The sequence below is a fragment of the Synechococcus sp. H60.3 genome (assembly GCF_047462295.1).
Taxonomy (GTDB): Bacteria; Cyanobacteriota; Cyanobacteriia; order Thermostichales; family Thermostichaceae; genus Thermostichus.
In genome coordinates, this window is the sequence record NZ_JANSIY010000004.1 from 1 (window position 1) to 52,622 (window position 52,622).

Annotated in this window: 51 protein-coding genes; 25 read left to right on the top strand and 26 right to left on the bottom strand. The window is 59.5% G+C overall.

The window, feature by feature from the left end:
- Positions 1 to 690: 690 nt before the first annotated feature.
- On the top strand, positions 691 to 1,668 hold the full coding sequence (gene holA / locus NW841_RS01005; protein WP_414364284.1) for a DNA polymerase III subunit delta: 978 nt from the start codon (positions 691 to 693) through the stop codon (positions 1,666 to 1,668).
- 100 nt (positions 1,669 to 1,768) lie between these two features.
- On the opposite strand, the gene NW841_RS01010 is transcribed toward holA, so the two are convergent.
- The 3 genes from NW841_RS01010 to NW841_RS01020 form a co-directional block, all read right to left on the bottom strand.
- Positions 1,769 to 2,380 (bottom strand): cytochrome c oxidase subunit 3, encoded by a 612-nt coding sequence (locus tag NW841_RS01010; protein WP_414384972.1) that lies wholly within the window; start codon positions 2,378 to 2,380, stop codon positions 1,769 to 1,771.
- A gap of 96 nt (positions 2,381 to 2,476) precedes the next feature.
- Positions 2,477 to 4,183 carry a cytochrome c oxidase subunit I gene (gene ctaD, locus NW841_RS01015; protein ID WP_414384973.1) on the bottom strand — a complete coding sequence of 569 codons (1,707 nt, stop codon included), beginning with the start codon at positions 4,181 to 4,183 and terminating at the stop codon, positions 2,477 to 2,479.
- Between the two features lie 56 nt (positions 4,184 to 4,239).
- Positions 4,240 to 5,241 carry a cytochrome c oxidase subunit II gene (locus NW841_RS01020; RefSeq protein ID WP_414384976.1) on the bottom strand — a complete coding sequence of 334 codons (1,002 nt, stop codon included), beginning with the start codon at positions 5,239 to 5,241 and terminating at the stop codon, positions 4,240 to 4,242.
- A gap of 389 nt (positions 5,242 to 5,630) precedes the next feature.
- Here NW841_RS01020 and NW841_RS01025 point away from each other — a divergent pair, with 389 nt between their 5' ends.
- The 3 genes from NW841_RS01025 (at position 5,631) to NW841_RS01035 (ending at position 9,614) form a co-directional block, all read left to right on the top strand.
- The gene (locus NW841_RS01025; protein ID WP_414384977.1) at positions 5,631 to 6,623 is read left to right on the top strand and encodes a COX15/CtaA family protein; all 993 of its coding nucleotides are present in this window, start codon (positions 5,631 to 5,633) and stop codon (positions 6,621 to 6,623) included.
- A gap of 52 nt (positions 6,624 to 6,675) precedes the next feature.
- Entirely contained in the window at positions 6,676 to 7,671 is a 996-nt protein-coding gene (locus tag NW841_RS01030) for a heme o synthase (RefSeq protein WP_414384979.1), read from the top strand.
- Positions 7,672 to 8,216: 545 nt separating this feature from the next.
- Positions 8,217 to 9,614, top strand: a complete 1,398-nt coding sequence (locus NW841_RS01035; protein WP_414376620.1) for a TolC family protein — start codon at positions 8,217 to 8,219, stop codon at positions 9,612 to 9,614.
- 271 nt (positions 9,615 to 9,885) lie between these two features.
- On the opposite strand, the gene rpsD is transcribed toward NW841_RS01035, so the two are convergent.
- The 3 genes from rpsD to NW841_RS01050 all read right to left on the bottom strand — a co-directional run bounded on the left by rpsD (position 9,886) and on the right by NW841_RS01050 (position 13,297).
- A complete protein-coding gene (rpsD, locus tag NW841_RS01040; RefSeq protein WP_414384982.1) occupies positions 9,886 to 10,497 on the bottom strand; it encodes a 30S ribosomal protein S4 in 612 nt (203 codons plus the stop codon).
- Positions 10,498 to 10,667: 170 nt separating this feature from the next.
- A complete protein-coding gene (gmd, locus tag NW841_RS01045; protein WP_414364277.1) occupies positions 10,668 to 11,804 on the bottom strand; it encodes a GDP-mannose 4,6-dehydratase in 1,137 nt (378 codons plus the stop codon).
- Between the two features lie 125 nt (positions 11,805 to 11,929).
- Complete coding sequence (locus NW841_RS01050; RefSeq protein ID WP_414384984.1) at positions 11,930 to 13,297, bottom strand: nicotinate phosphoribosyltransferase; 1,368 nt, start codon at positions 13,295 to 13,297, stop codon at positions 11,930 to 11,932.
- Positions 13,298 to 13,443: 146 nt separating this feature from the next.
- Between NW841_RS01050 and NW841_RS01055 the strand changes: the two genes are divergently transcribed.
- Both NW841_RS01055 and NW841_RS01060 read left to right on the top strand, forming a co-directional pair.
- Positions 13,444 to 14,529 carry an isochorismatase gene (locus NW841_RS01055; protein ID WP_414376624.1) on the top strand — a complete coding sequence of 362 codons (1,086 nt, stop codon included), beginning with the start codon at positions 13,444 to 13,446 and terminating at the stop codon, positions 14,527 to 14,529.
- Positions 14,530 to 14,609: 80 nt separating this feature from the next.
- Entirely contained in the window at positions 14,610 to 15,800 is a 1,191-nt protein-coding gene (locus tag NW841_RS01060) for an ATP phosphoribosyltransferase regulatory subunit (RefSeq protein ID WP_414364289.1), read from the top strand.
- A gap of 6 nt (positions 15,801 to 15,806) precedes the next feature.
- Here NW841_RS01060 and gyrB read toward each other — a convergent pair whose 3' ends face one another.
- The 3 genes from gyrB to NW841_RS01075 form a co-directional block, all read right to left on the bottom strand.
- Positions 15,807 to 17,735 carry a DNA topoisomerase (ATP-hydrolyzing) subunit B gene (gene gyrB / locus NW841_RS01065; RefSeq protein ID WP_414364273.1) on the bottom strand — a complete coding sequence of 643 codons (1,929 nt, stop codon included), beginning with the start codon at positions 17,733 to 17,735 and terminating at the stop codon, positions 15,807 to 15,809.
- A gap of 181 nt (positions 17,736 to 17,916) precedes the next feature.
- Entirely contained in the window at positions 17,917 to 18,489 is a 573-nt protein-coding gene (gene rimM, locus NW841_RS01070) for a ribosome maturation factor RimM (protein ID WP_414364271.1), read from the bottom strand.
- Between the two features lie 11 nt (positions 18,490 to 18,500).
- Entirely contained in the window at positions 18,501 to 19,475 is a 975-nt protein-coding gene (locus NW841_RS01075; RefSeq protein ID WP_414364269.1) for an SPFH domain-containing protein, read from the bottom strand.
- 192 nt (positions 19,476 to 19,667) lie between these two features.
- Between NW841_RS01075 and NW841_RS01080 the strand changes: the two genes are divergently transcribed.
- The 3 genes from NW841_RS01080 (at position 19,668) to NW841_RS01090 (ending at position 22,565) form a co-directional block, all read left to right on the top strand.
- Positions 19,668 to 20,660, top strand: a complete 993-nt coding sequence (locus NW841_RS01080; RefSeq protein WP_414384985.1) for an NAD(P)/FAD-dependent oxidoreductase — start codon at positions 19,668 to 19,670, stop codon at positions 20,658 to 20,660.
- 79 nt (positions 20,661 to 20,739) lie between these two features.
- On the top strand, positions 20,740 to 21,828 hold the full coding sequence (locus tag NW841_RS01085; RefSeq protein WP_414364264.1) for a polysaccharide deacetylase family protein: 1,089 nt from the start codon (positions 20,740 to 20,742) through the stop codon (positions 21,826 to 21,828).
- Between the two features lie 119 nt (positions 21,829 to 21,947).
- Positions 21,948 to 22,565, top strand: a complete 618-nt coding sequence (locus tag NW841_RS01090; RefSeq protein ID WP_414384988.1) for a hypothetical protein — start codon at positions 21,948 to 21,950, stop codon at positions 22,563 to 22,565.
- A 123-nt stretch (positions 22,566 to 22,688) separates the two neighbouring features.
- Here the strand turns inward: NW841_RS01090 and NW841_RS01095 are convergent, their stop codons facing one another.
- Positions 22,689 to 23,579, bottom strand: coding sequence for a M23 family metallopeptidase (locus tag NW841_RS01095; RefSeq protein ID WP_414384990.1), 891 nt, complete (start codon positions 23,577 to 23,579; stop codon positions 22,689 to 22,691).
- Positions 23,580 to 23,769: 190 nt separating this feature from the next.
- On the opposite strand from NW841_RS01095, the gene NW841_RS01100 reads away from it, so the two are divergent.
- Positions 23,770 to 24,774: a carotenoid biosynthesis protein gene (locus NW841_RS01100; RefSeq protein WP_414384991.1), complete on the top strand. Its 1,005-nt coding sequence runs from the start codon at positions 23,770 to 23,772 to the stop codon at positions 24,772 to 24,774.
- Between the two features lie 153 nt (positions 24,775 to 24,927).
- Here NW841_RS01100 and lspA read toward each other — a convergent pair whose 3' ends face one another.
- The 3 genes from lspA to cysC form a co-directional block, all read right to left on the bottom strand.
- Positions 24,928 to 25,443 (bottom strand): signal peptidase II, encoded by a 516-nt coding sequence (lspA, locus tag NW841_RS01105; RefSeq protein WP_414385012.1) that lies wholly within the window; start codon positions 25,441 to 25,443, stop codon positions 24,928 to 24,930.
- A 203-nt stretch (positions 25,444 to 25,646) separates the two neighbouring features.
- Complete coding sequence (locus NW841_RS01110; protein ID WP_414364258.1) at positions 25,647 to 25,871, bottom strand: hypothetical protein; 225 nt, start codon at positions 25,869 to 25,871, stop codon at positions 25,647 to 25,649.
- Between the two features lie 96 nt (positions 25,872 to 25,967).
- Positions 25,968 to 26,495, bottom strand: a complete 528-nt coding sequence (cysC, locus tag NW841_RS01115) for an adenylyl-sulfate kinase (RefSeq protein WP_414364256.1) — start codon at positions 26,493 to 26,495, stop codon at positions 25,968 to 25,970.
- A 155-nt stretch (positions 26,496 to 26,650) separates the two neighbouring features.
- Here cysC and NW841_RS01120 point away from each other — a divergent pair, with 155 nt between their 5' ends.
- Complete coding sequence (locus NW841_RS01120; protein WP_414372097.1) at positions 26,651 to 27,844, top strand: aspartate aminotransferase family protein; 1,194 nt, start codon at positions 26,651 to 26,653, stop codon at positions 27,842 to 27,844.
- On the opposite strand, the gene NW841_RS01125 is transcribed toward NW841_RS01120, so the two are convergent.
- Positions 27,841 to 28,251 (bottom strand): hypothetical protein, encoded by a 411-nt coding sequence (locus NW841_RS01125; RefSeq protein WP_414384993.1) that lies wholly within the window; start codon positions 28,249 to 28,251, stop codon positions 27,841 to 27,843. The two genes, NW841_RS01120 and NW841_RS01125, sit on opposite strands and share 4 nt — an antisense overlap.
- 166 nt (positions 28,252 to 28,417) lie before the next feature.
- Here NW841_RS01125 and NW841_RS01130 point away from each other — a divergent pair, with 166 nt between their 5' ends.
- Together NW841_RS01130 and NW841_RS01135 are read left to right on the top strand one after the other, a co-directional pair.
- Positions 28,418 to 29,242, top strand: a complete 825-nt coding sequence (locus tag NW841_RS01130) for a creatininase family protein (protein WP_414360801.1) — start codon at positions 28,418 to 28,420, stop codon at positions 29,240 to 29,242.
- A gap of 134 nt (positions 29,243 to 29,376) precedes the next feature.
- Positions 29,377 to 30,039 (top strand): Uma2 family endonuclease, encoded by a 663-nt coding sequence (locus NW841_RS01135; RefSeq protein WP_414372067.1) that lies wholly within the window; start codon positions 29,377 to 29,379, stop codon positions 30,037 to 30,039.
- Positions 30,040 to 30,044: 5 nt separating this feature from the next.
- Here the strand turns inward: NW841_RS01135 and NW841_RS01140 are convergent, their stop codons facing one another.
- Positions 30,045 to 30,671, bottom strand: coding sequence for a Crp/Fnr family transcriptional regulator (locus NW841_RS01140; protein ID WP_414376642.1), 627 nt, complete (start codon positions 30,669 to 30,671; stop codon positions 30,045 to 30,047).
- Positions 30,672 to 30,922: 251 nt separating this feature from the next.
- Here NW841_RS01140 and atpC point away from each other — a divergent pair, with 251 nt between their 5' ends.
- The gene (atpC, locus tag NW841_RS01145) at positions 30,923 to 31,330 is read left to right on the top strand and encodes an ATP synthase F1 subunit epsilon (RefSeq protein WP_414364250.1); all 408 of its coding nucleotides are present in this window, start codon (positions 30,923 to 30,925) and stop codon (positions 31,328 to 31,330) included.
- Positions 31,331 to 31,412: 82 nt separating this feature from the next.
- Positions 31,413 to 31,943 carry a heavy metal-responsive transcriptional regulator gene (locus tag NW841_RS01150; RefSeq protein ID WP_414384995.1) on the top strand — a complete coding sequence of 177 codons (531 nt, stop codon included), beginning with the start codon at positions 31,413 to 31,415 and terminating at the stop codon, positions 31,941 to 31,943.
- On the opposite strand, the gene glmS is transcribed toward NW841_RS01150, so the two are convergent.
- Positions 31,904 to 33,751: a glutamine--fructose-6-phosphate transaminase (isomerizing) gene (glmS, locus tag NW841_RS01155; protein WP_414376643.1), complete on the bottom strand. Its 1,848-nt coding sequence runs from the start codon at positions 33,749 to 33,751 to the stop codon at positions 31,904 to 31,906. The genes NW841_RS01150 and glmS overlap by 40 nt on opposite strands.
- Here glmS and NW841_RS01160 point away from each other — a divergent pair.
- Positions 33,741 to 33,890, top strand: coding sequence for a hypothetical protein (locus NW841_RS01160; RefSeq protein ID WP_414337328.1), 150 nt, complete (start codon positions 33,741 to 33,743; stop codon positions 33,888 to 33,890). The two genes, glmS and NW841_RS01160, sit on opposite strands and share 11 nt — an antisense overlap.
- Here the strand turns inward: NW841_RS01160 and NW841_RS01165 are convergent.
- The 7 genes from NW841_RS01165 to rplI form a co-directional block, all read right to left on the bottom strand.
- Positions 33,887 to 35,113 (bottom strand): MlaD family protein, encoded by a 1,227-nt coding sequence (locus tag NW841_RS01165; protein ID WP_414384997.1) that lies wholly within the window; start codon positions 35,111 to 35,113, stop codon positions 33,887 to 33,889. The two genes, NW841_RS01160 and NW841_RS01165, sit on opposite strands and share 4 nt — an antisense overlap.
- Positions 35,113 to 35,967 (bottom strand): ABC transporter ATP-binding protein, encoded by an 855-nt coding sequence (locus NW841_RS01170; protein WP_414333565.1) that lies wholly within the window; start codon positions 35,965 to 35,967, stop codon positions 35,113 to 35,115. Before NW841_RS01170 ends, NW841_RS01165 begins: the two co-directional genes overlap by 1 nt.
- Positions 35,968 to 36,207: 240 nt before the next feature.
- Positions 36,208 to 37,035: a TerC family protein gene (locus NW841_RS01175; protein WP_414384999.1), complete on the bottom strand. Its 828-nt coding sequence runs from the start codon at positions 37,033 to 37,035 to the stop codon at positions 36,208 to 36,210.
- 267 nt (positions 37,036 to 37,302) lie between these two features.
- A complete protein-coding gene (larB, locus tag NW841_RS01180) occupies positions 37,303 to 38,112 on the bottom strand; it encodes a nickel pincer cofactor biosynthesis protein LarB (RefSeq protein ID WP_414385002.1) in 810 nt (269 codons plus the stop codon).
- 20 nt (positions 38,113 to 38,132) lie between these two features.
- A complete protein-coding gene (locus NW841_RS01185; RefSeq protein ID WP_414376651.1) occupies positions 38,133 to 39,029 on the bottom strand; it encodes a universal stress protein in 897 nt (298 codons plus the stop codon).
- 117 nt (positions 39,030 to 39,146) lie between these two features.
- Complete coding sequence (gene dnaB / locus NW841_RS01190) at positions 39,147 to 40,904, bottom strand: replicative DNA helicase (RefSeq protein ID WP_414372101.1); 1,758 nt, start codon at positions 40,902 to 40,904, stop codon at positions 39,147 to 39,149.
- A 137-nt stretch (positions 40,905 to 41,041) separates the two neighbouring features.
- A complete protein-coding gene (gene rplI / locus NW841_RS01195) occupies positions 41,042 to 41,506 on the bottom strand; it encodes a 50S ribosomal protein L9 (RefSeq protein ID WP_414365800.1) in 465 nt (154 codons plus the stop codon).
- A gap of 404 nt (positions 41,507 to 41,910) precedes the next feature.
- Between rplI and pstS the strand changes: the two genes are divergently transcribed.
- The 7 genes from pstS (at position 41,911) to NW841_RS01230 (ending at position 47,672) form a co-directional block, all read left to right on the top strand.
- Positions 41,911 to 42,987 (top strand): phosphate ABC transporter substrate-binding protein PstS, encoded by a 1,077-nt coding sequence (gene pstS, locus NW841_RS01200; protein ID WP_414376653.1) that lies wholly within the window; start codon positions 41,911 to 41,913, stop codon positions 42,985 to 42,987.
- A 24-nt stretch (positions 42,988 to 43,011) separates the two neighbouring features.
- Complete coding sequence (gene pstC, locus NW841_RS01205; RefSeq protein WP_414365798.1) at positions 43,012 to 43,983, top strand: phosphate ABC transporter permease subunit PstC; 972 nt, start codon at positions 43,012 to 43,014, stop codon at positions 43,981 to 43,983.
- A 6-nt stretch (positions 43,984 to 43,989) separates the two neighbouring features.
- Complete coding sequence (gene pstA / locus NW841_RS01210) at positions 43,990 to 44,889, top strand: phosphate ABC transporter permease PstA (protein ID WP_414385004.1); 900 nt, start codon at positions 43,990 to 43,992, stop codon at positions 44,887 to 44,889.
- Positions 44,890 to 44,953: 64 nt separating this feature from the next.
- Positions 44,954 to 45,781 (top strand): phosphate ABC transporter ATP-binding protein PstB, encoded by an 828-nt coding sequence (gene pstB / locus NW841_RS01215; RefSeq protein WP_414376657.1) that lies wholly within the window; start codon positions 44,954 to 44,956, stop codon positions 45,779 to 45,781.
- 109 nt (positions 45,782 to 45,890) lie between these two features.
- The gene (locus tag NW841_RS01220; protein WP_414347556.1) at positions 45,891 to 46,718 is read left to right on the top strand and encodes a TlyA family RNA methyltransferase; all 828 of its coding nucleotides are present in this window, start codon (positions 45,891 to 45,893) and stop codon (positions 46,716 to 46,718) included.
- A 43-nt stretch (positions 46,719 to 46,761) separates the two neighbouring features.
- Positions 46,762 to 47,187 (top strand): hypothetical protein, encoded by a 426-nt coding sequence (locus NW841_RS01225; RefSeq protein WP_414333582.1) that lies wholly within the window; start codon positions 46,762 to 46,764, stop codon positions 47,185 to 47,187.
- Between the two features lie 308 nt (positions 47,188 to 47,495).
- Positions 47,496 to 47,672, top strand: a complete 177-nt coding sequence (locus NW841_RS01230; protein ID WP_414333583.1) for a hypothetical protein — start codon at positions 47,496 to 47,498, stop codon at positions 47,670 to 47,672.
- Between the two features lie 165 nt (positions 47,673 to 47,837).
- Here NW841_RS01230 and sat read toward each other — a convergent pair whose 3' ends face one another.
- From sat to NW841_RS01245, 3 genes are all read right to left on the bottom strand, one after another.
- Complete coding sequence (gene sat / locus NW841_RS01235; RefSeq protein ID WP_414333584.1) at positions 47,838 to 49,016, bottom strand: sulfate adenylyltransferase; 1,179 nt, start codon at positions 49,014 to 49,016, stop codon at positions 47,838 to 47,840.
- A 113-nt stretch (positions 49,017 to 49,129) separates the two neighbouring features.
- On the bottom strand, positions 49,130 to 49,501 hold the full coding sequence (locus NW841_RS01240) for a hypothetical protein (RefSeq protein ID WP_414385007.1): 372 nt from the start codon (positions 49,499 to 49,501) through the stop codon (positions 49,130 to 49,132).
- A 128-nt stretch (positions 49,502 to 49,629) separates the two neighbouring features.
- Positions 49,630 to 50,412 carry a ParA family protein gene (locus tag NW841_RS01245; protein WP_414365794.1) on the bottom strand — a complete coding sequence of 261 codons (783 nt, stop codon included), beginning with the start codon at positions 50,410 to 50,412 and terminating at the stop codon, positions 49,630 to 49,632.
- Positions 50,413 to 50,529: 117 nt separating this feature from the next.
- Between NW841_RS01245 and NW841_RS01250 the strand changes: the two genes are divergently transcribed.
- Both NW841_RS01250 and NW841_RS01255 read left to right on the top strand, forming a co-directional pair.
- Positions 50,530 to 51,816, top strand: coding sequence for a glucose-1-phosphate adenylyltransferase (locus NW841_RS01250; protein ID WP_414365793.1), 1,287 nt, complete (start codon positions 50,530 to 50,532; stop codon positions 51,814 to 51,816).
- Between the two features lie 153 nt (positions 51,817 to 51,969).
- A partial coding sequence (locus NW841_RS01255) for an ABC1 kinase family protein (protein WP_414385010.1) occupies positions 51,970 to 52,622 on the top strand: 653 nt, incomplete at its 3' end.

A 52,622-nucleotide genomic window follows, 5' to 3' on the forward strand; every position in this document is an offset into this window, starting at 1 on the left:
ACGGTGATGGTTTTCTACAACGTTGCTACTAATCAGCAACCGGGGCTGGGAACCCGCCTCGTGAGTCTTGGATGCTTCAGCTCTACTTCACAGACCCGGTACACGGGATCCATGAAGCAACTGGGGCAGAGGAAGAGACAAAAATCTCGCCGTAAAGCGGATGGGGAAACCCCACCCGCCTGCGCGGTGGGGTAGTTCATAGTGCCCTTTAGGCAACCGAGGTTAGCGGGTGGAGCTGGGAGCTCTTAACCTCTTCAGAGCTGAAAGGGGGAACCCCTGCTCCCGACTGATCTGCTTTGAAGAGCGGGGAATTGCAGTAATGAATTTGCACACGAGTAGGCCGGCCCAAGCCCAAAGCGGATCCCAGGCAGCGCGCTAAAACCTGCACTTTGAACTCCAGTTCGCCAATAGTGTCCATATACTTGCGGCCCTCCCTCCAACCCCATCTCTAAGCCCAGCTTAGGAGAAGATTGACGAGAGTTCTTCAGTGGGAATACAGAATTTGCCAAGCTAGATCATGCAAAGCTGGCACTCTTTTTAGAGAGAAAAAAGCTGAAACTTGGCCAGGCTTTCTCCGGAAGATCCCGGACAAAGGGCCGGAAGCTACCCGTTGATTAACGCAAGTAAAAATAACGCCTAGAGAAACTACGGAAAAAAAGCTGGAGACCAAGCTGAGGCGACGTGGGGAGTATGCCCGTCTACCTTTACTGGGGAGATGATAGCTATCGCCTCCTGCAGGCGGTGCAAGAGCTGCGCGATCAGGTGCTGGATCCCGCGTGGGCTGCCTTTAACTACGATCGCCTGCCACCGGAGTCCACCCTGGCCGGACTGAACCTGGCCATGACGCCGCCTCTGGGATCCAACGCCCGCCTGGTTTGGCTGGAGGAGACAACGCTCACCCAGCAGTGTTCCGAAGAGTTGGTAAGAGAACTGGAGCGAACGTTAGCTTCTTTGCCCCCCACAACCCATCTGGTCTTGACCACCAGCAGCAAGCCGGATGGACGTCTCAAATCCACCAAACTCCTCAAGCAAGGGGCCATTGTCCGCGAGTTTTCCCAACTGCCCCCCTGGGACGAAGAGGGCATTCTTAAGCAGGTACACCGCGAGGCCCGACAGCGGGCTCTCAAGCTCAGCCCAGAGGCAGCCCAGAAGTTGGCTGAGGCGGTGGGCAACGATTCCCGCCGTTTGGCCATGGAACTGGAAAAGCTGGCCCTGTTTACGGCAGGCCAGCGGGATCCCATCTCCCCTGAGCAAATCGAGGCTCTGGTTCCTGCCAGCGCCTACAACAGCTTTCAACTGGCCGCCTCCCTGCGCCAGGGCAACTTGGATCGATCCCTGCAGATCCTGAACCATCTGCTGGATCACAACGAGCCGCCCCTTAAGATCCTGGCAGTGTTGGTGGGCCAATTCCGCACCTGGCTGTGGGTAAAGCTACTGCTGGAAGAGGGAGAACGGGATCCCAAGGTCATTGCCCAAAAAGCAGAGATTGCCAACCCCAACCGGGTTTACTTCTTACAAAAAGAGGTGGGATCCCTAAAAAGCTCAGCACTGCTGAAGGTGATGCAGCAACTTCTACAACTGGAATATCAGCTCAAGCAAGGTCAGCCGGAGCGAGAAGTGTTTCCAGAGGCTCTGATCCAGACCGTGGCCATTCTCCAACAGTCCTGAGCCTTTCTGTCCTTGTTACTCCGCCCAGAGCCCATTTAACGGACAGCGTGCTCGAGCGGGATCTCCTTCAGTCTTGGGGAGGGGGATCCCTCTTCGCGACTCAGAGCAAGTAGAGCAGGATAAACAACACAATCCAAACCCCATCCACAAAGTGCCAGTAGATCTCGGCAGCCTCGACGCCAAAATGACGTTGGGCGCTGTAGTGGCCTGGCTTCAGGGATCGCCAGAGCACCGCCAAAATAAACAGCAACCCCGCCGCCACGTGCAGCCCGTGGAACCCCGTCAAGACATAGAAGGCACTGGCAAACAAGTTGGTGGTGAGGCCAAACTCCAGGTGGCTGTACTCGTAGAGCTGCCCGGCCAGGAAGATGGCCCCCAGCAGGGCAGTGAGGGCAAACCACAGCCGCAATCCCTTGACATTATTGGCCTGGATGGCAGGCTTGGCCTGGTGGATAACCAAACTGCTGGAGAGGAGGATTGCCGTGTTGATCCCAGGCAAGAGCAGTTCCCGCTCCGGCGTCCCTTCCGGCGGCCAGACCGGGGCCGTGAGGCTGTAGGCCAAATAGGCCATGAACAGGCCCAAGAATAGACAGCCTTCCGCTACCAGGAACATCAGCAGACCAAAAACGCGATGATCTGGGTGCTCGGCATGAGCGGCATGGGCCTGAGTGTGGCCGACCATTAAGGCATCAGAAGCGAGGGATCCTTGCATAGGTCTATGGCTCGAATTGCAAGACTTCTTGAGGTTGAGGACAAGACCGACATGGCTGGGGAGCAGAGGATGGATACCCAGCGGGCAAGTCCCCTGCTAAGAAGAAGTAGGCTCCGCCTCAGCCAGCGCCAGCTCCCGCAAGCTCTGCAACTGGGCGGCCAAGTAATCCAAAGTCTCCTTGCTGTGCAGGCCGTAGTCGTAGGGGCCAGTTAGCAGGATGGGATCCCCGTAGAAGTTGTGGGCAGGCGGTGGGGAAGAAGTTGTCCACTCCAGAGTTAGAGCCTGCCAGGGGTTGTCTCCGGCCTTGGGCCCAGCTACCCAAGAGTAGATGGCGTTCACCAAGAAGGGCAGCGTGGAAATGGCCAGAATGAAGGCACCCACCGAGCTAATCCAGTTGAGGTCAGCAAATTGCGGGTCGTACTGAGCCACGCGGCGGGGCATGCCCATTAGACCCAGCTTGTGCATCGGCAAAAAGCACATGTTGAAGCCGACAAAGGTTAGCGCAAAATGCACCCGCCCCCAGAACTCGTTCAGCAGCCGGCCGGTCATCTTGGGGAACCAGTGGTAGAGGCCGGCATAGATGCCGAACACGCTGCCGCCAAACAACACGTAGTGCAGGTGGGCCACCACAAAGTAGGTGTCGTGGACGTGGATATCCAACGGCACCGAAGCAAGGATGATCCCGCTCAAGCCGCCGATGACAAACATGGAGATAAAGCCCATGGCAAACAACATGGCCGTCCGGTAGTGGATCTTGCCGCCCCAGAGAGTGGCCAGCCAGCTAAACACCTTGATTCCCGTGGGAACGGCAATGGCCATGGTGGCGATCATGAAGAACACCCGCATCCAGTCGGGGGTACCGCTGGTAAACATGTGGTGAACCCAGACAATCAAGCCCAAAAAGCAGATGGCCAAGCTGGAGTAGGCAATGGCTTTGTAGGCAAAGATGGGCTTGCGGGCATGCACCGGCAAGATCTCCGAGATCATGCCGAACACCGGCAGAACCATGATGTACACCGCCGGGTGGGAGTAAAACCAGAACATGTGCTGGTACACCACCGGATCCCCGCCGCCGCTGGGGTTGAAGAAGGCCGTGCCCGCCAACAGGTCAAAGCTAAGCAGGATCAGCGCCCCAGCCAGAACCGGCGTTGCAATGAGGGTAATGATGGAAGCAGCCAGCATCGCCCAGCAAAACAGAGGCATATCCTCCATCTTCATGCCGGGCATGCGCATCTTGAGGATGGTGGTAATAAAGTTCACGGCCCCCAGAATGGAAGAGGTTCCGCCTAACAAAATGCTCAGGATCCAGAGTTCTTCTCCCACTTTGCCACTGATGAGGCTCAGCGGCGGATACGAGGTCCAACCCGCTGCCGGGGCCTCGAGGAAGAGGCTAGCCAGCAGCAAAAGGCCGCTGGGTGGAATTAGCCAAAAGGCGACGGCGTTTAGCCTGGGAAAAGCCATGTCCCGCGCCCCAATCATCAGCGGCACCAGGTAGTTGCCAAAGCCCCCCATCAAAGCCGGCACAATCCACAAAAAGATCATGATTGTGGCGTGGAGGGTAAAGGCACCGTTGTAGCGCTCAAAGCCGAGAAAGTCGGCTTCGGGGGTGGCCAGCTCGGCCCGCACGGCTGTAGCCAGCGCTCCCCCCACCAAGTAGAAGGAAAAGGTGGTCACCAAATACTGGATCCCGATCACCTTGTGGTCGGTGGAGAAGGTAAAAAAGCGCCACCAGGGCTCGGCGGCAGGCTCCAGGCTGGCTTTGGGGGCAGCGGCAAAGGTGGGATTGTCCTGTAGCTGGGTCATGGCAAAAGGCTCCTCCTGGCGTCACCAGAACGTCCGTCAAGGGGAAAGGGATCTCTCTAGCCCGCTGAGGGAAGGGATCCCGTTCGCGTCAGCGGGACGGAGTCCTTGGGCAGTTTGAGAGAGGTTAGATCAGCAGGCGAGAGGCCCAAACGCTGCTGGTGAACTTGGACAAAGGCAGATTCCGAGGGAGAGGGGTGAAGGTCTCCCGCCCAGGCCAGCGCGTTGTTCTCGCCACGAGCAGCCACCAGTTGCTCCTGCTGCCAGCGCTCGAACTCTTCCGGCGTCTCCACTACCAGTTGTGCCACCATCACTCCATGGTAAGGGCCACATAGCTCGGCACAGATGATGGGATAGGTTCCTAGCTGCGTGGGCACAAACTCTAGGTGAGTCTCTCGGCCTGGGATGAGATCTTGCTTTAGGCGAAATTGCGGCACCCAGAAAGCGTGGTTGACATCCATAGCCGTCATGTTCAAGCGCACCCGCTTGTTAAGAGGCAGGTGCAGCTCGCCGGCCACCAAACCCGATTCCGGATAGGTGAACATCCAGGCATATTGCATGCCCTGAACTTGGACAACCAGATCTGGCTGACCCCTCTCCTTTCCCGGCAGAACCGCGGGAGTGTAGGCGTAGCCCGGATCCCCTGCTTCCGTATCCTGGGAAGACCCCATCGCCATGGCCGCATGGACGTGGCCGCCAACATCGGCACCCCCATACACCGCCTGATAGACATCGAGACTGGCCAGGCCCAACCAGAGGATGATCACCGCCGGCACCGCCGTCCAGACGATCTCCAGCAGCACGTTGCCGTGGTTGGGATCCCCGTCTCCTCGATCGCCTCGCCGCTTGCGGTAGCGAAAGGCACAGTAGAGAAGCACTCCCTCCACCACCAAAAAAATCCCAGTGGCGAGGGTGATTGTGCTGTTGAAGAGGCTATCGAACAAGGGAGCTGAGTTGGCAGCCGCTTCCGGAAGCAGATGGTGGTTCTGGCCATACCAGAGACTGGCCAGGGTCAACAGCACCCCGATCCCCACCAAAAAGATATTCTTGAGCGCGCTCACAGCTGCTTTTCCCCGCTGCTACCACCACGACGTGCCTGCCCTAGCAGATTCTGTGAACAGAACCAGAGCAGGCTTAGACTCATCTCCATTCAAGTCCCAGGAGCCGGCGAGAATTGGCCATCTTAGGGATCTCTTCGGGATCTTCAGCCGGAGCGTTGGCACCGTCTACTGAGGAAGGGCAGCTTGGCCCAAAGAAATCCTTAAGAACCTTCGCCCGTTGCAAAGCTGCATTTAGGATTTGTTGCAAGAGAGTCTCCCCTCTGCCTCTAGAGAAGCACCACCCAGGATAGGAAGGGGTTAGAGGGATCAAATGATTAACCGTTGCTTCCGCGCATTTTTGAGTGCCGATTGTGGACTGCTCTCCGTAGATTTCGATTCTTCAAACTGCAATGGACTCCTCAATTTCTCCCTCTCACGTCCCCTCTTCGGCTTCGGATCCCGTTCCGCCTGGGGAGCTTTCCCTGCACATGGGGCGAGCCCTGCTGGGCCTAGCGGCGGCTACTTGGCTGTTGATGGGGCTAGGCAGTGCCACTCGAGTCATGAATGCTGGACTTGCCTGTCCCGACTGGCCCCTCTGCTATGGAGAGCTGGTGCCGACGCAGCAGATGAACCTGCAGGTGTTTCTAGAGTGGTTTCACCGCCTGGTGGCTGCCGGGGTGGGCTTGGCCACCCTGGTGCTAACGGGGTTTGCCTGGCGGAAGCGGCAGGCTTTGCCCGCTTGGCTGCCCTGGGGTCTGAGCTGGGCTTTTGTCTTGGTCGTGGCCCAAGGGATCCTGGGCGGGCTGACGGTAACGGAGTTGTTGCGCTTTGACATTGTGACGGCCCACCTGGGCACAGGCCTGCTGTTTTTTGCCACGCTACTCAGCTTGGGATTGCTGGCCCTGCCAAGCGTCGCTCCCTCTGAGGCGGGGAGAGCTTCTGTTGGCTACTTGCCCTGGCTCGGCTGGGGGGCAGTGCTTCTGGTGTACGTCCAGAGCTTGCTTGGGGCTTTGGTGGCTTCCCAGTGGGCGTTACACCAGTGCTTTGCTTCTGGTGAACGGTGCGGAGTGATGAACAGTCACTTGCTAGGGGTGGCTCCGGCCACGCTGGCAGTGTTGCTGGTGGCGGTGGCTACGAGTTGGCGGCGGCAGCAGATCCCAAGGATTCTCAAGCGGCTGGGCCATGGATCCGTAGTCCTTTTGCTGGCGCAAGTGGGGGTTGGCATTCTCACCTATCGCTACCGGCTGCAGGTGGAGCCCTTGACGGTAGCCCACCAGATGATTGGGGCAGCTTTGCTGGCGTGCTTGCTGGGCTTTACGGTGCTGGCCTGGCGGATGAGCAACAGCCTTGGGGGAAGGAACCTTCGGGGGGTAGCCGCGGCCGCAGAAATGAACGGCGAGTAGTTTCATGGCAGATATCCTTCCAACCTACTGTCCAGATCCTTGTCAGAACACGGTGACAGGAATCCCTTTTGGCCATCGCCAAAGTCTGGCGCAGGTTTTGCGCAGCTATAGCCAGTTGGTGAAGCCGAAGATCATCGCCCTCTTGCTGATGACCACGGCTGGAGCGATGTGGATGGCGGGCAATACGGATCCCTTCAAGTTTGGTGTCACTCTCTTGGGGGGAGGGATGGCGGCGGCCGCAGCCAATGTCATCAACATGGTGTACGACGCCGATATTGATCGGATGATGGAGCGAACCCGCCACCGTCCTCTGCCTTCCGGTCGCATTCAGGCCCGACATGCCCTGATGTTTGCCGGGATCCTAGCTGTGATGTCCTTTGGCCTACTGGCCTGTTTTACCAATTGGCTGGCTGCCGGCTTAGCCATGGCAGGGATCCTGGTGTATGTAGGGGTCTATACCCACTGGCTGAAGCGTTCCAGCCCCCAGAACATTGTTATCGGCGGAGCAGCAGGGGCAATCCCACCTTTGGTGGGCTGGGCAGCAGCTACCGGTGAGCTGAGCTGGGCTGCTTGGGTGATGTTTGCCGTTATCTTTCTGTGGACCCCGCCCCACTTCTGGGCCTTGGCGATTTTAAAGCAAGAGGACTATGCCCACGCCGGGGTGCCGATGTTGCCAGTGGTGGCAGGAGAAAGGCCGACTGCTGCCCAGATTCTCCTCTACGCCCTGCTAATGGTGCCAGTCAGTCTACTGCTGGTTTACCCTCTGCACGTGCTGGGATCCTTTTACTTGAGTGTGGCGGCGTTGCTGGGATCCCTTCTCATTTGGAAGGCGGTGCAGTTGCTCCAGGAACCGCACAACCGGCAGCGGGCAGCCTCCCTCTTCACCTTTGCTAACCTCTACTTGCTGCTGTTGTGTGGCGCCATGGGGTTGGACAGGTGGTCGCTGACCCACACCCTCTGGGAGCGGGCTCTCGCCTCCCTTCAGGGGGTTTACACCACCCTGGTGGCGCTGGCAAGCCACTTTGGGACAATGGGATCCCTGGCTTAACGACTTAACCAGATCAACGTACCCAACCAACTTGGACATTGACACTCCCAGCGCCTAAAGGCAGGGGATTCTTAAGCAGTTCAACAACGAACTCGTAAAGGCGCTGTCAAGACGTCCCTAGACGGCCCCTAGAGACAAAGCCTCAAGGTTCCGCTTACTTACTGGCTTTCGGCACTGTCCGGGTTTTTCACCGGGGTAGGTGCTGACTTAAGATTACAACATAACATTGGCGAGCGACTCCAGTCGCTCGAAGGCTTTTCCGCCCCGCACTACTCGCGCTAGCGGCGCGGAGTGCTTAATACGGGGCTACCCGGCTACTCTGCTGTGTCAGCATGAGTGTGGGCAGTTTACTTTGCGATACTGCTAGAGGTGATGTTGAGAGTGACAACACGATGGCGATGCAGAGTCTAGCTAGGGGCCGGCTTCGACGTCCTCAACGGCAGCCAAGCTCAGCGGGATCCCGGCTGTCCCTTACCCGGTTTGCCCCCTGTGGTCTCCTGTTCAGCCTGCTCTGGGCTGTACCTGCCCTTGCCCAAGAGAGGGAAGTGCCTGACCCTGCTGCCTCGATCCTCCCAGATAGCCGGGCAATCCGCACCCCCAACCTGCCTCCCACCCTATCGCTCCCGCCCGAGGCCCGCCCTGCCACTCCTACCCCGGTCTTGCAGGGGGCTTCTAGGGCTGAAGACCTGGTGGTGCCTCAATCCCCTTTGGAGGTGCGCATCGAGCGGACGGAGGGCTTGTCTTTACAAGAAGCCCTGGAGATCGCCGTTGCCCAAAACCCGGCGGTGCAGCAGGCAAGGCTGGCTGTAGAACGGGCTAAAGCAGGTGTAGCCCTGGCGCAGGCAGCTTTTGCTCCCACCCTTTCCAGCCGTGCCAACTACCAGTACAGCGAACCCCCTGCCCCCGGCGGCACTCCCAGCCGCCAATCGCACACTCTCTCCGCTAGCGTGGTGCGGCTAGACTACACCGCTTTTGACAACGGGATCAGGGAACAAAACCTGAGACTGGCCCAAGAAGCTCTGCGCGTCGCCCAACTGCAACTGGAGCAAACCCTGCAGACGGTAAGACAAGCTGTGGCCAACGCCTACTATGATCTGCAGAGCGCCGATGCCCGAGTGGCCATTAGCCAGGCTGCCGTCGCCAGTTCTGAAGCCACCCTGCGGGATGCGCAAGCCCGAGAGCGGGCTGGGGTAGGTACCCGCTTCGAGGTTCTCCAGGCGGAGACGGAGTTGGCCAACAATCGACAAACCCTACTGGTGGCCCAAAACACCCAACAACTGAGCCGCCGCCGTCTGGCCGAACTGCTGAACTTTCCCAGCCCCACCGATGTGCTGGCCAGGGATCCCATCGAGCCGGTGGGAGAGTGGGATCTAAGCCTGGAAGAGACTATTGTTGCCGCTTTTGCCCAAAGACAAGAGCTGGAGCGCCAACGCCGAGAGTTGGAACAAGCCCAAGCTCGGGTGCGCCTGGCACAAGCCAGCAACGGTCCTCAGATTGGTTTGTTCGCCACTCTCGATGCCGTTAACGATTTCGACGCCAGCCGCGACAGCTTCGATGTCGGCTATTCGGTCGGGGCCAACTTCACCTTGACTTGGTTTGATGGGGGAAAGGCGTCTGCCCAGGCTCGCCAAGCTGAGATCGATGGGCAGGTGTCCGCGAGCAATTTCGTCGGCACCCGCAATGAAATCCAGCGCACTGTGGAAGAAGCTTTCCTCACTCTCAGCTCCAGCCGCGAGCAGATCGACTCGGCCAAGGTGGCGATTGCCTCGGCAGAGGAGAGTCTACGCTTGGCCCGGCTGCGCCTGCAAGCGGGGGTGGGCACGCAAACAGAGGTGATCAACGCCGAAGCTGCCCTTACCACTGCCCGTGGTAACCTCTCCAATGCTGTAATCGCCTACAACCGCGCCTTGGTGCAACTGCAGCGGGCCATCGGCAGGCTTTGATCTCTGCTCGGTTCTTTCTTCCTCACCCCAACCCCTCTTCCTCTGGGAGAGGGGAGCTAGAGCGGCGCATTGGCAACAGTGTTGCGTCGTAATAATGACGTGGAGAAACGTTTCCTCTGAATGTGCGGGATACCCCACCTGGGTGGGGAGGGATAGCGCCTAATATACTCAGCACACCCCAAGTACTGACTCTTTCTCTGAGAAAAATCGCCCTCTCCGGGCTTAGCTCCTGAAGTTTCCCCACGATCCGCAATGGCGGCAAAAGGGATCCTCAGAGTTTACGAGAATAGAACTCGACGACCAGCAGCTCGTTCACTGGCGCGCAGATTTGCTCGCGGGGAGGCAGTTCTTTGATACGTCCGCGCAGCTTCTCTTTGTCAAACTCCAGGTAATCGGGCAGGAACAGTCCCGGATACTCGGCGTAGGCGGCCACCAATTTGCGAGAAGACTCCTTGTTCCTTACCGTGATTACATCCCCAACTTTGCAGCCATAGCTGGGGATGGTGACTTTGCGGCCGTTGACTTCGATGTGGCCGTGGCTCACCAACTGCCGGGCTGCCGGAATGGTTGGAGCCATGCCGAGGCGAAAGACAATGCAATCCAGCCGCATCTCCAGCATCTGCAGCAGGGCTAGCCCGGTGGATCCCTTGGAGCGCCGCGCCTTGCGCATGTAGCGGATCATCTGGCGCTCACTCACCCCGTAGTTGAGGCGAACCTTCTGCTTCTCTTCTAGGCGGATAGCATACTCGGATTTTTTCTTGCGCTCTGCCCCGTGCATACCGGGTGGATTGGTATTTTTGGGGCGCTTGCGAGTCAGACCGGGCAGATCAAGTCCCCCGAAGCGACGAATGATCTTTAGGCGGGGACCTGTGTAGCGGGACATGCGGGCGTTTCTCCGAAATCGGCAAAGATACTCAGCAGAAGAGCACAGGCAAAAGCGCTGGCCGTACGCTAAAAGAATTGGCGATCTCCTATATTAAGGTCTTAGCCCCTCCTTTAAGCAAGGGGTGAGAGCTGTTTTTTGGGTTGACTTGGGGGATCCAGCCGGTACCATTAGTTGCAGCGAACCCCCAGTTGGGTGCGGATGAAGGCGCGATCCTCGCTGAGTAGGCCGTTGAGGGTACGCCGTTCCCCCAAGATGGGATCCGGATCCAAGCCAATGGCTTCCAGGTCGGCTAGCACCATCAACTCCACCAATTGGGGAAAGGTCACCTTGGGCTGCCACCCCAGCACCCGCTTGGCCTTGGAGGCGTCACCTAGCAGCAGCTCCACTTCCGTTGGGCGGTAGTAGCGGGGATCGATCTCGATCAGCACGCGATCTTTGTAGAGCCCCTGTTCTTCCAGGCCGGATCCCCGCCAGGTAATGGGCATGCCCACCAAAGCAAAAGCGCGTTCGGCAAACTCCCGCACGCTGTGGGTTTCGCCAGTAGCCAGCACGTAGTCGTCCGGCTGGGGCTGCTGCAGCATCATCCACATCCCCTCGACGTAGTCCTTCGCATAGCCCCAGTCCCGCTTGGCATCCAGGTTACCTAGATAAAGCTTGTCCTGCTTGCCGGCCACAATACGGCTGACGGCGCGGGTAATCTTGCGGGTAACGAAGGTTTCTCCCCGCCGTGGGCTTTCGTGGTTAAACAAAATGCCGTTGCAGGCAAAGAGGTTGTAGGCTTCGCGGTAGTTGACTGTTTGCCAGTAGGCGTACACCTTGGCGCAGGCGTAGGGGCTGCGGGGGTAGAAGGGGGTGGTCTCCTTTTGCGGGATCTCCTGCACCAGCCCAAACATTTCCGAGGATCCCGCCTGGTAAAACTTCACCCGGATCCCCGTGCGTTGTTGGTAGTCGCGGATGGCCTCCAGGAGGCGCAGGGTGCCCATGGCTACTGCATCGACGGTGTATTCCGGGTTATCGAAACTTACCCGCACGTGGGATTGGGCCCCTAGGTTGTACACCTCCGTCGGCTGCACCTGTTCCAGGATCCTGCGCAGAGTGGTGCCATCGGTGAGATCCCCATAGTGGAGAAACAGCTTGGCGCTGGGGTCGTGGGCATCCACGTAGAGGTGGTCAATGCGGTCGGTATTGAAGGTGCTGGCGCGGCGGATGATGCCGTGGACTTCGTAGCCTTTTTGCAACAACAGCTCGGCCAGATAAGAGCCATCCTGTCCGGTGATGCCGGTAATTAAGGCACGTTGGGTCATAGAGTTGGGGGCAAAGAGCGGGAAAAGTCTAAGCAGCGAAGTGGCTCAAGTCCAATAGCAAAACTCAGATCTCGAAGCAGAGACTTGAAAGCTAAGACATTATAATGCAGCAGAACTCCCTTTCCTCAGGCAGATTCCTGACCGAGGGTGTGGTCTTTTACCCGTTGCAAAGCTGCAGTCAGGGCCATCGGCCAGGGATCCGGCTGACGCAGTTGCCGCACCCCCTTCGGTAAGCGCAGCACCGAGGCACGACTGGTACGGGCAATGGTTTCCAGGTCGGGCAAGGGTTCCAGGAGCACGCCCCTGTGCATGATCTGGCGCAGCAGCGGCTCATAGCCGGGGGGCGGGGTCTCGTCAGCCTGACCCAGCAAGTCCCCTGTGGGGCCGCGAAAGATCTGCTTGCGCCCTGGCAGGGTGGCTTTGGCAAAGGAGGCCTTGGCCACGGGGATCCCATTGATCTCCACCAATTTGTACACTCCATTCACGCCCTCGCCGGTAACCAGGCGGGTGCCAACACCGTAGCCGCTGATGGGCGCTTGGGAGCGGTGCAGCCGCTCAATCTCGTACTCATCCAGATCGCCGCTGACAAACACCGGCGCCCCCTGCGGCAGGATGGCCTTGACTTGGTGGGAGAGGGCCTCCAGATCCCCCGAGTCGATGCGTACGCCGCCGATTTCCCCCCGGGATCCCAGTTGATCTGGCGGGGTGGCAGCAAAGAGCTGAGCCGCGGTGCGCGCTCCCTGGATGGGATCGTAGGTGTCAATGAGCAAAACCGCTTGGGGAAAGTAGCGCCGGAAAGCTTGAAAGGCACGGGTCTCATCGCCAGAGAGGGTGGCAATGGCCATCACGAGGGAATGGGCCATGGTGCCCGCCGGCTTGCGCCCCAATTTGAGAGCTGCCAAGACATTGGAGGTGGCATTGAACCCCCCCGCCAGCGCCGCCCGCGCTGCCCAGAGGCCCGCCTGGGGTCCAAAGGCTCGCCGCGTGCCGAACTCCAACAAAACGGCCTCATCCCCTGCCGCATCGCGCATGCGGGCTGCCTTGGTGGCAATCAGGGTTTGGTAGTTAAAGGTGGTCAGCAAGTAGGTTTCCACCAGTTGCGCCTGCCACAGAGGAGCCTCCACCCGCAGCAGTGGCTCGTTGGCAAAAACGGCCGTCCCCTCCGGTACTGCCCACACATCCCCCTCGAAGCGGTAGCTAGCCAGCAGCTCCCAAAAGCGTGGCGGTGCCTCGGCAAAAATGCCCGTCTCCTGCAGGGCCTGCAAGGCTTGTGGCGGAAAGTGCAACTGCTGCAGGTATTCCACCGCTTGGGCCAGCCCCATGGCAATGAGGTAGCCATAGTCGCTAGGCAAGCGCCGCACAAACAGCTCAAAGGCCGCCGGCTGATTCTCCAGCCCCTCCCCCACATAGCAGGCAGCCATTGTGAACTGGTAGAGATCGGTCAGTAAGCCGTAGTCTTGGGGCTGCAGGGAGGAAAAGCTTGGGTCTACCATGGAACCCTCAAGTAAGCCAGAGAGGCAACGCTCTTGGGGAAAGGCAGAGAAGCGGTTGCCCCAGTTGGAGCTACCATGGTAGCAAGTCCAGCCTGCCAGGGATCCCTACCCTGCAAAGCAGCAAAAGCTTGGCTACGGGAAGCGCCATGGACACCTCTGCTCCGCAGTTGACAACTCCAGCGCCGCCAACCCTGCCTGTGCCCTCCCACTTTGCTCCTGAGCGGGTGGGAGAGATTTGGCGAGTGCCCTACCAGCAGCGGGCCCTAGAGGCAGAGCGCTGGGCCCAAGAGCACCACATTCCCCCGGCGGAAGCCGATCGGGTGCGGGTGGGCCTGTTGCTGATTGATGTGCAAAACACCTTCTGCATTCCTGGCTTTGAGCTGTTTGTGGGCGGCCCCAGCGGCTTGGGGGCGGTGGAGGACAACTGCCGCCTGTGCCAATTCATCTACCGCCACCTTGCCCACATCACCCAGATTGTGGCCACCCTGGATACCCACACGGCGATGCAGATCTTCCACCCCGTCTTTTGGGTGGATGCCCAGGGATCCCATCCCGAGCCAGCTACCGCCATCTCGGCAGCCGAGATTCGCTCAGGACGCTGGCGGATCAACCCTGCCATGGCCGCCAACCTCACCCAGGGGGATCTGACGCGGCTGCAGGTCTATGCCCTCCACTATGCCGAGCAATTGGAGAAAGGGGGGAAATATCCCCTCATTGTCTGGCCCTACCATTCCATGCTGGGTGGGATTGGCCATGCCCTGGTGCCGGCAGTGGAGGAGGCGATCTTCTTCCACACCATTGCCCGCGGCAGCCAGCCCAGCTTACAGCTCAAGGGAGCCAACCCCTTGACGGAAAATTACTCTGCCCTCAGCCCGGAGGTCTTGACGGGGCCGGAGGGGGATCCCATCGACGAGAAAAATGAATCCCTTATCGACCACCTCCTGGAATTTGATGCCCTGATTGTGGCTGGCCAAGCCAAAAGCCACTGCGTTGCCTGGACGGTAAGCGACCTGCTGCAGGAGATCCAGGCTAGAGATCCCAGCCTAGCCAGGAGGGTCTACCTTCTGGAAGATTGCACCTCGCCGGTAGTGATCCCCGGCATTGTCGATTTTAGCGAGCAGGCGGAGGCAGCCTTTGCCCGCTTTGCGGCAGCGGGGATGCACCGGGTGCACTCCACGGATCCCCTTTGGGAGTGGCCTGACTTTCCCTGGCCTCTTGCGGAGGAGACTTGATCTGCTCTACTCCAGTGGTAGGATGCGGCAGGACAGCCTGTCGGAGTTGGCCTGTGTACGACTGCCCTGGCGGTGCAGATTTGCTTTGGGAAACCAGTTCCCTGCGCCCTCCCACTGGCGCCCGCGACTTTTTGCCGCGGGAAGTTCAGCGGCGGGAAAGGCTAGAGGCGCAGCTAACCCAGGTTTTTCGCCGCTACGGCTACCAACGTATCATCACGCCCACCCTAGAGCGGTTAGAGACCCTGCTGGCTGGGGGATCCATCCGCGGTGAAGCCGTGCTGCAACTGCGGGACGGGGAAGGGACAATGCTGGGGTTGCGCCCGGAATTCACCGCTTCCATCGTGCGGGCAGCAGCCACCCGGCTGGCCGGCGGGCCTCTGCCGCTGCGGCTCTACTACCACGGCAACGTGTTCCGCAATAGCCGGCGGGAGGAGGGCTCCTACAGCAGCCAGGAGTTTTTCCAGTCGGGGGTGGAGCTCATCGGCGCGGGCGGATGGCTAGCCGACGCTGAGATCTTGCTGCTTTTGGCCGATTGCGTGCGCGCTGTTGGCCTCAGCAACTGGACATTGCTGTTGGGAGATGTGGGCCTGACCGAGAGCCTGCTTAACTCGGTTACTCCCAAGGCCCAGGCGGCGGTGCGCCGCGCCATTGCCCAGCTTGACTACGTTTACCTAGAATCAGCCCCCCTGCCGGAGGCGGCCCGCCAGATTGGCTTGCAGATTCTGGGATTGCGCGGCCAGCCTGAGCAGGTCCTACCTCAGCTTGCCCAGCTTCCTGTGCCCCCGGAGCGGCTGCGGGATCTGCGGCAGTTGTGCCAAATCCTGGAAGCCCGGCAGGTGCGGGTGGTGCTGGATCTAAGCTTGCTGCAAACTCTGGCCTACTACACCGGCATTGTCTTCCAGGCAGTGGTGGGAGGAGAGGTCATTGCCCTGGGCGGGCGCTACGACCAGCTCTATGCTCTCTACAGCCCTCAGCAAGTTGAGCAGCCAGGGATCGGCTTTACCCTCCTGCCCGATACGCTGCTGCGGCTCTTGCCCCCCGACCCCCCAGCCGAGGCAATGGGCTGCCAGCGGTTGGTGGTGCCGCTGGTGCCGGCAGGGATCCCGGCAGCGCTGGCCTTGGCCGCCCGCTGGCGGGAGTCAGAGGCCGTGGAGCTGGAATTGCTGGATCGCCCTCCTGAAGAGATCGAGGCCTATGCCCGCCAGTGTCGGATCCCGGAGATTGCCTGGGTGCAGGCTGATGGCAGCTACCACATCTCCCCCGTGGACTAATCCCAATCAAATGTCCAGAGCCGCCAGTTCCAACTGGCCACTGTGGGCCTCGATGAACTCCCGCCGCGGGCCAACGGCATCCCCCATGAGGATGGTGAAAATGCGATCCGCCTCTGCGGCGTCTTCGATGGTAATCTGCTTGAGGACGCGCGTTGCCGGGTTCATGGTGGTTTCCCAGAGCTGCTCTGGCATCATTTCCCCCAAGCCCTTGAAGCGCTGGATGGTGTACTTGGTGTTGGCCGGCAGGCTGCGCAGGACTTGCTCTTTCTCGGCCTCGTTGTAGCAGTAGCGCACATTGTTGCGGCCCCACTCAATCTTATAGAGGGGCGGGCAGGCAATGTAGACGTAGCCCTGCTCCAAGAGCGCCTTCTGATAGCGGTAAAAGAAGGTGAGCAGCAGGGTGCGGATGTGACTGCCATCCACATCGGCGTCAGTCATGAGGATGATGCGGTGGTAGCGCAGTTGGCTGGGATCGAACTCCTCGCCCTTGACCCCCAGGCCCAGCGCTGTAATCAGGGCCTGAATCTCGGCGTTTTTGTAGATCTTGGCGGGATCTGCCTTCTCGATGTTGAGGATCTTGCCCCGCAAAGGCAGCACCGCCTGAAACTGGCGATCCCGTCCCTGCTTGGCGCTGCCCCCTGCCGAGTCGCCCTCCACCAAGTACACCTCTGACTCCGCCGGATCCCGGCAACTGCAGTCAGCCAGTTTCCCCGGCAGTGTGGAAGATTCCAGAGCCGACTTGCGGCGTACCAGCTCCCGGGCCCGGCGGGCAGCTTCGGCCGCGTTGAAGGACTGGATGGCCTTATCGACGATCCCCCTGGCCACGTTGGGGTTGAACTCCAGATATTCCGTGAGGGCCTCGGAGACAATGGTTTGGACGATGCCCCGCACCTCGGTGTTGCCCAGCTTGGTTTTGGTTTGCCCCTCAAACTCGGGGTTAGGCACCTTGACCGAGACGATCGCCGTCAGGCCCTCCCGCACGTTTTCTCCCGCCAGGTTGCTGTCGGACTCTTTGAGTTTGTTGAGCTTGCGGGCTTGGCTGTTGATGGTAAGGGTAAGGGCAGTCTTCAGCCCCTCCAAGTGGGTGCCCCCTTCGGTGGTGCGGATGTTGTTGGCAAAGCCAATCAACGTATCGGTATAGACATCTGCGCACCACTGCAGAGCCGCTTCGACCTCGACGCCATCCCGCTCTCCGCGCACATAGACAATGTCGGGGTGGATGGGGGTTTTTTCGTGGTTGATGAAGGCCACATATTCCTTGATGCCGCCCGCAAATTGATAGGTTTCCCGCTGAGGCGGATCCCGCCGCAGATCACTAAAGATGATTTTCAAGCCGGCATTGAGGTAGGCCAGCTCGCGTAGACGAGCAGCCAGCACGGCATAGTCAAACTCCCGCTCCGGAAAGATAAGCTCATCTGGCTTGAAGCGCACCTCGGTGCCCCGCCGCTGGGAACCCACCGGCTGCGGCTCGGATTTGAGGGATCCCACCACCGCCCCTCGCTCAAAGCGCTGGAAGTAAACTTTGCCCTCCCGCCAGACTCTGGCCTCCAACCACTCCGAGAGGGCATTCACCACCGACACCCCAACGCCGTGCAGCCCCCCGGAGACCTTGTAGCCGCCCCCTCCAAACTTGCCGCCGGCGTGCAACACCGTCATGACCGTCACCAACGCCGACTGCCCGGTTTTGGGGTGGATGTCTACCGGGATGCCGCGGCCATTGTCCAGAACCGACACCGAGCCATCGGGGTGGAGGGTGACCTCAATCTCGTCGCAATAGCCGGCCAGGGCCTCATCGACGGAGTTGTCCACCACCTCATACACCAGGTGGTGCAATCCCTTCGGCCCGGTGGAGCCAATGTACATGCCAGGCCGCCTGCGCACAGCCTCCAAGCCTTCCAAAACTTGGATCTGCTCTGCACCGTAGTTCTCCGTCATTCGTAACTCCAATCCTGAAGAGAGATACCGGCCCCCGCCAACCTGAATCCAGAGAAATTGACGCCAGAAGCCAGAGATGATCCAAATCCCAAAAACCTGCCCCTATAATAGCACAAAAGCCTAGAACGGCCACGCAGCCGCTTCTGAGGGCAAACTTTGGCAGGGGATGCAGGGATGGAGATCAGTTTCTTGCCCAATCCTGGCCGAGAAAGCTCTCCACCAATCCCGGCGGCGGCTGCACCTGCAGCTCACCGTTTTCCAGATCCACAACCGGCACCAGAGCTTTCACAAAGGGGATCAACACCTGCCGCTGGTCGGGGGTAGAGATCTCCAGCACATCTTGGCCAGCGGCCCAGATTGCCGAGACATGTCCCAGCAGCCGACCCTGATGGTAGACGGCTAGGCCAATGAGATCGGAGTAGTGGTACTCCTCCGGCTCGAGGGGCAGGCGCTGGGAAGCCGGTACCAACACCTTGGCCCCCACCCAAGCCTCTGCTGCCGTTCGATCGGGGATCCCTTCCAGCCGCACCAAGTACAAGCCCTTGGCGGGAAAAAACTGGCCCTCAATCAAAGGATGCAACAGAGGCTCCGGATCGCTATCCCGCTGCAGCCAGCGCGGCCCTGGCTCAGTGAGGCGCTCTGGAAAATCCGACCAGCACTTAACCCGTAGCCAGCCCCGCAGTCCATGAGCGGCCACCACCTGCCCCACCACTAGCCAAGCGGGATCCCCTCCATGTTGGGCAGAAGCTACCATAGCTGTCGCTACTAGTCGAGCTGAGGAAAGTTCACCTCGGTCGGGAAAGCCGTGGAGGTGCCCAACTTTTGGGAAGCCCCAGAAGCGCGGGATCCGGATCCCTGCCCTTCCTTGGCCACATCCACCATCGAGAGCAGCCCTTGCAGGGTAGCGGGGATGGAATTGGGATCCATAAAGATCACCTTCGAGCTGGGGCTGCTGCCCAGCTTGAGACCCATATCGATGTAGTTTTGTGCCATCAAGTATTGCAGCGCGTTGGCTGCCTCTGGGTTTTCCTGCAAAGTAGCGGCAATGGTTTTGATAGCCTCAGCCGTACCCTCGGCCAGCAGCAGCCGCTCGCGCTTCTCAGCTTCTGCTCGCAACAACTGCGCCTTGGCAGCCCCCGCTGCTTGGTTGATGCTGGCCTGCTGCTCCCCCTCCGATTTGAGAATGGCCGCTCGCTTCTCCCGTTCGGCAGCCATTTGCTTTTCCATCGAGTCTTGCACCGTCTTAGAGGGCTGGATATCCCTGACTTCTACGCGGGTGATCTTGATCCCCCAGGGATCGGTGGCCTCGTCCAGTTCTGTCAAAAGGCGGGCGTTGATCTCGGCGCGGGAGGAAAAGGTCTGATCCAAGTCCATGCGGCCAATTTCGGCACGCAAGGCCGTCAGCACCAAGTTCACCAAAGCCCGCTGTACATCCTCTACGGCGTAGCGGGCCTTGATCATATCCGTGATGCGCCAGTAAACCACCGCATCCGCCATCAAAGAAACGTTGTCGCTGGTGATGCACTGCTGCGGTGGCACGTCCAGCACCTTCTCGCGAATGGTTTCCTTAAACACAATCCTGTCGATGGGAGGAAAAATGATGTGCAACCCGGGTGTCAGCTTGCGGTGAAACCTCCCCAAACGCTCTACCAGCGCCTCATAGCCCTGGCTGATGATCTTGACCGAGTTGAACAGGTAGCCGATAAAGATGAGGGCAAGGGCGGCTAAGATGCCAGGCATAGGGCTCTTCTCCTAACAGAGGGTTCAGCCCCCATTCTAGACGGCTGCTGGGACTGCTCCCTTCCCCCTTCGACACGTCTCAGCCTCAATAGACAATAGAGAGGGGAGGCGTGAACAGGATAGTTAGAGCTGCGGATTTCTTGTTGGGGCTGCAATCTTATCCAGTAGAAAGCTTGTGGGGGGATCCCGTCTATGAAACTGGACAGCAGGAACCTAGAAGTTGGCCTGAACAAAATCTACGACGTTATTGTTGCCGGTGGTGGCGCAGGGGGGCTGTCGGCAGCCATTTACCTGGCCCGCTACGGCTTGAGCTGCCTGGTGGTGGAAAAGAGCAGAGGCCGCTCTTTTTGGATGCAGGATTTGCGCAACTATCTGGGCCTGCCGCCAAACACGCCAGGACGAGAGCTGTTGCGACAGGGGAGGGAGCACGCCCTCAGCTTGGGGGTGGACTATCTATGGGGCTTTGTGGAAGATGTCACAGATGAGGGAGACCTTTTTGCTGTCAAGGTCAAAGTGGGAAAAGTCAACAGTATCTACCCTGTTTTTCGCAGCAAATATTTGATTGCAGCAACGGGCATTATCGATTATTTGCCCCAATTGCCTGATATGCAAAATGTCTACGAATATGCAGGCTACTCGCTTCATGTCTGCATGATTTGCGATGGTTACGAAATGCGGGATCAGAAGGCAGTTTTGATTGTCAATTCAGAAGATCGGATTAATACGGCTTTTGTCCTCAACTGGTTTACGCCTTATATCTCGGTGTTGACTCACGGCCTCTGCTCGGTCGGCCCTGAAATGTGCCAAAAACTGGCGGAGCACGGCTATCCCCTTTACGAGTCTCCCATTCGCCGCTTTCTGGGCGAGAACCACCAGATGCGGGGCGTGGAGCTCGAGGATGGCACCTACATCGAGGCAACCACCGGCCTGGTGGCCATGGGAGCCAAATACCACAACGACTATTTGAAAGGGATCCCGAACTTACGCTGGCAGGGCGAAAACCTCGTGACCGACGAGTGGTGCCGCACCACCCATCCGCGGCTCTTCGCGGTAGGGGATTTGAAGCAGGGCCTCAACCAGGTGTCGATTGCCGTCGCCGATGGGGCGCTGGCTGCAACGGCCATTTGGCGGGACATCCGCCGGGCCTCTCCTCTTCGTAAATGGGAAGAGCGCCTGCGCTCTTAGTTTGGGCTCATTCCGCCCTCTTGAGGGAGTTGGGATGGCCTTCTGCCCTATGATTGTTGCGAAGCCCCGAGCAACTCCCATGCATTCTCTGAAAGTGGCGATCTTTTTTTGGGTTTTCCTATTGGTAGGGCTGCATTACTACGCGGTAGAGGCCCAGTCTTTTTTTGATCTAAACCTGACTCTAACCTCAGAATACGATCCTATTCTCCCGATCGAGAGCGTTCGCGTTGTGCGCGGCAGCAATCCCCAAGACCTGCTGGTTTATCTATCGGCTCCTTCTGCTGCCTGGGTTCACCAAGAGCGGGTGAACGGGCATTATTTAATTGATATTCCCTATGCAGTCATCACCCGCTCGACAACGGTTGAAGTTGCTGCGGGGCTGCCCTATCGGCTGAGCTGGGGCAACCGAGACGAACAGACTGGGCGCCTGCTGATCACCCCTGCACCTGCCCAGGTAGAGGTGTTTTTGCAGCATGGCTGGACAGCGGATCCCACTTTGCTCGATCCGCTGGAAAATAGCTGGCCTTTGCAACTGACTTTGGAAGAGGCGCTGGGGCCTTTGTTGGAAGTACCACCTCGCTCTGCCTTTCTCACCATTGACGATGGACCTTGGCCTCAGTCCACACCTCGCCTTTTGCAAGTTTTGGATCAGCTACAAGTGCCGGCTACATTCTTTCTCATCGGCAATCACGTTTCTCGCTTTCCAGAGCTGGCCAAAGCCATTCAAACCCACCACCACACGATAGCTAACCACACGTTTACTCACGACTATCAACGCCTCTACAGCAGCGACGAGATATTCTATGCCGAGGTGGATCAGACAACCCAACTGCTCAAGAGGTTGGGCTTGGATCCCCAACTAGTGGTTCGCCCACCGGGCGGTTTTCGCCTAGACTCTGCTTTACGTCACGCTTTGGAACAGGCAGGGTATCGGGTTCTCTACTGGAACCTCAGTCCCGAGGATGCCTATGCTGGCCAAACAGCAGACCAGCTTTTGGAGCGGGTTCGATCCCAGTTGTCGGTGATGAAAGCCTCTGAACAACCCCTGGTTTTGCTGCTGCACGACCGCTGGCCCCATACTGCAGAAGCTTTGCCAGATATCGTTGCTGCGGTTGAAGAGGCAGGCTATCGCTTTTTGCCCTGGCCCAGTTCTAGAGATCCTGCTTGAGGAAACCGCCAACTGTCTCTTAGAAAAACCGGGCAATCTCTTAGAATCTTAGGGTCGAGGAGTGGGGAAGTATGCGAAAGCCCTTGGATTGCTGGGCTCGGATAAGTTGGGGAGCAGCCTTGGCTCTGGCGCTACCGCTTGCTGTTCACTCTGCCTACCCCCAGCCGCTGCTTCCGCTGTTGCCGGCTGTTTCTGAGGGGGGCAGCGCGCGCGAAGGAGTTGTTGCCCTATTTCGTCAATCCATCTGGTGGGAGTTCATCCGCGGCAATCGCGGCGAAAACCTGCGCCTGTTTGCAGCCAGCCGCACCGCTTCTGAGCGTCAGGATGTGGTGGCCGTGTTTGAAATCCAGCGGCAGCCGACAGTGGAGCCAGTGGTGCGGGTTCTCAGCTTTGGACATCAGGGAGGATACGATTTTCGCCTGCTCCACACGGCTGAGCCGATCCCCGGACGGTTGGTGGAGGCGCAGCTGCGCACCGACATCACCTCCAGCGCCCAGCCCAAGCTGGTGCTGCTCACCGAGCGAGGGGGCATTAGCCTGCTGCGGTCTGTCTTGGTCTTGGAACACCGAGCGGAGGGGTTTGTGCCGCTGCTGAGCGTGACAGATTTAAACAATGCCAGCTTGCGGGTCAGCTCCCAAGGGATCCTGGTCATCTCCAGCGTGCCGGGAGCTAACCGCGACTTGCGCGCCACCCTTTACCAGTGGGAGGGAGATGGCTTTGTCCGCCGTGATCTGTAGCATCCCAAGTCTGGCGACAAGGCATAGACCGCCGGGATTCGTTTCGAATTGCCGCGAAGCAGTCCCCTGACACTCCCCTCTCCCACGGGGAGAGAGATTGGGGGTGAGGGAAACGTCTCCAGCCTATTGAGGGTGACCAGAGAGCTGCTGAGCCTGCCAGCAGACGCCCAGGCTGGGCGCTTGGCCCACCTGCCAGAGAAACAGGCTTTCGGCTCCCAGGGGATGCAGGCTCCAGGGATCCAGGTCAGACCCAAACCACCCGTAGGGATCGACAGGGGCAGGTTGGCCAGAGTTGGTTTGATCAAGGCGGCGCACCTCAAAATGGAGATGGGGCCCACTGGCGCAGCCGCTGTCGCCCGAGAGGCCGATTACGTCCCCTGCCGCCACTCTCTGTCCCTCCTGCACCCGGATTTGGCTGAGGTGGGCGTAGAGGGTTTCCAAGCCGGCTGGCTCGTGCCGAATGCGCACCCGCAACCCCCTGACCGGGCGGCCCAAGCTGGGACACAAAAACTGCGGCTCTTGACGCGCCAAGATAACCCGTCCCGAAGCGGCGGCCAAGATCGGCGTACCCACCGGCATGGCCCAGTCGTAGCCGGCGTGGCCATCACTTTTGCCGCAGGGGTGTAACGGGCCAGGGAGCCAAACTTGGCCTTGCCCACTGACAAAGCGTCCGTTGCCATCTTTCTCTCCCAGGGGCATATCGTGGTCGAAAAGGTTGGTGACGGGAAATTCCCCGACAAAGGGCTTGTGCAACAACGGCCACTGGGGCGGCGGCGGATCCCCATCGGCAGAGCGATGGCTCTCCAGCGCCAGCCGATAGTTCTCCAGCTCCTGACGCTGGGCGGGATCTGGCGACCGCTGCAGCAGGAGATCCACCAGGCGCAGGGCCTGAGACCAGTCCCGGCGCTCGACAGCCCGGCTCAACTGGGCGTACACCCCCACCAGGGATCCCGGCGGTGGGGAGGAGGGTGAGCCCTGGGGAAAACCGGGCGAGATGTTTACGAATTGATACAATAGGCAGCAAAATATCAGCAGTGTCACCCTTAGCCGTTGTGATGCTTCTATCCAAGGGGCCCTCCCCAGCAGACCAGACGGTTTGTCGTTGGCGTCCGGCCCCCTTCCGCCCTCTGCTTCTCTGCGCAGCCACTGCCCAGATGGCGGGAAAGCAGAGCGGCTGTGATTGACCACCCTCTGGGAGTTTCTCATGCGTTGGCTGTCATCCTCTGCTGTTCTCGTCAGCTTGCCTCTCCAGTTTGGAGTTTGGCAAACATTTCCGCCCCTGCTGGCTTCGATTGGGGGGCTGCTGGAAACCTTGGCCCTGGGTTTGCACATTCTGTCTTTATTTTTTGGATTGGCGGGCTTGCTTTGGGTTGTACCCCATCCCGAATGGGTGGCCAGCTTGCCCCCCATCGGCCTACAAGCCTTTTCCCTGAGCATGGCCAATGGTGGTGTTGCCTACATGGTGTCTGGAGCGCTGGCGGCGGCTTTGATGGGATCCCGACTGTTGGGGGTGCGGCGCCTGTTGATGTTTTTGATCCCGGCGGTGGGCATTTCCTTGGCCAGCGAGCTGCTGGGTACCAGCACGGGGATCCCCTTTGGCGACTACGGCTACCTCAGTGGGCTGGGCTACAAGATTGCCGGGCTGGTTCCCTTCACGATCCCTTTGTCTTGGTTTTACGTGGGGCTGTCGTCCTACCTGTTGGCGCGGGTGGCCCTGCAAGCAGGTCGCCACTGGCTGATCCACTGCGAGGCCATCCTGTTGGGGGCGCTGCTGCTCACTGCCTGGGACTTTGTTCTGGATCCGGCCATGACCCGCGGCTTGATTCCCTTTTGGACTTGGTTTCAGCCGGGGCCCTTCTTTGGCATGCCGCTGCAGAACTTTGGCGGTTGGATGCTGACCGGAGCGGCCTTTATGACCGTAGCCAACCTCCTCTGGGGGAAAGATCAGCCTGTGTTGAACCGCCGCCAGTTGTTGGGGCCACTGGTGCTTTATGTAGCTAATTTTGCCTTTGCCCTGCTGATGAGCCTGGGATCCGGCATTTTCGCGCCAGCGGGGCTAGGCCTGTTGCTGGGCTTGGGGCCAGCCTTAGGGTTGTGGTGGAACGCACCGCCTGCACCTGAGGATCCCTGCCATCCCGAAGCGGTTGAAGGGGAGGCAGCTCGAACCTGGCAGGCGCTGGAGGATCCTGGCTGGGCGAGGGTGAAATAGCTGCCTGGCGTAGTTAGGAGGGAGCAACAGTGCCCTGGCCCTTTCGGTGCTCACCCCTCTTGCTGGCCTATATCTGACTGGACGCAGGTGGGACGGCAGAGTTGTCGGCTATTGGGAGCCACGAGCCCAAGTCGCGGTGGCGGTGGTGTTTATTTAACTGCTGCCGCCGTGGCCAGATTTTTTTTCTGGATGAGGCAAAGTGGAAGCCGGTTCCGTTCTCTTTGATTTGTCCTGTAGCAAGCCGATCAGCAAGCAGGCCACCCCAAGGTTGATGGCCACATCCGCCACGTTAAACACCGGAAAGCGAATCCAAACCAGATTAAAAAAATCCACCACGTAGCCGTTGAGAAAGCGGTCGATGCCGTTCCCTACCGCTCCTGCCCAGACCAGACCGTAGCCTGCCTGTTCCCAACGGCCCAGGCTGCCGCCGCGAATCGCCAGCAGCGCCAGCGCCACCGCTACCCCCAACGAGACCCACTTGAGAAACTCTGCCGAATCGGCAAACAGGCTCCAGGCGGCGCCGGTATTCTCCACATAGGTAAGGTGAAACACCCCCGGCCACAGCTCGATTTCCGGCCCCGGCAGCAGCCGCTCCACCGCCCAGCGCTTGGTCGCCTGATCCAGGATCACGCCCAGGATCCCGGCCAGCCAAAAGCCTGTGTTTTTCATGCTCTTTTGCTTCACCACGTCCACTGGCAATAGCGCTCAGAGGAGCACTTTTCCCATCCTGACATTCTCTCTCCTACCTGTGGGTGACAAACCGCAGGGGCAAGGCTTGGGGGTTCATCTGGCTGGAGAGCTTAATCAAGAAAAACGCCCGGCTGGCTGAGCCGGACGGGGATCCCACAGTCCAGAGAAGAGGACAAGGGCAGCTACCGACCCTGTTGCTCCAGGGATCGGCGCAACTCACTGGCCATCTGCAGAAACTCTTGCGGATTGCCCGCCTTGCCGTAGGAGGAGCGATCTTCAACCTTTTTGCCGCTACCTTGGCGGGTGCGAGTGTTGATCAGAGAGCTGGCCATTTCCAGAAACTTGGCAGGGTTCCCTTCGCTGCTACCCCGCATCACAGAGGTTCGTCCGGCACGAGTCACTGCCATAGCTACCTTGATTCTCAGAAACGAAATGCTTGTTCATATCTTCCCACAAGGGATCCTCAGCCCGCCAGGCCCAGCGCTCTATGAGGTGAAGAATTGTTAGAGATAGCCGTGGCTTCTCAGGCCTTGCATCACCAGCTCAATACACTCGGAGATGCTTCGCTCAGCGGTTTTGCACACCACCTCCGGGCATTCTGGTGGCTCGTAGGGATCGTCGATGCCGGTAAAGTGCTGGATGAGCCCTGCCCGCGCTTTGCGGTAGAGGCCCTTGACATCGCGCTGCTCGCACACCTCCAGGGGGGCATCCACAAAGACCTCGATAAAGTTGCCGATGCGCTGCCGCACCTCTTGCCGGGTGGCCCGATAAGGGGAAATGGCCGAGACCAGTACGATTACCCCGTGGCGGGTCAGCATCTCGGCCACAAAGCCAATGCGGCGAACGTTCTCATCCCGATCTTCTTTGCCAAACCCCAGCCCCTTGGTGAGGTGTTGCCGCACCAGGTCACCGTCGAGCACTTCCACCGGCAACGCCAGAGCTTGCAACTGCTGGGCCACGCCGCAACTCAGGGTGGTTTTGCCCGCCCCACTTAGCCCCGTAAACCAGACTGTTACCCCCCGTCGCCCCATGGGTGTGGATCTCCTTGCCAGAATATCATCCCCGGCCAGAGTGATACACTCGAAACACTGTCCATTCTCCCTCTGCCATGCCGCCGTTAAGCGCTTCTCTTGTCGATGCCACCTTGGGATCTGCGACAACCGCCGAGCTGTTCAATCGGCATGTGATGTCCACCTATGCTCGCTACCCTTTGACCTTGGTGCGGGGGGAAGGCTGCCGGGTTTGGGATGAGGAGGGGCGCGAGTACCTGGATTTTGTGGCAGGCATTGCTACCTGCACCCTGGGACATGCCCACCCCGCTTGGATTCAGGCCCTCACCCAGCAGGCGCAACAGTTGCACCATGTTTCCAACCTCTACTACAACCGACCCCAGGCGCAACTGGCCCAATGGCTGACCCAGCACTCCTGTGCTGACAAGGTGTTTTTCTGCAACTCAGGGGCAGAGGCCAATGAAGGCGCCATCAAGCTAGCCCGCAAATACGCCCATACGGTGCGCGGGATCCAAGATCCGGTGATCCTCACCGCCCAGGCTAGCTTTCATGGACGCACCCTGGCTGCCCTCACGGCCACCGGCCAGCCCAAGTACCAGAAAGACTTTGCTCCCTTGGTGCCCGGCTTTGATTACGTTCCCTACAACGATATCGAGGGTACGGCAGCGGTGCTGGAGCGCTGGGGCGAGCGGGTGTGTGCCGTGCTGCTGGAGCCGCTGCAGGGGGAGGGAGGGGTTGTGCCCGGGGATCCTGCCTACTTTCAGTGGCTGCGCCGGGTCTGCAGTGAGCGGGGCATTCTGCTGATGTTGGATGAGGTGCAGGTGGGGATGGGCCGCACCGGCAGGCTCTGGGGCTACTGCAACCTGGGAATCGAGCCGGATGTGTTTACCCTGGCCAAGGGCTTGGCGGGTGGGATCCCGATTGGCGCCCTCTTGGCCAAAGAGTTTTGTGCCGTGTTTCAGCCGGGGGATCACGCCAGCACCTTTGGCGGCAATCCCTTGGCCTGTGCGGTGGGCTTGGCGGTTTGCCACACCCTAATGGCGGAGAGCTTGGTGTGGAATGCCCAGCAGACGGGGGACTATCTGCGCCAGGGTCTATCCCGCTTGGCGGAGCAGTTCCCCCAGCTTGTGCAGGAGGTGCGCGGCTGGGGCCTGATCCAGGGTCTAGTCATGCGGATCCCGGCGGCTGAGGTGGTCAGGGCGGCCCTGGAGCAGGGACTACTGCTGGTGCCAGCGGGATCGCAGGTGGTGCGCTTTGTGCCCCCCTTGATCGTCACGCCAAAGGAGATTGACGAGGCGCTGGCGCGGCTGGAATCGGCTCTGCAGAGCTTAGCCGTTGGCGACAGCGGAACGGAGTCCCTGAAAGCCTAGCTCTGCCAGACCTGCTGCAAGAACGCCTGCAGCCGCTGGCGGGCCTCATGGGGCAAGGGATCCCTGGCCTGCTCGAGCAGGGGCAGTACCTCCTCGGCGTAGGCCGCAACAAAGCTGTCAGCCGGCCAGAGCAAGTCCGAGGTGGATCGCAGGTTCCACACTTGGGATCCCTGCTGGAGCAATAGGGGCCGTACCCAGAGGAGGGCTGGGGATCCCGCCTCAAGAGGGTGAAGAGAAACCTGAATCAGCTCCCCATAGAGCGTGGCTTGCGGCCCCGGCAGAGCTAGAAGGCGGCGGGGCGAGGTGGGGGCACTCCCTACTTCCGTCCCAGCAGGCAGAGGACGTCCTCTAAGGGGGGGCTCCTCACTGGAGCCACATTGAGCAGGCAGACAGGGCCATAGCGTCATGGGACGGCAGGCTTTCCCTGAGGAACGAACGAGACAAACTACACCTGATCTTAAGAGACGCCTTCTCAGGTTCTGCGAGGGGATCCCGTCGGAAGCAGAGATTGCCCAAGGTGCTAGTCTTGCAGGCAAGGCTCCTCGAAATTCCTTGCAACCGGATCCCGCCATGATGCACACCTTTATCCCACCCCACCGCTTTTTTCCCTACCTGACCTGGACAGAGATCCAGGCCATGCCCAACAAAGAGAAGGTGGTGATCATCCAGCCCGTAGCCTCGATCGAGCAGCATGGGCCCCACCTGCCCTTGGTGGTGGATGCCTGCATCGGCACCGCAATCATCGGGCGGGCTATGGAAAAACTGGAGCCGGAGATCCCCGCTTACGTTCTGCCCACCCAGTGCTATGGCAAGGCCAACGAGCACTGGCATTTCCCAGGCACCATCACCCTCTCAGCCCAAACCCTGATGGCCCTGCTAACCGAAGTGGCTGAAAGCATTTACCGGGCCGGGTTTCGCAAGCTGGTGTTCCTCAACTCCCACGGTGGCCAGCCCGAAGTGCTGCAGATTGTGGCCCGCGACCTGCACCAGAAGTACGAAGACTTCCTCCTTTTCCCCATCTCCGTCTGGCGCGTTCCCCACCAAGGCCAGGAGCTGATGACGGAAAAAGAGCGGGAATTGGGCATTCACGCTGGCGATGGCGAGACCAGCATGCTGATGTACCTGTTGCCCGAGACAGTGCGAACTGACCGCTTGGTCTGCGAGTACCCTCAGGATCTGCCGGAAGACAGCCTGATTAGTCTGGAAGGGCGGATCTCTTTTGCCTGGACAACTCGCGACCTCAGCCGGAGTGGTGTCCTGGGGGATGCCACGGCCGCCACGCCGGAAAAAGGCAAACTTTTGGTGGAGTCCATGGCCGATGGCTGGGTGCGGCTGATCCGGGATCTGTACAAGTTCCAACAGCCCCAGGCTTGGCGCAAAGACCCGCTGCCAAGGTAGGGATCCCGGCAGATGTCTTTACCTTGTGAGGCTTCTGGCCAGCCCAGCCTGCTTCTCAGGAGCGGAAGCAGCGACTTTGCCAGGACGGGTGATAGGCTTGAGGGAAAGTTCCCCTAGCCTGTGAGGGGAGAGCAATGGTTCTTGCCTCAAAGCCAGCCACCCCTCCCATCCTCGAGCGGCACGACGCCACTTGGCAGGACTACCTGACCATTGGCAACCATCCCACCTTGGACTGGCAGAAGATTTCTTTTTACCAGGGCTGGTTGTGGGTCAACATGGGCAAGGAAGGGCCAGAGCACGCCTCCGTCAGCGATCTGATGACGGCCATTTTTTTCGCTTGGGCCTTTCTACACCCGGATGTGCCCCTGCAGTCCTACGGTCGCTGTCTGATTGAGTACCCAGAAACCCATGCCTGCGCCCCTGACCTAGTGCTCTACAAAGGGGAGAACATCCCCAGGTACCAAGCTGGCGAGCCGCGGCGGATTGATTTGCGTTTCCAAAGACCCCCTGACCTGGTGGGCGAGATTGCCGACACTACCCTTGCTCTCGACCTGGACGAGCAGAAGCAGCTTTATGCCAGCCTGGGCATTCCTGAGTACTGGGTCATCGATGTCAAGGGGCGGCGCGTTTTTGCCTTTGCCCTGGCCGAGGATGGACGCTATCGGGCCATTGCCCAGTCGCAGGTGCTGGCGGGTCTGCCGATAGCCCTGCTTGAGCAAGCTCTGGAACGCCTGGCCAGCCAGACCAACACTGCTGCCGCCAACTGGCTCCTGCAACAGCTCCAACGCCAGGCTTAAAGCTATCAGGGCGTTTGGGCCCGCTTGATGATGAGATGGCGGTTTTTGTCCACCGCGATCCAGCCCTGCTGGCGGAAACGGTTCAAAAGACGGGTGATGGTGACGCGGGTAGTGCCGATGGCATTGGCCAAGTCTTGGTGGGTAAGGCGCACCTGCAGGCGCACCCCTGTCGCAATTGGGGATCCCAACTCCACCGCCAATAGGGAGAGCAACTGGCGCAGCCGATCCTCCACCCGCCGCCGCCCGGCTAGGGCCAGCAGCGCTTCGGTTTGGCGCAGCCGCCGCACCAACTGCTTGAGCAGCCCCTGGCTCAGGGTTTCTGAGGCTTCCACCTCGGCTGCCGACAGCCGCAGCACGTCAACCGCTGTCAATGCCTTAGCTTGGTAGGGATCCAACATCGTCAGCGGGGATCCCAGCGGCATGGAGGGGCCGGCAAATCCCAACAGCGCCTCGCCACCATTGGGATAAAGAGTAGTCAATTGCACCACGCCTCGGCAGACAATCACCCACTCCTCGGGAAACAGGGGAATGACCTGTCCGGGAGCGTAGGGCGAGAGGCTGCGGCCTCGGTAGAGGTCTTCTAGCAATTGCCGCTCCCCTACAGGTAGACTGGCTGCAGAATAGCTGGACATGGCTTCAGGCATAGGCTGGCTCCGCTAGGGCAAACTGGGCACACTGGTCGTTGGGCTTCCCCCTGCCAATAACAGCATGGAGTTGGGGTCGAGGATAAGTGTTCCCGACAACACCTTATCGCTTGCCTCTTCGACGGAAGTAAAGGAGAGGTTATGCTTGGGTTAAGTCTTGCCACACAGAGGGCGGAACTAGGAGCGACGACGATCCGGTAGGATAGAAGTGCCAAGCTCAACCCTTCAGGAGACCTGCCGTGACGCTGATGGTTCGCGTGATCACCCCCGACCGCATCGTTTGGGATGCCCCTGCTGAGGAAGTGATCCTCCCTGCCACCTCAGGTCAGTTGGGCATCCTCACCAACCATGCCCCTCTCTTGACGGCCATCGGCAACGGTGTGATGCGGGTCAAAGCTGCCGGCAAGTGGTCGGCCATTGCCGTGATGGGTGGATTTGCGGAAGTGGAAAATAACGAGGTAACCGTTCTGGTTAACCGCGCCGAGCGGGGAGAAAAAGTGGACAAGGCCGCAGCTCAGGCCCTCTTGGACGAAGCGAGCAAAGTTTTGAATACCAGCAGCGACAAGCAGGAGCGTTTGCAGGCCAAGTTGGATCAACAGCGAGCCAGAGCTCTGCTGCAAGCGGCGGAGATGGGCAGCAAGAGCTAAGGGATCCCTGCTTCTCTGAGCAGGAGCCGACTCGGTCTCGGCAGGGGATCCTGATGGCGGCTTGGTTTACTCCGGTGGTGGTATGTTCAGTCCTACAGTTGCCGTTCGCGTCAGCGAGACGGAGTCCTTTAGCGCGTCGGCCAGCTTGAAGATTGGCCAGGTGGCAGCAGCGGCGGGCTTACCGGTGCGCACGGTGCGCTACTACGAGTCGCTGGGCCTGCTGAAGCCAACGGTGCAGCGGTCGGAGTCCAGCTATCGCCTCTTCCATCCGGCAGTGCTGGGACGGCTGGCTTTCATTCGCCGCTGCCAAAGCCTGGGGCTAAGCCTGGAAGAAATTGGCCAGATCCTGCAGGTGTACGACCAGGGGGAACAGCCCTGCCCGGAGATCCGCCAACACCTGCAGGAGAAGCTGCGTCAGATCGAAGAGCGGATGGCGGAGTTGCAAGCTCTAAAAGGCCAAATTGAAAGCCTCCTCTCCGATTGGCGGATCCCAGCGGGATCTCCAGCCGAGGATGACGTGATCTGCCCGATTTTACAAAAGCCAGAGGCCGGCGGTGACAAGGTCGGCAGCCACTACTCCACAGTTACCGACTTGGCCAGGTTGCGGGGTTGATCCACATCGGCCCCCCGGCGCAGCGCCATGGCGTAGGCAAACAACTGCAGGGGGATGACATTTAAAACTGCCGACAACAGGGGTGTGGTGCTGGGCACCTCGATGACGTGGTCGGCCTTCTCCCGCACCTGGGTATCTTCTGGGTTGATCAGGGCAATCACCCGCCCTCCCCGCGCCTGTACCTGTTCGATGTTGGAGAGCATCTTCTCGTAGACGGGATCGCGGGTGGCAATACACACCACCGGCATGCGCTCGTCGATGAGGGCGATGGGGCCGTGCTTCATCTCCCCTGCCGGGTAGCCCTCCGCGTGGATGTAGCTGACCTCTTTCATTTTCAAGGCTCCCTCCAGGGCTATGGGGGCGTTGACCCAGCGGCCTAGGTAGAGCATGTCGGTGACGTGATGGTACTGTTCCGCCAGGTGGTCGTAGAGGGCAACGTCTTTCAGAAGCAGGCTGATCTTGCCCGGCAGCTCGATCAAAGCTTGCAGGTGGGATCGGATCTGGGTCGGGCTGAGGATCCCTTTGGCCTGGGCCAGTTGCAGGGCCAGCAGGTATCCTGCCACCAGCATGCCGGTAAATACCTTGGTGGAAGCGACGGCGATCTCCGGCCCGGCGTGAATGTAGAGAACTCCGGCATCCGCCAGGCGCGTGGCCTGGGATCCGATGGCGTTGACGATGGCCAGGGTGGGGATCCCTTGGGCGCGGGCCTCGCTCATGGCCGCCAGCGTATCGACGGTCTCGCCCGACTGGGTGAGGGCCACAAGCAGGCTGTGGGGGCGCAGCACCGGCTGGCGGTAGCGGAACTCGGAGGCATGATCCACCTGCACCGGGATGCGGGCCAGGCTCTCGATAAAGTACTTGAGCACCAGGCAGGCGTGCCAGGCGGTGCCGCAGGCCACGGCATGAATCTGCTCCGTCTGGGCCAGTTGCGCCTCTGTTAGCACCAGCTCCTCTAGAGTCACCCGCCCCCCTTCCAGATCCACCCGCCCCCGCAGCGTATCGGTGGTAGTGCGCGGCTGCTCATAGATCTCCTTTTGCATGAAGTGCTTGTAGCCCCCCTTGGCCGCCGAGACGGGATCCCAGGCCACCGTGAGGGGGGTTTTGCGCAACTCCTCGCCAGTGATGCGCAGGTAGCGCACGCTGGAGTCGGTGAGGATGGCCATCTCCCCATCTTCCAGAAACACCACCCTGCGGGTGTGGCGGACAATGGCGGGCAGATCCGAGGCAACGAAGTTCTCCCCCTCCCCTTCGCCGACGACCACAGCGCCGGCGTTGCCCAGGCGGGCGGCAATCAACCGATCCGGCGCCTCCCGATCCAAAGCCACCACGGCATTTCCCCCCCGCAGTTGCCCCATGACTTTGCCAAAGGCCGTCTCGAAGCAGCCCAGCTCCTCGGTGTAGAGGCCCAGCAGTTGGGCGATGACTTCGGTATCGGTTTGGGAGCGAAAGCCAACCCCTCGCCGCAGCAGCTCTTCCTTCAGCTCCAGGTAGTTCTCCACAATGCCGTTTTGGATAACCACGATGCGCCCGCGCGCGTCGCAGTGGGGGTGAGCATTTTCTTCGCTAACACCGCCGTGGGTGGCCCAGCGGGTGTGGCCAATCCCCACCTTGGCCGTGGGCATGTTGGCGGTAAGCTTCACCAGCAGGTTGTGCAGCTTGCCGGTGGCCCGCACGATCCTCAAGCCCTCTTCTGGATCCACCGTGGCAATGCCGGCAGAATCATAGCCCCGATATTCCAAAGTGCGCAGGCCCTCCAAGAGGATGGGAGCCGCCCACTGAAAGCCCACATAGCCGACAATGCCACACATTCCTCACACCTCAACCTCAGCCACGCCAGCGGTGCAAAGCACCCTATCCGCAAAGCCTACCCCAGCTTCCGGATCCCTTCAATGGCTTTTGCCGCCGCTGCGGGAGCAGACCTCGGCAGGGATCCTGGCTTCCTCCTAGGGAACGGGCTGCTGCTCCTCAAGAGCCAGGGCAAAAGAAACGGGCGCAAAACGGAAGCGATACTCTTGGGCTGCAGCAGGCTGGATCCCGTCTTCTGTTCGCGTAAGCGGGCCGGAGGCCTTAGGGGCGCTGGAGACCAAGTTGCTCAGCCCCAACACCAGCTCTCGCAGGCCGCGGCGAAACTGGGGATCCCCCGTCAGCTCGTCGATATCGGCGGTGATCTTTTGCGCATTCTGGAAGGTGATGCGGGCCGAGTCCAGGGTTTGGCGCAAGGTCGCCAGGGTGCCCGGATCGTTGAGGTTGGCGGCAATCTGCTGCAGGTCTTCGGTAGCTTGGGACACGTTCTCCGCCGCCGCTCGCACCTCGGCCAGGATCTGGCGCACATCCGCCTGCAGTTGCGGATCCGTCAGCAGCGGGCGAACCGCGCTCGACATGGCTTGCAGATCGGCGCTCACCTGCTGGATATTTTCCAGGGCGGCACGGAGAGAGGTGCGGTTCTGTTCCACCAGAAGGGTGAACTGATCGGCAGCCGCTTGAAAACTGCGGGCCGTTCCTCTCACAGCCCCAGCCGCGTCTTGGATAGCCGTGGCAGCCGAGGTAAATTGCGACAAGTCCAGATCTTCCGTGCGCAGGGCTGCCACCTGCTTTTCCACGGTTTCTGAGAGATCGGCCACGCTGTTGGCGACGCGGGTGATCCCTTCTAGGGTGGCGTTGAGGGTAGCGAAGAACTCGTCGTTGTTGATGCGCGTTACCAGCCGATCCACCTGGATCAACAACTGGCCGAAATCTACCCCCGGTGTGCCCTCCACCACATCGCCAGCGCAGATGATTTGGCTGCGGTCGCAATCGGCTGCCAGCGGGGATCCCGCTGCCGGGGCATCGCGTCGGGGCAGGATATCCATCACCGTCTCCCCCACCAACCCCGTCTGGGTGGTAACAAACAGGGCGTCGCGGGGGATGGCCAAGGGCTGGTCGATGACCACCTGCACCTCCACTTGGGCCGCCTGGGGCAGGATGCGCTCCACCCGGCCCACGGCTACCCCCCGCAGCCGCACGCTGGAGCCTTCCGCCAGGCCGGATACGTTGGGATAGGTGACGGTAAACTGGAAGCCGCGGCTGCCGAAGCGCAGGTTGTAGATCCACAAGAACAGCCCGGCAAAGCCCAGCACCCCTGCCAGGATCAACAGGCCCACCGCCCCTTCTCGGATTGCTCGCGAACGCATTACACCTGCCCTGCCACTTGAATCGGCCCTTCTACGCTACCGCTGAAAAATTGCCGCACAAAGGGGTTATCGCACGTTTCGATCTGCTGCACGGATCCCTCCCACTGCACCCGCCCCTGGGCCAAGAGCACGATGCGGTCGGTGGCACGGTAGATGGTGCTGTGCTGGTGGGTCACCACAATGTAGCTCTCGCAAGCTTTTTTCACCTGCTGCAGATCCCGGATGAGGTCTTCAATCACTGTGGAAGCAATGGGATCCAGGCCCGCCGTGGGCTCGTCGTAGAGCAGCAGTTGCGGCTCGTCCTGGGGCAGAGAAGGATCCTCCATAATAGCGCGGGCGAAGCTGGCCCGTTTGCGCATCCCCCCCGAGAGCTCCTCCGGCAGGCTGTTCTCCTTACCCGCCAGCCCCACTGCTTCCAGCTTGGCTGCCACCAGCTCCCGAATGCGTGCCCGCGGCAGCCGCGAGTGTTCGTAGAGCAAAAACCCGACGTTTTCCTCCACCGTCAGGGAGTCGAAGAGGGCCGCCTGCTGGAATACCATGCCTACCCGCAAGGGGGGAGTGCAGTGGCCGGCCTGAATCTCCGGCAGGGGGATGCCGCACCAGAGCACTTCGCCAGCGTCGGGCTCCGTCAGGCCAGCGATGATGCGCAACAGAGTTGATTTGCCAGTGCCGGAAGGCCCCACTAGCCCCAGAGCGTCGCCCCGATGCACCTTTAGATCGACTTGGTCAAGCACCAGCGTGGTTCCAAAGCGCTTGGAGACCTGCCGTAGCTCCACCAAGGGCACGGGATCTCCCTTCCCCGCTCCAGACTGGGGTTGGGGACTCTCCGCCGGCGGCTGCTGTTGGCCGTTCATGCTGGTGCCAATGTCCTTTCTGAAGCACCTCGCCCAACACTTCCAGCAGAACTGCAAGGTCAGGGTGCCTCCCTCCCGTGGCTTGCGTTCCATTGCTAGTTTAAGAGCCGTCGCACTACGCGAACAACTTGCTGCTGTTGCCTCCAGCAGCCAAGGCTACGGAGCACCTGCCAGCCTTCGTCTCTTAGCCACCAGACCTCCCAGGTCCAGGGATCCGGAACAAGCTGTCCGTGAGGCCCCTTAGTCCGGCTGTAGCTCGGGAGCAGGCTCGGCCTCAGGCAGGGGGGCTAGGCTGGCAGGGATCCCTTCGGTCGGGTGCAACTCTCTGAGATCGGCCAGGGTCGGCTGCGGCTGTTCATCGGCTGCCGCGCAGGAGCTTGTACGCTGCGAAAAGCCCCAGACAAACAAAGGCAGCACAGCCACCACCATCCCCCATTCCGGGAGCTCAACTTGGGGGAAAAACACCTCCAGCAGCATGAGGCTTCCCACCAGGGCGATGATGGCAAAGGCAGCATCTTCTAGGCGGGAAAACTCATCCAGCCAGCGCAAAAACAAAGAGGCCATGTAGCGCATCAAGGTGATGCCGAGAATGCCGCCGAGGATGATCACCCAAGCCTTGCGGGAGACGCCCACCGAAGCGGCGATGCTGTCGAAAGAAAAGACTAGATCCGTTAGCTCTACCATCACCAGGGTTTGCCAAAAATTGGCCTGGCGGGTGATGTCTTGCTCGGATCCTTCTTCTTCCCCGCAAAAATGCTGCCAGGCCAGCCAGAGCAGGTAACAGGCCCCGAGAAACTGAGCGGGCGGATACTCCACCAGCCAAACCGCTGCAAACACAATGGCGATGCGAAAACCATAGGCACCGATAATGCCCCAGCGCAAAGCGCGATTTTGTTGCTGAGGAGTGGGCAAATGCTTGACCAAAGCCGCCAGGGCAACGGCGTTATCGGCGGAGAGGGCCGCTTCCAAAAACACCAGAGCCACCACCAAAAAGAGATCTGTCCAAGTGAAGGACTGAATTATCCCTTGAACAAAAGCCACAGTGGTATCTATTGCCTCAATTGACATAGCAGCAAGCTTCACGTACGCCGGTCAAAAAAAATCGTTCGTTCGGTGCAGCCAACTCCAGACCGCTATCCCAGATCTATCGACAACCCCTTCCAGGAGATTTTTAGGGTCGTTGTCGTTGAGGAAGCGCCCCAAAGACACCTGACAAAAGATACCTGGAGAAGGGATCCATCCCTCAATTCTTGGCAACAGCCTCCCAGCGGAGAAATCCAAAACCCCAGCATGGCCCGAGTATAGCTTGTCCGGCTCAGGATCGTTTTACATTTCTTAACCTTCTCTCTCCTCAGGGGGGGCAGGCGAAGGCAATCGCGCCGCCAGCCGTTGTCCACAGCGTAGGATCTGGCCTGCCAAAATGGCCGCCCCAAAGCCATTGTCGATGTTCACCACTCCCACCCCCGCCGCACAAGAGTTAAGCATGGTCAGCAGGGCAGCCAAACCTTGGAAGCTGGCCCCGTAGCCGATGCTGGTGGGCACAGCGATTACCGGACAGTCCGCCAGGCCGGCTACCACGCTGGCCAAGGCCCCTTCCATGCCCGCCACCACAATCAGCACATCGGCTTCCAGGGCGGCGCGGTGGTGCAACAGGCGATGGATCCCGGCTACCCCCACATCCCAAAGGCGCTTGACCGTAAACCCGCAAAGCTCGGCGGTGAGAGCGGCCTCTTCGGCTACCGGCACATCGGCGGTGCCAGCGGAGATCACGCTAATCTGACCGGGATGGCTGAGCGCCTTTTGGGGAGGGATCCAACACAGACGGGCCACCTCGGAATACTGTGCCTGGGGCAAGCGGCAGCGGATCTGGGCGTACACCTGGGCCTCAACGCGGGTGGCCAAAGCCAGGGATCCCTGCCGGTGCAGCCGTTCCAGGATCTGGGCAATTTGCTCAGGGGTTTTGCCCGGCCCCCACACTGCTTCGGGAAAGCCCGTGCGCAAGGGGCGGTGGTGATCCACGCGGGCGAAGTCTCCCACTGTCTCGAAGGGCAGAAAGCGACAGGCTTGCAGGGCTTGATCGGGAGAGAGCCTCCCTTGAGCCACCGCCTGCAACAGTTCTCGCAAGCTTTGGGTTGGGTCGGCCATAGCTAGGGGATTGAGCAGCTCTACTGGGCCAAAGACCCGCGTGGGAAAAACAACACCGGATGCCAACTTTGCCGCAGGATCTCGCCAGTGAGGCTGCGAACCGACCACTCCCAAAAGCTGCCCACCCGCGGAGAGGCGGTGGCGATGGCAGTTACGTCCTCGGCTGCAGCGGTGGCCAGGATCTCCTGCAGCGGCGATCCCACCCGTACCAGGGCCCGCACCTGCAGCGGCTGCACCTGCTCGCTCAACGGCCCGACTACCTGAGCCAAATCGGCCTCAGCCTTGCGTTTGAGCACCTCCACCGGCGTTCCCTGGTTGCGGCGGGCGCTGGGATCCACCACATAGAGCAGGGTAACCGATTGGCACTGGGAAGTCCCCGGCAGCAGTTGGCCGAGACGGCTGAGCAGTTGCCGGCGCGGCTCCTCAAAGTCAAAAGGCACTAGGAGAGAGCGAAATAGGTGGCGGCTGCGCAGGCGCAGCTCCTCGAGGGTAAAGACGGCCAGCAGTTGCGGGCGCATCACCAGCAGGGGGATGTTCAACCTAGGCAGCAGCTCCACGGTGGTGCTGCCAAACAGTTTTTCGGTGAGCAGGTTGTGGATCCCCATGCCGGTGATCAGCAGGTCGGAGCTGTAAGTTTGGATCCCTTTTAAAATCAGATCCACCGGCTGGCCCACCTGCACCAAAACCTTAGCCTCCAGCCCCTCCGGAATGGTGCCCAAAAGCTGGCGAAACTGGGCCTTCTTGGTTTCTATTTTGGGGGTGGGGTCTTCGGGAAGGCCGATATCGTCATCTTTCCAAATCAGGCTGTGCAAGAAAACAAGGCGTTGAATGCCGTTGCTGTGTAGGGCATCTAAGCACTTGCCAAACCTTTGCAGGCCATCTTGGCAATCGGTTGCAATTAAAACGTTTTTAAACATGAGAGGATAAAGAGAGCAGTGGCCAAACTCGGCTGAAGCTGTCAGCTATCCTAAGCTAACACCCCCCTGCCTTGCTCTTGGAATTGCCGGAGGAACCAGGCACCAGCGGGTTTGCCTTTAGCGATAGGGATCCGCCAAGTTGCGAAACTGGGTGTACTGGCTTTCAAACAAAAGGCGCACGGTGCCGGTGGGGCCGTTGCGGTGCTTGGCGATGATCACCTCGGCAATGCCGCGATCGCTGGTGTTGGGATCGTAGTACTCCGGGCGGTAGATCATCATCACCACATCGGCGTCCTGCTCGATGCTGTTGTGTACCAGCAGGCCGTTGGCCACAAAGTTGTGGTGGCGGGGCATTTCGATGTCGTAGACCGGCTGGGGCTCCCCCGGCTCGCTAATCGACACCACCGGATCCCAAATCAACCCCTCCTGCACCACCACGGCTACTTCCTCTTCCAGTTGCAGCTCGTCGAGGGTTTTCCATCCCTCTGGCGTCAAAAAGGGATGGGTACCGGTGGCGCGAATGGAGAAATTGAGGCGGGTTTTCAGAAGGCAGGTGGGCTGTCGGCCACTGCAAAACACCTTCACCGGCTGTTGGGGCACCAGGCGCCCGCGCCCGTTGAGGCTGAGCAAGCGGGGCAGTTCTGCTGAGGCTGGCAGGGCCGCCAGTTGTTCCAGCCGCCAGAGCTTGCCCCGATCCACGTCCATCACCTGAGTATCCCCCGCCAGGCAGCCGGATTCCCGCAGATCTGCCAGTTGCGGACGCTTATCGGAGCGCGACTCCACTGCCCGGCTGAGCTGAGAGAGCACCAGCACCGGCACCATCAGCTCTTTGGCCAGTGCCTTGAGGCCGCGGGTGATGCGCGACAGCTCCTGTACTCGGTTGTCGGCGGCGGATGCCTGCATCAGTTGCAAGTAGTCGATCAACACCAGCCCCAACGTTCCTCCTTGCTCCGCCTGCAAGCGCCGCGCCTTAGAGCGAATCTCCGTAACGGTGCAATCGGGAGTGTCGTCGATAAACAGGGGCAGTTGCGACAAAAAGCCAATCGCCTGCCCCAGACGCTGCCACTCGTGCTCGCTGATGCGCCCCGCGCGCAGGCGGCTGCTGTCGATGCGGGCCTCGCTGGCCAAAAGCCGCTGCACCAGTTGCTCCCGCGACATCTCTAGACTGAAAATGGCCACCGGCTGCCTGACGTAGGCGGCTACATTTTGGGCAATATTAAGGGCCAAGCTGGTTTTCCCCATCGAGGGGCGACCGGCCAAGATCACCAGATCCGAGCGTTGCAGGCCCTGGGTCAGGTTGTCCAGGTCGATGAATTTGGTCGGGATCCCAGGGATCTGAGCCCCGCTCTGGAACTTCTCCTCCAGATCCGAGAAGATGTTCACCAAAACCTCAGAAGCAGGGATGAGGCTGCGCTGCACTCGCTCTTGGGTGAGGGCAAACACCTGCTGCTCCGCCTGATCCATCACCTGAGACAGGGGCTGGCTGGTGTCGTAGGCCAGACGAGCCAGGGTGTTGCTCACCTGGATCAACTGGCGGCGCATGTATTTGTCCACCACCAGGCGGGCGTACTGGTCAATGTTGACGCTGCTAACCGTTTGCTCCAGCAGACGACGAATTGCCCCTGTCCCCCCCACCCGCTCCAGAAGGTGGTGATCCGCCAGCCAGGCAGAAACCGTCATCAGATCGGTGGGTTGGCCTTGGCTGTGCAGATGCAGGGCAGCCCGGTAGATTTCCTGGTGGGCCGAGAGGTAAAACATCTCGGGACGCAGGAACTCCACCACCCGGGCCAATGCCTCGGGATCGAGAAGAATAGCCCCCAGGATCTCCTCCTCAGCCTCTATGTTTTGAGGCGGAAGCCGATCCCCACCTGTCAAGTCGTAATCGCTGATCACCACCAGCCAGGATAGAAAAACCAACCCAGCTCCACACTAGCCAGCTGCTTGGCCGAGCACCTTAAGCAGCCAGGCCCAGCTTTACTTGCTATCTCCCATTGCCCCCTAGGATTTCTCTCTCACTCAGGCGTGACCTGAATGCGCAGCGTGGCTGTTACTTCTGGGTGCAGCTTCACTTGCACCAGGTAAACCCCAGTTTTCTTGATCTCCTCGTTGAGCAGGATGTTACGGCGATCGATATCCAGGCCGCTGGTGGCCAGCACCACCTCGGCAATGTCGGTGGTGGTCACTTGCCCGAAGAGCAAATCCTTTTCGCCCACTTTCTTGCGGATGACAAAGCGACCGATGGTCTCCAAAGCCTTCTTGTAGTTTTCCGCCTGCTGCTTCTCCGCCAATTTGCGGGCAGCTTCCTGCTCCCGACGCATCTGCTGCTCCTTGAGAAGCCCAGGCGTAAGCCGCACCGCCATCTGCCGCGGGAAAAGGTAGTTGCGGGCGTAGCCAGGCTTGACACTCACCACCTCTCCGGGGCTGCCCAAGCCCGGGATCGCCTGGCGCAGCATAACCTGCACGTTACGTTTAGCCATGGAGGAAAGCACTGATTTTCTCGACAGCCTTTCATTCTAAGCATTTGCCAAGCTGATGTCAGCCCAAAGAGCTCGGAAAGCTCAGCCGGCCCCAGAGCCCAGCCGTAGGCCCTTGAATCCGGGGGTCTTCACGCCGCGTTTCCTCGATCGAGGGTATTCTCCCCTGCAAGGGCTCCCTGGAAAGAGCGACAAGGGAGACTAGCTACAGACAGAAATAACCTGATTTTAACCTCACGTTAACCAAAAAGGATGAACGTTATATTACATTAACGGCAAGAACCAGAGTGGCAAGGGTCTTTAACGGGATCCCTTGTTTTTTTGAGATCAGCCCGGCTTGAGCAGGTTCTGAGGTTAGAGCACTCAGAGTTGGATCGAGACACCATCTTCATCTGGGAGATTTCTGTATGTTGATGCTGCGCTCCTTGGGACGTCGTTCTTTCCTGAAGTCCGTCTCTGCCACGGTTGCTGGGTTTGTGGCCAGCCAGGCAAATTGGCAGCGGGTATTTGCTCAGCAGACCGTAACCATCAACGGCGCTGGAGCTACTTTCCCGGCTCCCATCTACCAAACTTGGGCTCAAGAATTTGGCAAGAAAAACCCCAACATCCAAGTCAACTATCAGTCGGTGGGGAGCGGTGCCGGGCGGCGGCAATTTGTGGCTCGCACTGTCGATTTCGGCGCCAGCGACAGTGTGCCGCGTCCCGAAGAGATCAGCCAGATCGAGAGTGAAGCCAACCCTCCCAAGGGCATGGTGGCCGTGCCGATGGTGGGGGGGGCAGTGGTGGCAGCCTACAACATCCCCGGCGTGGGCCCCGAAATTCGCCTCTCTCGCCTAGCGCTGGTAAATATCTTCTTGGGCAAAATTAAGAACTGGAACGATCCGCTGCTGGCTGGCCTTAATCCAGGGGTGACTTTCCCGGATTTGCCGATTACCGTTGTGCACCGCTCCGACGGCAGCGGCACCACCGACATCTTTACCACCCACCTCAACGCCATTAGCCCGGAATGGCGGCAAAAAGTGGGTCGTGGCTCTTCCGTGAACTGGCCAACCGGGGTAGGAGCTCGCGGTAACGAAGGTGTTTCCGAGCAGATTAAGCAGATCCCTGGCGCGATTGGCTATGTGGAGTTCGGCTTCGCCAAGCTCAACAACCTGAACATCGCTCGCCTGGAAAACCGGTCGGGCAAGTTCGTCACCCCCAAAGTTGAGACGGAGCAGGCGGCACTGGCCAGAATCAAGCTTGACGAGCGGCTGTTGGGGGTTGACCCGGATCCCGCCGGGGAAGACTCCTACCCCATTGTGGGCTACACGTGGATCTTGGCCTACAAAGTCTACCCCAAAGCTGAAACCTCCAAAGCTGTCAAGGAGTTTCTCCGCTACGGCCTCACGGAAGGGCAATCCTTCGCGGAGCCGCTGGGCTATGTGCCCTTGCCGGAAGAAACGCGGCAGAAAGCTCTGGCTGCTCTGGAAAACATCACGCCGTAAAAGTTGGTACCTCCTACTCGGCAGATGACCACTACTTTTTCTTCAGAGAGCAGTTCTCTATTTCGGCCCCGGCCCGTCTTCCAGCGCCGGCGCGACTGGTTGTTCATCTGGGCAACGCGGATTGCCGTCTTTTTCTCGGCTTTGCTGCTGTTGTGGATTGCCCTGGAGATTGGGATCCAGTCGCTACCTGCCATTCAGAAGTTCGGGCTGGGCTTTTTCTGGGGCACCACCTGGGATCCTGTTGAGAACAACTACGGCGCTTGGCCCCAGATCTACGGCACCCTGGTGACTTCTCTGATTGCCCTGATCGTGGGCGTTCCTTTTAGCTTCGGCATCTCCATCTTTTTGAGTGAGGACTTTTTGCCCAAGTCTTTGCGCACAGTCTTGATCATCGTGGTGGAGCTGCTGGCAGCCATTCCCAGCGTGGTCTACGGCATTTGGGGGTTGTTTATCTTCATTCCCTTCTTTCGCCCGATTCAGATGTTCCTGTTCCAGAACTTCAGGTGGTTGCCCATTTTCAGTACGCCACCGGTGGGGCCGGGGATGCTGACGGCAGGGGTTGTCTTGGGGATCATGATCATCCCCATCATCACTGCCATTGCCAGGGAAGTGCTGGTGGCCGTTCCGCCGGAGTTGCGGGCGGCTGCCTATGCGATGGGGGCCACTCGCTGGGAAGCCATCTTTGGGGTTGTGCTGCCGGCGGCCATTGGTGGCATGCTAGGGGCGGTGGTTTTGGGTTTGGGACGTGCCTTGGGGGAGACGATGGCAGTGGCGATGCTGATCGGCAATGCCCGCGGTATTAGCGTCTCGCTCCTAGCTCCTGCCAGCAACATCCCGGCCCTGTTGGCCAACGAGTTCGCAGAAGCAGGCCCTGAGCAGGTGGCAGCGCTCATGTATGTGGCCTTGATTTTGTTGGCCATCACTCTGGTAGTTAACATTGCGGCGGAGCTGATGATACGCCGTGTCAAGTTCGCGTTGACAGCTTCGCGGGAGTAGAGGAACATGACGACGCAAGTTCAGGCGGTAGAGCAAGGCAATTTGTTCAAGCGCAGAGCAAAGTCCTGGCGGCGCGTCTTCTTGGATGTAGGAATGACAGCGCTGACAGTTTTCTCCAGCCTCTTTGCCATTTTCGTGCTGGTTCTTATCCTCTACTACGTTTTCACCAGAGGCATCGAGCGCTTGAACTGGCAAGCGCTGACCCAACTTCCCCCTCCTCCCGGCGATCAGGTGGGCGGATTTGGCAATGCGGTGCTGGGGACGGTTATTGTGGTGTCGATTGCTATCGCCATTACCTTCCCCATCGGACTGTTTGCTGCCATCTATCTCTCGGAGTTTGGCCAAAACAGACCTATAGCTTCCTTTCTGCGCTTCATCATCAAGGTGTTGACAGGGGTTCCCTCTATCATTGCCGGGGTGTTTGCCTACGGGGTGCTGGTGCTCTCCACCAAGACCTTCTCGGCCCTCGCCGGCGGGATGGCTCTATCGGTGTTGACTCTGCCTATCATTATTTTGTCTTGTGAAGAGGCGCTGCGCCTGGTGCCGGCAGATACGCGGGCTGCTGCCTATGCGCTGGGGGCTTCGCGGGTGCAGACGGTGTTTCGCGTGGTGTTGCCGGCAGCTCTGCCGGTGATCCTGACGGGGGTGACGTTGGCCATTGCCCGCGCTGCGGGTGAGACGGCGCCCTTGATCTTCACTGCTTTGTTTAGCTTCCTCTGGCCCAGCGGTCTGTTAAAGCCAGTAGCTTCACTGGCTGTGTTGATCTACAACTTTGCCCTCGTTCCTTTTGAAAACCAGCAGAAGATTGCCTGGGGAGGGGCTTTGGCTCTGGTGATTTTGGTGTTGATCACCACGGTCAGTTTCCGGCTCATCGTCAGTCGTCGGCAGGAAACCATCACCATCTAATCCCTCTCACCTGTTTCTTTCTCAATCTAGGCTTTGCAGTGACGTTATCTCCTTCGGTACTCCTATGCGCTCTCCACTCTCTGACAAGTCCGGCTCTCCTGAGAAATCCACCCGTTTGGAGGTTGAACTAGAGACGCGGGATTTGAGCGTCTACTACGGCTCCCACCTAGCGGTTAAGCAGGTTTCCCTGAAGATCCCGAAAAATCACATCACAGCCTTCATTGGCCCCTCAGGCTGCGGCAAGAGCACCATCTTGCGCTGCTTCAACCGCATGAACGATCTCATCCCGGGTGCAAGGGTAGAAGGCTCGGTCATTTTTCACGGGAAAAATATCTACGACCCTGATGTGGATCCCTCCGAGGTGCGCCGGCGGGTTGGCCTGGTGTTTCAGAAGCCCAACCCCTTCCCCAAATCCATCTACGACAACATTGCCTTTGGGCCACGGATCAACGGCTATCAGGGGGATCTGGACGAGCTGGTGGAGCGTACGTTGCGCCAGGCCGTTCTCTGGGATGAGGTAAAAGACAAGTTGAAGATGAGCGGCCTTTCCCTCTCCGGCGGACAACAGCAGCGCCTCTGCATTGCCCGCACCTTGGCCATTCAGCCGGAAGTGATCCTGATGGACGAGCCCTGCGCCTCGCTAGATCCCATTTCGACGCTGCGCATTGAGGAGCTGATGAAGGAATTGGGGCGTCGCTACACGATCATCATCGTCACCCACAACATGCAGCAGGCGGCGCGTGTGTCCGACTTCACGGCTTTCTTTAACACCGAGGTGGACGACGAAGGGGTTCGCTACGGACGCATGGTGGAGTTTGACCGCACCGAGAAGATCTTCAACTCTCCCGCCAATCGCGAGACGGAAGAATACGTGAGTGGACGCTTTGGCTAATCCCCCGCCCATTTCTGCTGGCGCCAAGCCAGATCTGGTCGAGAGGGATCCCGCTCTCCTATCCTGAGAAATTGAAAATCGGGTAGGAGCTGTTAACAGCAGTAGTGAGATGGCCGAGCGGGTGCGCCTGGATAGCTGGTTGGTGGAGCGGGGATATTTCTCTTCCCGCCAGCAGGCCCAGCGCGCCATCCTCGCAGGCGAAGTTCTCCTCAATGGGGTGCGGGCGGAGAAGGCTGGAGCCTGGGTGAGCGGGGATCCCGTAATCCACATCCAGTGTAAGCCTGCTTTTGTCTCGCGAGGGGGAGAAAAGCTGCAGGGGGCGCTGCAGACCTTCTCTGTTCAGGTGCAGGGCCGTATTTGTTTGGATGCGGGCATCTCCACGGGGGGCTTTACCGATTGCCTACTCAAACAGGGGGCCCAGCGAGTCTATGGGGTGGATGTGGGCTATGGGCAGTTGGCCTGGTCTTTGCGAACCGACCCGCGGGTGATCCTCAAAGAACGAACCAACTTGCGCCACCTGCAGCCGGCCGATCTCTACGGAACCGAGGTGCCCACCCCAAGCTGGGCGGATTTGGCGGTGGTGGATCTCTCTTTTATTTCCCTAACCAAGGTGTTAGATCCTTTGTGGAAGCTGTTGCGGTCGCCGCGGGAGGCTCTGCTGCTGGTCAAGCCCCAGTTTGAGGCGGGCCGAGGCCAGGTGGGCAAAAAGGGAGTCGTGCGGGATCCGACCATCCATGCCCGCGTGCTGCAGACGGTAATGCAGGCGGCAGTGGCCCGCGGCTGGCAGGTGCAGGGCTATACCTGGTCGCCCATCACCGGCCCTGCCGGCAACATCGAGTACTGGCTCTGGCTGGCGGAAGGAGAAGGGATCCCTCTCCCCGACACCGGTGCGCTACAACAGATGGGCGAACAGGCAAGAATAGCCTTGCACCCATAAAGCGGCACATTTGTCAATACATCATTATGCTCAATTGAGAACGATGAGCGCAGCCATTGAAGAATTGTTTCAGGAAGGGATCCGGCGCTACGAGGCGGGGGAAGCAGCCAAGACGCTGATCCCTTCCTTTGAGGCTATCTGTAAGGGATCCCCGAAGGCGGCAGCAGCCTGGACTTGCCTGTCTTGGCTCTATCTTTTGGAGGGGCAAGCGGAAAAAGCCCTGAAAGCCGCCCAAACTGCCGTGAAGCTGGATCCGGTGGACGCCCAGCCGCGGGTGAACTTGACTTTGGCGATGCTGGAGCTGAAAAAAACGGGGGTACGCCAGCAGGTGGAGACCATCAAGCAAATCTTGGCGCGGGATCCCGAGCAGATCGAGGGGGTCAAATCCAACTTGGCAGAGGGAGGGAAGCGCCGTCCCGCTTGGCCTCACCTGAGCAAGATGCACCAGTGGCTATTTGAAGAAAATTAGGCAGGCTTGACCCAATTTTGCAACAAGAATTTAGGAAAATCTAGAGCTTGTCAATTTAATCTGCAACTTTTAACAATATTCTCATAGAGTTGGTGCTAGACTTCTCTTACCAAATCGCAAGACGGTATTTATTCACCGCTGTGAGCTAGCTTGCATCACACCCAAGCCTATGGATTGGTTGGGCTTTGAGGAGATGCGAGGGGTTTGGTGCATCCTAGTTCTGTTTGATGTGACACTCCTTGCACTGACTTGCATTGAAATTGAGTCCTGCTTTTGATTTTTTGGCTGTAAAGTGGAGGAACTTTAAGATGAACCGTCAGACTGTCTGGGTTAAAGGCGAGACCCGCAACCACCAGGGCCACTTCATCCCTCAATCCGAATATACGTTGGTCGATGTTGACCAAAATGGCTGGGCGCTGATCTGTGTTGACAATGCCCGCTGCTATTATGTGGATCCCGAGCAACTCCGCTTTGAGGCAGGATGAGGTCTGCTGCTGCCCATTGAGAGCTTGCTGACGAGGGTTTCCTAGGAGAGCAGCATCCTCCCCATGCCTTTGGGCGTGGGGTTTTTGTCTCTTTATCAATTTATCAATACATAGGGTCTGGTTGGTCGCAGACCCTTTTGCCTCCACTCAGAGAAATCACAAAAGCTACGACGAACTGCGCTCACGCATGGCTTCGGCCAGCAATTGGGCCACCTCGGGGCGGGAGAACTCGGGCGGGGGGATCTCGCCGCGGCGCAGCATTTCCCGCACCTTGGTGCCCGACAGGTGGATGCGCTGGTGGGGTTGGCTAGGGCTGGTCTTGGCCGTGGCCATGGTGCCGGTGACGGTGCAATAGAAGGCGTGTTCAAACTTGAGGGGGATGATGCCCAGTTCCTCAGGACGGAACTCATCGAAAATGTGCTGGGCATCGTAGGGGCCGTAGTAATTCCCCACCCCGGCATGATCCCGGCCCACAATGAAATGGGTGCAGCCGTAGTTTTTGCGAATGAGGGCGTGGAAGATGGCTTCCCGCGGGCCGGCATAACGCATGGCCGCAGGGTTGATGGCCAAAATGACCCGCTCCTTGGGGTAGTACTTTTCAATCAGCACCTCATAGCAGCGCATGCGCACCTCGGCGGGAATGTCGTCGCTTTTGGTGGCCCCCACCAGCGGGTGGAGAAACAGCCCGTCCACGATTTCCAGCGCGCACTTCTGGATGTACTCGTGGGCGCGGTGGATGGGGTTGCGGGTTTGAAAGCCGACAATCGTTTTCCAGCCTCTTTCCCGAAACAGTTGCCGCGACTGAGCCGGGTCGATCTGGTAGGCCGGGAAAAGGGGATGGGGATCCCGCTGGAAGAGAGTTACAGGACCAGCCAAATAGACGGATCCCTGTTCGTAGAGCACCTTCACCCCCGGATGCTGCTCATCGGTGGTGCGGTAGACCTGCTGCGCTTCGCGGGTTTTGTCGTAGGTGAACTTCTCGGTCAATTCCAACAGGCCCAAGAGCCTGCCCTCGCCGTTGGCCAGGGCAATGGTCTGCCCTTCCTTGAGATCGGCGGCTATCTCGGCAGCAACCGGCAGCGTCACCGGCAGCGACCAAGCCAGGCCATTGGCCAGATGCATCGTCTCCAGAACCGACTGGTAATCTGCCCGCCCCATGAAGCCGGTGAGCGGGCTAAAGCCCCCAATGGCGATCATCTCCAGATCCGACTGAGCCCGCTCGTCGAGGTAGAGGATGGGGCAGTGTTCAGCTTTGGAGCGCAGCTCTTGTGCCTGCTCGGGCGGGGCAATGCGGTTAACCAAAGTGCCCCCATGGGGCGGAATGGCATCGCAAGAAACAGTCATCTTCGCCTGGGATGAAGTCATAGCGTGAAGACCAGAACGGCAACCGAGCAGACAGGGATCCCTAACCCTACACCCTTCTTTCCTCGGGTGCAATCCAGGATAGTACCCACTGCCTAGTCCAGCATGTAGGGCGGCATATCTTCGTCGGTGGGCGACACATTGTCGAAGATGGGCCGATTCATGATCTTCTTCTGCGCCTGCAGCGGGGAAGCGGAGGGTTGGGGCCTAGCCGGGAGTGGAGCTTGTCCTCGGCGGCTTTGCAGTTCCTGAATGGTCTTGGCCCGCTCGTCTGCCACCGCCTGCAACTGGGCCAGCGCCTTCTGCAATTCGTCCCGATGGGCAGTGACTTGCTCAAGCTGAGCTTGCAAGGCAGAGACTTTGTTTTGGTAGTCCTGCAAGCGTTGTTGAGCTTCAGCCAGTTGGCTTCTGAGAGTTGCAATTTCTGGCGATTCTGGGGCTGGTTCTGTAGGAGACTGAGAAGACATCGTTGTCGGCTCCTCGCCCGTGGGAGTAGATTCTGCAGAGGTGGGCTCTGAACTGGTTTTAGCACTGGCCTTGCGCCGAGTGCGGGAAGTTTCTCCTGAAGAAGGAAAGAGGCTACGGTTCGATCCAGTCACAAGAGCACCTCATGTTCGACAAACTGCACCAATCGCTGACACACCACCGAGCCAGGCCGATAGTCCATGACCGTCAAGCCGTAGTCAAAAGCGGTGCGCAAATCGCTGCTATCTGGAATGGTAACGGGTGAAAGCACATCCGCAAAAATCTGTTGCGCTTGCACATACAATTGCCCGGTATGGGATCCCGACCAGATGCCCCCCGGCAAGTAGCGGTCGTCCAGCATGGTCAAGACAGCACGGGCCTGGCTCAACTGACCTTTCAGGGTCTCAATGTAGCGTAGGGTCACCTCTGTACAGGAGAAATCGGCGCGGTTGAGCCGGGTCGGGATCAACACCCGCTGGGCTGCCCGCAGGGCGTTGGCCGTGAGGGCATTCAGTTCCCCCGGCGTATCGAGAAAGATAAAATCGTAATCCGGCAGCAAGGGATCCAACTGGTGCTGCAACAGGTGTTGCCCTGCATCGCCGGCAGCCGCCAATTGGGCCGCCACTTCCGCCATGGTGCTGTGGGAGGGCGCCACATCCACCCCCTTGTCGGTGCAGTAGATCACCTCTTCCAAAGAGCATCGATGCTGCGGGTGCAAGCTGGCCCAGACTGTTTCCTCGGGGGGCAGGGATCCCACCTCTTCCAGGTAAAAGCTGCTGGCGGTGGCCTGGGAGGTGAGATCGATGAGCAGAACTCGGTAGCCCCGTTGAGCCGTTAACTGGGCCGCGTGGACGCAGAGGGTGGACTTGCCGGTGCCCCCTTTATTGTTGGTAAAAGCCAGGACGCGTGCCATCCGCTTCCCCAGAATTTGTTTCAGCTGCTTCCGGTTTCCCGATTCCCCTCAGCCAGATTGGGTCAGGTGCCCCCGCAGCAGTCTATGCTATTGGGTGTAGCCTGGTGGAGGACAACCATGCGCGATGTACTGGCGATTATCCTGGGCGGTGGGCGTGGCACCCGACTTTATCCCCTGACCAAGCGCCGTGCTAAACCTGCTGTGCCTCTGGCAGGCAAGTATCGCCTCATCGACATCCCGGTTAGCAACTGCATCAATTCCGATATCGACAAAATCTACGTCCTCACCCAGTTCAACTCCGCCTCCCTCAACCGCCACATCGTCAACACCTACCGCATGTCCCCCTTCACAGGCGGCTTTGTGGATATTTTAGCGGCCCAACAAACGCCCGATAACCCGGATTGGTTTCAGGGCACTGCCGATGCTGTGCGCCAATATCTCTGGCTGATGGACTCCTGGAAGCCACGGGACTTCCTCATCCTATCTGGGGATCACCTCTACCGCATGGACTACCGCCCCTTCATCCACCATCACCGGCAGACCGGAGCCGATGTGACGCTGGCGGTGCTCCCTTGCGAAGAAAAAGTGGCCTCAGGTTTTGGCTTGCTCAAGATCGGCGAGAACGGTCGCATTGTCGATTTCAAGGAAAAGCCGCAAGGGGAGCTGCTGCAAGCCTGCCGGGTCGATACCCAAGCCCTCGGCCTTAGCCCGGAAGAGGCCAAGGCCAAGCCCTACATTGCCTCGATGGGAATCTACGTATTCCGGCGGGAAGCCCTCATCGAGATGCTGCAGGTGAAGGAGCACACCGACTTCGGCAAAGAGGTGCTGCCGGCAGCCGTTGGCAAGTACCACCTGCAGGCCTACCTCTTCAAGGGGTATTGGGAAGACATCGGCACCATCGAGGCCTTCTACCGCGCCAACCTGGCGCTGGTGCAGCAGCCCAACCCGCCTTTTAGCTTCTTTGACAGCGAAATGCCCATCTACACCCGTCCGCGCTTTTTGCCCCCCAACAAGATCCTCGATTCCCACATTGTCAACTCCATGATTGCCGACGGCTGTATCATCAAAAATGCCCAAATTCGCAATTCCATCATCGGCATTCGCAGCCGCCTGGAAGCCAACACCATCATAGAAAACACCCTCGTCATGGGGGCCGATTACTACGAGTCGGCAGAAGAGCGGCAGGCCAAGCTGGAGGCCGGGATCCCACCGGTGGGCATCGGCGCCAACTCCCACATCGTCAACGCCATCGTAGACAAGAACGCCCGCATCGGGCGCAACGTCCGCATCCTCAACAAGGATCACGTCAGCGAAGCGCAGCGGGAAGAGGAAGGGATCTGGATCAGCAATGGCATCGTCACCATCATCAAGGACTCGGTGATCCCGGACAACACCGTCATTTGATCGGGGGAGGTCGGCTCTGGCCAAGAACCTGGCCGGCGAGCGCTGAGGAGGCGCTGTTAGGCAAGATGAAGAGGAATCAAGAGGCCTTTGCCATTACGATAGATTACGATAACTATTGAGAGCTTTAAAAACAGATTGTGAGATCCCTTGAGCGTGCTGAACAGGATTTCCTCGGTTGCCGACCTAGAAGTTTACGATCCGCAATTTATTGCTCGTTACTACCGCTGGCGCCTGCCGCAAGTGATCGGTCGGGCGCTGGCCATTCTCTGGCCCTTTCTCTGGTTCGTCCTCTGTCTGCGCTGGGATCAGCTTTGGGGGCAGGGCGATCGCAAGGTGCCCCAGCGGGCAGAGCAGTTGCGCAAGCTGCTCACCGACCTAGGGCCCACCTTCATCAAGGTGGGGCAGGCCCTCTCGACACGACCGGACTTGGTGCGCAAAGACTACTTGGAAGAGCTGACTAAGCTGCAGGATCAACTGCCCAGCTTTCCTTCCCAGGAGGCGTTTGCCCGCATTGAGTCAGAGTTGGGCCGTCCGATTAGCGAAATTTACGCCCAGATCTCTTCCGAGCCGGTGGCCGCCGCCAGCTTGGGCCAAGTTTACAAAGCGCAACTGCACAGCGGCGAATGGGTGGCGGTCAAGGTACAGCGGCCCCGCCTACGGGAGCGGCTGAGCCTAGATCTGTACCTCATCCGCTGGGCCTCCACCTGGCTGGGCCCTTGGTTGCCCTTGAACCTGGGCAACACGTTGACAGCGGTGGTGGATGAATTTGGTTACAAGCTCTTTGAGGAGATCGACTACCTGCAGGA

Bases quoted from the DNA above. Each gene is read 5' to 3' on its own strand.
- holA (WP_414364284.1), top strand. From the start codon at position 691: ATGCCCGTCTACCTTTACTGGGGAGATGATAGCTATCGCCTCCTGCAG.
- NW841_RS01010 (WP_414384972.1), bottom strand. From the start codon at position 2,380: ATGCAAGGATCCCTCGCTTCTGATGCCTTAATGGTCGGCCACACTCAG.
- ctaD (WP_414384973.1), bottom strand. From the start codon at position 4,183: ATGACCCAGCTACAGGACAATCCCACCTTTGCCGCTGCCCCCAAAGCC.
- NW841_RS01025 (WP_414384977.1), top strand. From the start codon at position 5,631: ATGGACTCCTCAATTTCTCCCTCTCACGTCCCCTCTTCGGCTTCGGAT.
- rpsD (WP_414384982.1), bottom strand. From the start codon at position 10,497: ATGTCCCGCTACACAGGTCCCCGCCTAAAGATCATTCGTCGCTTCGGG.
- gmd (WP_414364277.1), bottom strand. From the start codon at position 11,804: ATGACCCAACGTGCCTTAATTACCGGCATCACCGGACAGGATGGCTCT.
- NW841_RS01050 (WP_414384984.1), bottom strand. From the start codon at position 13,297: ATGGTAGACCCAAGCTTTTCCTCCCTGCAGCCCCAAGACTACGGCTTA.
- NW841_RS01055 (WP_414376624.1), top strand. From the start codon at position 13,444: ATGGACACCTCTGCTCCGCAGTTGACAACTCCAGCGCCGCCAACCCTG.
- gyrB (WP_414364273.1), bottom strand. From the start codon at position 17,735: ATGACGGAGAACTACGGTGCAGAGCAGATCCAAGTTTTGGAAGGCTTG.
- rimM (WP_414364271.1), bottom strand. From the start codon at position 18,489: ATGGTAGCTTCTGCCCAACATGGAGGGGATCCCGCTTGGCTAGTGGTG.
- NW841_RS01075 (WP_414364269.1), bottom strand. From the start codon at position 19,475: ATGCCTGGCATCTTAGCCGCCCTTGCCCTCATCTTTATCGGCTACCTG.
- NW841_RS01080 (WP_414384985.1), top strand. From the start codon at position 19,668: ATGAAACTGGACAGCAGGAACCTAGAAGTTGGCCTGAACAAAATCTAC.
- NW841_RS01085 (WP_414364264.1), top strand. From the start codon at position 20,740: ATGCATTCTCTGAAAGTGGCGATCTTTTTTTGGGTTTTCCTATTGGTA.
- NW841_RS01100 (WP_414384991.1), top strand. From the start codon at position 23,770: ATGCGTTGGCTGTCATCCTCTGCTGTTCTCGTCAGCTTGCCTCTCCAG.
- lspA (WP_414385012.1), bottom strand. From the start codon at position 25,443: ATGAAAAACACAGGCTTTTGGCTGGCCGGGATCCTGGGCGTGATCCTG.
- NW841_RS01110 (WP_414364258.1), bottom strand. From the start codon at position 25,871: ATGGCAGTGACTCGTGCCGGACGAACCTCTGTGATGCGGGGTAGCAGC.
- cysC (WP_414364256.1), bottom strand. From the start codon at position 26,495: ATGGGGCGACGGGGGGTAACAGTCTGGTTTACGGGGCTAAGTGGGGCG.
- NW841_RS01120 (WP_414372097.1), top strand. From the start codon at position 26,651: ATGTCCACCTATGCTCGCTACCCTTTGACCTTGGTGCGGGGGGAAGGC.
- NW841_RS01125 (WP_414384993.1), bottom strand. From the start codon at position 28,251: ATGACGCTATGGCCCTGTCTGCCTGCTCAATGTGGCTCCAGTGAGGAG.
- NW841_RS01130 (WP_414360801.1), top strand. From the start codon at position 28,418: ATGCACACCTTTATCCCACCCCACCGCTTTTTTCCCTACCTGACCTGG.
- NW841_RS01135 (WP_414372067.1), top strand. From the start codon at position 29,377: ATGGTTCTTGCCTCAAAGCCAGCCACCCCTCCCATCCTCGAGCGGCAC.
- NW841_RS01140 (WP_414376642.1), bottom strand. From the start codon at position 30,671: ATGTCCAGCTATTCTGCAGCCAGTCTACCTGTAGGGGAGCGGCAATTG.
- NW841_RS01150 (WP_414384995.1), top strand. From the start codon at position 31,413: ATGTTCAGTCCTACAGTTGCCGTTCGCGTCAGCGAGACGGAGTCCTTT.
- NW841_RS01160 (WP_414337328.1), top strand. From the start codon at position 33,741: ATGCCACACATTCCTCACACCTCAACCTCAGCCACGCCAGCGGTGCAA.
- glmS (WP_414376643.1), bottom strand. From the start codon at position 33,751: ATGTGTGGCATTGTCGGCTATGTGGGCTTTCAGTGGGCGGCTCCCATC.
- NW841_RS01165 (WP_414384997.1), bottom strand. From the start codon at position 35,113: ATGCGTTCGCGAGCAATCCGAGAAGGGGCGGTGGGCCTGTTGATCCTG.
- NW841_RS01170 (WP_414333565.1), bottom strand. From the start codon at position 35,967: ATGAACGGCCAACAGCAGCCGCCGGCGGAGAGTCCCCAACCCCAGTCT.
- NW841_RS01175 (WP_414384999.1), bottom strand. From the start codon at position 37,035: ATGTCAATTGAGGCAATAGATACCACTGTGGCTTTTGTTCAAGGGATA.
- larB (WP_414385002.1), bottom strand. From the start codon at position 38,112: ATGGCCGACCCAACCCAAAGCTTGCGAGAACTGTTGCAGGCGGTGGCT.
- NW841_RS01185 (WP_414376651.1), bottom strand. From the start codon at position 39,029: ATGTTTAAAAACGTTTTAATTGCAACCGATTGCCAAGATGGCCTGCAA.
- rplI (WP_414365800.1), bottom strand. From the start codon at position 41,506: ATGGCTAAACGTAACGTGCAGGTTATGCTGCGCCAGGCGATCCCGGGC.
- pstS (WP_414376653.1), top strand. From the start codon at position 41,911: ATGTTGATGCTGCGCTCCTTGGGACGTCGTTCTTTCCTGAAGTCCGTC.
- pstC (WP_414365798.1), top strand. From the start codon at position 43,012: ATGACCACTACTTTTTCTTCAGAGAGCAGTTCTCTATTTCGGCCCCGG.
- pstA (WP_414385004.1), top strand. From the start codon at position 43,990: ATGACGACGCAAGTTCAGGCGGTAGAGCAAGGCAATTTGTTCAAGCGC.
- pstB (WP_414376657.1), top strand. From the start codon at position 44,954: ATGCGCTCTCCACTCTCTGACAAGTCCGGCTCTCCTGAGAAATCCACC.
- NW841_RS01220 (WP_414347556.1), top strand. From the start codon at position 45,891: ATGGCCGAGCGGGTGCGCCTGGATAGCTGGTTGGTGGAGCGGGGATAT.
- NW841_RS01225 (WP_414333582.1), top strand. From the start codon at position 46,762: ATGAGCGCAGCCATTGAAGAATTGTTTCAGGAAGGGATCCGGCGCTAC.
- NW841_RS01230 (WP_414333583.1), top strand. From the start codon at position 47,496: ATGAACCGTCAGACTGTCTGGGTTAAAGGCGAGACCCGCAACCACCAG.
- sat (WP_414333584.1), bottom strand. From the start codon at position 49,016: ATGACTGTTTCTTGCGATGCCATTCCGCCCCATGGGGGCACTTTGGTT.
- NW841_RS01240 (WP_414385007.1), bottom strand. From the start codon at position 49,501: ATGTCTTCTCAGTCTCCTACAGAACCAGCCCCAGAATCGCCAGAAATT.
- NW841_RS01245 (WP_414365794.1), bottom strand. From the start codon at position 50,412: ATGGCACGCGTCCTGGCTTTTACCAACAATAAAGGGGGCACCGGCAAG.
- NW841_RS01250 (WP_414365793.1), top strand. From the start codon at position 50,530: ATGCGCGATGTACTGGCGATTATCCTGGGCGGTGGGCGTGGCACCCGA.